The 57,211-nt window shown below is 73.5% G+C and carries 51 protein-coding genes and 1 rRNA gene (1 of these 52 cut by a window edge); 42 read left to right on the forward strand and 10 right to left on the reverse strand.

Annotated elements, in window-relative coordinates; genetic code table 11:
* The 3 genes from rrf to ACF08W_RS12445 all read left to right on the forward strand — a co-directional run.
* Window positions 1–97: ribosomal RNA gene (gene rrf, locus ACF08W_RS12435) — 5S ribosomal RNA — on the forward strand; the annotation flags it as partial.
* Between the two features lie 256 nt (window positions 98–353).
* Complete coding sequence (locus ACF08W_RS12440) at window positions 354–1,460, forward strand: hypothetical protein (RefSeq protein WP_392279235.1); 1,107 nt, start codon at window positions 354–356, stop codon at window positions 1,458–1,460.
* Window positions 1,445–2,236 carry a hypothetical protein gene (locus ACF08W_RS12445; RefSeq protein WP_385218087.1) on the forward strand — a complete coding sequence of 264 codons (792 nt, stop codon included), beginning with the start codon at window positions 1,445–1,447 and terminating at the stop codon, window positions 2,234–2,236. The genes ACF08W_RS12440 and ACF08W_RS12445 overlap by 16 nt, the downstream gene beginning before the upstream one ends.
* Before the next feature lie 65 nt (window positions 2,237–2,301).
* On the opposite strand, the gene ACF08W_RS12450 is transcribed toward ACF08W_RS12445, so the two are convergent.
* The gene (locus ACF08W_RS12450) at window positions 2,302–3,585 is read right to left on the reverse strand and encodes a DUF1015 domain-containing protein (protein ID WP_352280579.1); all 1,284 of its coding nucleotides are present in this window, start codon (window positions 3,583–3,585) and stop codon (window positions 2,302–2,304) included.
* A gap of 71 nt (window positions 3,586–3,656) precedes the next feature.
* Here ACF08W_RS12450 and ACF08W_RS12455 point away from each other — a divergent pair, with 71 nt between their 5' ends.
* Together ACF08W_RS12455 and ACF08W_RS12460 are read left to right on the forward strand one after the other, a co-directional pair.
* On the forward strand, window positions 3,657–4,685 hold the full coding sequence (locus tag ACF08W_RS12455) for an HAD-IIA family hydrolase (protein ID WP_385218091.1): 1,029 nt from the start codon (window positions 3,657–3,659) through the stop codon (window positions 4,683–4,685).
* A gap of 145 nt (window positions 4,686–4,830) precedes the next feature.
* Window positions 4,831–5,691 (forward strand): ABC transporter ATP-binding protein, encoded by an 861-nt coding sequence (locus ACF08W_RS12460; RefSeq protein WP_385218095.1) that lies wholly within the window; start codon window positions 4,831–4,833, stop codon window positions 5,689–5,691.
* Here ACF08W_RS12460 and ACF08W_RS12465 read toward each other — a convergent pair.
* Window positions 5,668–6,015 (reverse strand): SCP2 sterol-binding domain-containing protein, encoded by a 348-nt coding sequence (locus ACF08W_RS12465; RefSeq protein ID WP_352280574.1) that lies wholly within the window; start codon window positions 6,013–6,015, stop codon window positions 5,668–5,670. The two genes, ACF08W_RS12460 and ACF08W_RS12465, sit on opposite strands and share 24 nt — an antisense overlap.
* 43 nt (window positions 6,016–6,058) lie before the next feature.
* Between ACF08W_RS12465 and ACF08W_RS12470 the strand changes: the two genes are divergently transcribed.
* From ACF08W_RS12470 to ACF08W_RS12495, 6 genes are all read left to right on the forward strand, one after another.
* A complete protein-coding gene (locus tag ACF08W_RS12470; protein ID WP_385218098.1) occupies window positions 6,059–6,373 on the forward strand; it encodes a hypothetical protein in 315 nt (104 codons plus the stop codon).
* A gap of 7 nt (window positions 6,374–6,380) precedes the next feature.
* Window positions 6,381–7,196 carry a TlyA family RNA methyltransferase gene (locus ACF08W_RS12475; protein WP_352280572.1) on the forward strand — a complete coding sequence of 272 codons (816 nt, stop codon included), beginning with the start codon at window positions 6,381–6,383 and terminating at the stop codon, window positions 7,194–7,196.
* A 17-nt stretch (window positions 7,197–7,213) separates the two neighbouring features.
* Window positions 7,214–8,119, forward strand: coding sequence for an NAD kinase (locus tag ACF08W_RS12480; RefSeq protein WP_352280571.1), 906 nt, complete (start codon window positions 7,214–7,216; stop codon window positions 8,117–8,119).
* Window positions 8,120–8,226: 107 nt separating this feature from the next.
* Window positions 8,227–9,972 (forward strand): DNA repair protein RecN, encoded by a 1,746-nt coding sequence (recN, locus tag ACF08W_RS12485; protein ID WP_392279236.1) that lies wholly within the window; start codon window positions 8,227–8,229, stop codon window positions 9,970–9,972.
* Window positions 9,973–10,041: 69 nt separating this feature from the next.
* Window positions 10,042–10,803, forward strand: coding sequence for a hypothetical protein (locus ACF08W_RS12490; protein ID WP_392279237.1), 762 nt, complete (start codon window positions 10,042–10,044; stop codon window positions 10,801–10,803).
* A gap of 174 nt (window positions 10,804–10,977) precedes the next feature.
* Window positions 10,978–12,078, forward strand: a complete 1,101-nt coding sequence (locus tag ACF08W_RS12495; RefSeq protein WP_385218110.1) for a glycosyltransferase family 4 protein — start codon at window positions 10,978–10,980, stop codon at window positions 12,076–12,078.
* Between the two features lie 9 nt (window positions 12,079–12,087).
* Here ACF08W_RS12495 and ACF08W_RS12500 read toward each other — a convergent pair whose 3' ends face one another.
* The gene (locus tag ACF08W_RS12500) at window positions 12,088–13,713 is read right to left on the reverse strand and encodes a PucR family transcriptional regulator (RefSeq protein ID WP_392279238.1); all 1,626 of its coding nucleotides are present in this window, start codon (window positions 13,711–13,713) and stop codon (window positions 12,088–12,090) included.
* A gap of 254 nt (window positions 13,714–13,967) precedes the next feature.
* Here ACF08W_RS12500 and ACF08W_RS12505 point away from each other — a divergent pair, with 254 nt between their 5' ends.
* The gene (locus ACF08W_RS12505; protein WP_392279239.1) at window positions 13,968–14,840 is read left to right on the forward strand and encodes a sulfurtransferase; all 873 of its coding nucleotides are present in this window, start codon (window positions 13,968–13,970) and stop codon (window positions 14,838–14,840) included.
* Here ACF08W_RS12505 and ACF08W_RS12510 read toward each other — a convergent pair.
* Complete coding sequence (locus tag ACF08W_RS12510) at window positions 14,837–15,964, reverse strand: MFS transporter (RefSeq protein ID WP_392279364.1); 1,128 nt, start codon at window positions 15,962–15,964, stop codon at window positions 14,837–14,839. The genes ACF08W_RS12505 and ACF08W_RS12510 overlap by 4 nt on opposite strands.
* Window positions 15,965–16,343: 379 nt before the next feature.
* Entirely contained in the window at window positions 16,344–18,146 is a 1,803-nt protein-coding gene (locus ACF08W_RS12515) for a glycoside hydrolase family 15 protein (RefSeq protein WP_392279240.1), read from the reverse strand.
* A 426-nt stretch (window positions 18,147–18,572) separates the two neighbouring features.
* Between ACF08W_RS12515 and ACF08W_RS12520 the strand changes: the two genes are divergently transcribed.
* The 14 genes from ACF08W_RS12520 (at window position 18,573) to ACF08W_RS12585 (ending at window position 33,929) form a co-directional block, all read left to right on the forward strand.
* On the forward strand, window positions 18,573–20,234 hold the full coding sequence (locus ACF08W_RS12520; protein WP_352280564.1) for a CTP synthase: 1,662 nt from the start codon (window positions 18,573–18,575) through the stop codon (window positions 20,232–20,234).
* 92 nt (window positions 20,235–20,326) lie between these two features.
* Window positions 20,327–20,953, forward strand: coding sequence for an NUDIX hydrolase (locus ACF08W_RS12525; protein ID WP_352280563.1), 627 nt, complete (start codon window positions 20,327–20,329; stop codon window positions 20,951–20,953).
* Between the two features lie 173 nt (window positions 20,954–21,126).
* Entirely contained in the window at window positions 21,127–23,190 is a 2,064-nt protein-coding gene (locus ACF08W_RS12530; protein WP_392279241.1) for a tetratricopeptide repeat protein, read from the forward strand.
* Window positions 23,191–23,333: 143 nt separating this feature from the next.
* Window positions 23,334–24,449 carry an alanine dehydrogenase gene (ald, locus tag ACF08W_RS12535; RefSeq protein ID WP_392279365.1) on the forward strand — a complete coding sequence of 372 codons (1,116 nt, stop codon included), beginning with the start codon at window positions 23,334–23,336 and terminating at the stop codon, window positions 24,447–24,449.
* 369 nt (window positions 24,450–24,818) lie between these two features.
* On the forward strand, window positions 24,819–25,934 hold the full coding sequence (locus ACF08W_RS12540) for a ParA family protein (RefSeq protein WP_352280561.1): 1,116 nt from the start codon (window positions 24,819–24,821) through the stop codon (window positions 25,932–25,934).
* Window positions 25,931–26,524 carry a hypothetical protein gene (locus tag ACF08W_RS12545; RefSeq protein WP_385218159.1) on the forward strand — a complete coding sequence of 198 codons (594 nt, stop codon included), beginning with the start codon at window positions 25,931–25,933 and terminating at the stop codon, window positions 26,522–26,524. The genes ACF08W_RS12540 and ACF08W_RS12545 overlap by 4 nt, the downstream gene beginning before the upstream one ends.
* 111 nt (window positions 26,525–26,635) lie before the next feature.
* Complete coding sequence (locus ACF08W_RS12550) at window positions 26,636–27,706, forward strand: segregation/condensation protein A (RefSeq protein WP_392279242.1); 1,071 nt, start codon at window positions 26,636–26,638, stop codon at window positions 27,704–27,706.
* Entirely contained in the window at window positions 27,703–28,350 is a 648-nt protein-coding gene (gene scpB / locus ACF08W_RS12555; protein WP_352280559.1) for an SMC-Scp complex subunit ScpB, read from the forward strand. The genes ACF08W_RS12550 and scpB overlap by 4 nt, the downstream gene beginning before the upstream one ends.
* A complete protein-coding gene (locus tag ACF08W_RS12560; protein ID WP_392279243.1) occupies window positions 28,350–29,471 on the forward strand; it encodes a pseudouridine synthase in 1,122 nt (373 codons plus the stop codon). The genes scpB and ACF08W_RS12560 overlap by 1 nt, the downstream gene beginning before the upstream one ends.
* Before the next feature lie 135 nt (window positions 29,472–29,606).
* Complete coding sequence (gene pnuC, locus ACF08W_RS12565) at window positions 29,607–30,260, forward strand: nicotinamide riboside transporter PnuC (protein ID WP_392279244.1); 654 nt, start codon at window positions 29,607–29,609, stop codon at window positions 30,258–30,260.
* Window positions 30,257–31,336: an AAA family ATPase gene (locus ACF08W_RS12570; RefSeq protein ID WP_392279245.1), complete on the forward strand. Its 1,080-nt coding sequence runs from the start codon at window positions 30,257–30,259 to the stop codon at window positions 31,334–31,336. Before pnuC ends, ACF08W_RS12570 begins: the two co-directional genes overlap by 4 nt.
* Window positions 31,333–32,067, forward strand: a complete 735-nt coding sequence (locus tag ACF08W_RS12575) for an NUDIX domain-containing protein (RefSeq protein ID WP_392279246.1) — start codon at window positions 31,333–31,335, stop codon at window positions 32,065–32,067. Before ACF08W_RS12570 ends, ACF08W_RS12575 begins: the two co-directional genes overlap by 4 nt.
* The gene (locus tag ACF08W_RS12580) at window positions 32,064–33,086 is read left to right on the forward strand and encodes an ADP-ribosylglycohydrolase family protein (RefSeq protein ID WP_392279247.1); all 1,023 of its coding nucleotides are present in this window, start codon (window positions 32,064–32,066) and stop codon (window positions 33,084–33,086) included. The genes ACF08W_RS12575 and ACF08W_RS12580 overlap by 4 nt, the downstream gene beginning before the upstream one ends.
* Before the next feature lie 3 nt (window positions 33,087–33,089).
* A complete protein-coding gene (locus ACF08W_RS12585; RefSeq protein WP_385218146.1) occupies window positions 33,090–33,929 on the forward strand; it encodes a DNA polymerase beta superfamily protein in 840 nt (279 codons plus the stop codon).
* On the opposite strand, the gene ACF08W_RS12590 is transcribed toward ACF08W_RS12585, so the two are convergent.
* Complete coding sequence (locus tag ACF08W_RS12590; protein WP_392279248.1) at window positions 33,897–34,613, reverse strand: DNA polymerase beta superfamily protein; 717 nt, start codon at window positions 34,611–34,613, stop codon at window positions 33,897–33,899. The genes ACF08W_RS12585 and ACF08W_RS12590 overlap by 33 nt on opposite strands.
* A gap of 99 nt (window positions 34,614–34,712) precedes the next feature.
* On the opposite strand from ACF08W_RS12590, the gene ACF08W_RS12595 reads away from it, so the two are divergent.
* From ACF08W_RS12595 to der, 4 genes are all read left to right on the forward strand, one after another.
* Window positions 34,713–35,798: a prephenate dehydrogenase gene (locus ACF08W_RS12595; protein WP_352280551.1), complete on the forward strand. Its 1,086-nt coding sequence runs from the start codon at window positions 34,713–34,715 to the stop codon at window positions 35,796–35,798.
* Window positions 35,799–35,932: 134 nt separating this feature from the next.
* A complete protein-coding gene (gene cmk / locus ACF08W_RS12600) occupies window positions 35,933–36,634 on the forward strand; it encodes a (d)CMP kinase (RefSeq protein WP_366300207.1) in 702 nt (233 codons plus the stop codon).
* Entirely contained in the window at window positions 36,592–37,296 is a 705-nt protein-coding gene (locus ACF08W_RS12605; protein ID WP_392279249.1) for a lysophospholipid acyltransferase family protein, read from the forward strand. The genes cmk and ACF08W_RS12605 overlap by 43 nt, the downstream gene beginning before the upstream one ends.
* 64 nt (window positions 37,297–37,360) lie before the next feature.
* Window positions 37,361–38,830 (forward strand): ribosome biogenesis GTPase Der, encoded by a 1,470-nt coding sequence (der, locus tag ACF08W_RS12610; protein ID WP_352280549.1) that lies wholly within the window; start codon window positions 37,361–37,363, stop codon window positions 38,828–38,830.
* Window positions 38,831–38,935: 105 nt separating this feature from the next.
* On the opposite strand, the gene ACF08W_RS12615 is transcribed toward der, so the two are convergent.
* Together ACF08W_RS12615 and ACF08W_RS12620 are read right to left on the reverse strand one after the other, a co-directional pair.
* The gene (locus ACF08W_RS12615) at window positions 38,936–39,304 is read right to left on the reverse strand and encodes a hypothetical protein (protein WP_392279250.1); all 369 of its coding nucleotides are present in this window, start codon (window positions 39,302–39,304) and stop codon (window positions 38,936–38,938) included.
* Window positions 39,305–39,444: 140 nt separating this feature from the next.
* Window positions 39,445–40,236, reverse strand: coding sequence for a hypothetical protein (locus ACF08W_RS12620; RefSeq protein ID WP_352279325.1), 792 nt, complete (start codon window positions 40,234–40,236; stop codon window positions 39,445–39,447).
* Between the two features lie 367 nt (window positions 40,237–40,603).
* Here ACF08W_RS12620 and ACF08W_RS12625 point away from each other — a divergent pair, with 367 nt between their 5' ends.
* The 4 genes from ACF08W_RS12625 to ACF08W_RS12640 all read left to right on the forward strand — a co-directional run bounded on the left by ACF08W_RS12625 (window position 40,604) and on the right by ACF08W_RS12640 (window position 44,332).
* Complete coding sequence (locus ACF08W_RS12625) at window positions 40,604–41,887, forward strand: glycosyltransferase family 4 protein (RefSeq protein WP_392279251.1); 1,284 nt, start codon at window positions 40,604–40,606, stop codon at window positions 41,885–41,887.
* Window positions 41,884–42,738 (forward strand): transferase, encoded by an 855-nt coding sequence (locus ACF08W_RS12630; protein ID WP_385218169.1) that lies wholly within the window; start codon window positions 41,884–41,886, stop codon window positions 42,736–42,738. The genes ACF08W_RS12625 and ACF08W_RS12630 overlap by 4 nt, the downstream gene beginning before the upstream one ends.
* A gap of 63 nt (window positions 42,739–42,801) precedes the next feature.
* A complete protein-coding gene (locus tag ACF08W_RS12635; RefSeq protein ID WP_392279252.1) occupies window positions 42,802–43,761 on the forward strand; it encodes a helix-turn-helix transcriptional regulator in 960 nt (319 codons plus the stop codon).
* 355 nt (window positions 43,762–44,116) lie between these two features.
* The gene (locus ACF08W_RS12640; RefSeq protein WP_352279318.1) at window positions 44,117–44,332 is read left to right on the forward strand and encodes an I78 family peptidase inhibitor; all 216 of its coding nucleotides are present in this window, start codon (window positions 44,117–44,119) and stop codon (window positions 44,330–44,332) included.
* Window positions 44,333–44,422: 90 nt separating this feature from the next.
* Here ACF08W_RS12640 and ACF08W_RS12645 read toward each other — a convergent pair whose 3' ends face one another.
* A complete protein-coding gene (locus ACF08W_RS12645) occupies window positions 44,423–45,433 on the reverse strand; it encodes a phosphatase PAP2 family protein (protein WP_385218176.1) in 1,011 nt (336 codons plus the stop codon).
* Window positions 45,434–45,955: 522 nt separating this feature from the next.
* Between ACF08W_RS12645 and ACF08W_RS12650 the strand changes: the two genes are divergently transcribed.
* Both ACF08W_RS12650 and ACF08W_RS12655 read left to right on the forward strand, forming a co-directional pair.
* Window positions 45,956–47,662 carry an MFS transporter gene (locus tag ACF08W_RS12650; protein WP_385218179.1) on the forward strand — a complete coding sequence of 569 codons (1,707 nt, stop codon included), beginning with the start codon at window positions 45,956–45,958 and terminating at the stop codon, window positions 47,660–47,662.
* A 73-nt stretch (window positions 47,663–47,735) separates the two neighbouring features.
* Complete coding sequence (locus ACF08W_RS12655; protein ID WP_385218182.1) at window positions 47,736–48,932, forward strand: acyl-CoA dehydrogenase family protein; 1,197 nt, start codon at window positions 47,736–47,738, stop codon at window positions 48,930–48,932.
* 45 nt (window positions 48,933–48,977) lie between these two features.
* Here the strand turns inward: ACF08W_RS12655 and ACF08W_RS12660 are convergent, their stop codons facing one another.
* Window positions 48,978–49,415, reverse strand: a complete 438-nt coding sequence (locus tag ACF08W_RS12660; protein WP_352279311.1) for a cell division protein SepF — start codon at window positions 49,413–49,415, stop codon at window positions 48,978–48,980.
* A gap of 368 nt (window positions 49,416–49,783) precedes the next feature.
* Between ACF08W_RS12660 and ACF08W_RS12665 the strand changes: the two genes are divergently transcribed.
* The 6 genes from ACF08W_RS12665 to ACF08W_RS12690 form a co-directional block, all read left to right on the forward strand.
* Window positions 49,784–50,956 (forward strand): DUF5685 family protein, encoded by a 1,173-nt coding sequence (locus ACF08W_RS12665; protein WP_385218186.1) that lies wholly within the window; start codon window positions 49,784–49,786, stop codon window positions 50,954–50,956.
* 460 nt (window positions 50,957–51,416) lie between these two features.
* The gene (locus tag ACF08W_RS12670) at window positions 51,417–53,249 is read left to right on the forward strand and encodes an FAD/NAD(P)-binding protein (protein ID WP_392279253.1); all 1,833 of its coding nucleotides are present in this window, start codon (window positions 51,417–51,419) and stop codon (window positions 53,247–53,249) included.
* A gap of 76 nt (window positions 53,250–53,325) precedes the next feature.
* Window positions 53,326–54,393: an LLM class flavin-dependent oxidoreductase gene (locus ACF08W_RS12675; RefSeq protein WP_392279254.1), complete on the forward strand. Its 1,068-nt coding sequence runs from the start codon at window positions 53,326–53,328 to the stop codon at window positions 54,391–54,393.
* Window positions 54,394–54,410: 17 nt separating this feature from the next.
* On the forward strand, window positions 54,411–55,691 hold the full coding sequence (locus ACF08W_RS12680; RefSeq protein ID WP_392279366.1) for an NtaA/DmoA family FMN-dependent monooxygenase: 1,281 nt from the start codon (window positions 54,411–54,413) through the stop codon (window positions 55,689–55,691).
* A 4-nt stretch (window positions 55,692–55,695) separates the two neighbouring features.
* Window positions 55,696–56,511, forward strand: a complete 816-nt coding sequence (locus ACF08W_RS12685; RefSeq protein WP_392279255.1) for a DUF1684 domain-containing protein — start codon at window positions 55,696–55,698, stop codon at window positions 56,509–56,511.
* Window positions 56,512–56,765: 254 nt separating this feature from the next.
* Window positions 56,766–57,211, forward strand: partial view of a S1 family peptidase gene (locus ACF08W_RS12690; RefSeq protein ID WP_352279304.1) — the 5' portion only. The gene runs 454 nt beyond the window's last position; the window shows 446 of its 900 coding nt (coding positions 1–446); it begins with the start codon at window positions 56,766–56,768; the stop codon falls past the right edge of the window.

The raw sequence follows: 57,211 nt of genomic DNA on the forward strand, positions 1-57,211 counted from the left end.
GGAAACGCCCGGTTACATTCCGAACCCGGAAGCTAAGCCTTTCAGCGCCGATGGTACTGCAGGGGGGACCCTGTGGGAGAGTAGGACGCCGCCGAGCAATCTTTCAAGGACCCTTGGTCCCAGCGTTCACGCTGGGACCAAGGGTCCTTTTTGTTTTTGTCGAAGCGCGTCGGGTGTCCGGCTGCGTCAGAATGTCTTGTAGTACCCGATGACAGGAGTCTTGCCGATGTCCACCAACTCTCCCGACGATCGTTCGGAGCGCGAGCCGCGTCGCCGGGACGGTGGTGACCGGGGCGGCTTCGGCGGCCATCGCGACGGCCGTTCCGGCGGGCCGCGCCGGGACAACGACCGCAATGACCGTGGTGGCTACCGGCGTGATGACAGCCGGCCTTCCGGTGGCGGATTCCGTCGTGACGACCGGGACCGTGACCGCGATCGTGGCCCGCGCCGGGATGACAACCGTGGCGGCGGCTTCGGTGGTGGGTTCCGTCGTGACGACAGTCGGCGTGACGACAACCGTGGCGGTGGTTTCCGCCGTGATGACAACCGCCGTGACGACAGCCGGCGTGATGACAGCCGCGGTGGTGGTTACGGTGGTGGGTTCCGTCGTGACGACCGTGACCGCGATCGTGGTCCGCGTCGGGACGATGACCGTGGCGGCTACCGCCGCGACGACAACCGCGGTGGCGGCTTCCGCCGCGACGACAACCGGCGCGACGACAACCGCGGTGGTGGTTTCCGCCGTGATGACAACCGCCGTGACGACAGCCGTAGCGGTGGTTACGGTGGTGGGTTCCGTCGTGACGACCGTGACCGCGATCGTGGGCCGCGTCGGGACGATGAGCGTGGCGGGTTCCGTGGTCCCCGGCGTGACGACGACCGGCCGCGTGGTCCGCGTCGGGACGATGACCGTGGCGGCTACCGCCGCGACGACAACCGCGGTGGCGGCTTCCGCCGCGACGACAACCGGCGCGACGACAACCGCGGTGGTGGTTTCCGCCGTGATGACAACCGCCGTGACGACAGCCGGCGTGATGACAGCCGTAGCGGTGGTTACGGTGGTGGGTTCCGTCGTGACGACCGGGACCGTGACCGCGATCGTGGGCCGCGTCGGGACGACGAGCGTGGCGGGTTCCGTGGTCCCCGGCGTGACGACGACCGGCCGCGTGGTCCGCGTCGGGATGACGACCGTGGCGGCTACCGCCGCGACGACAACCGCGGTGGCGACAACCGTGGCGGCGGCTACCGCCGCGACGACAGTCGGCGCGACGACAACCGCGGTGGTGGGTACCGCGGGCAGCGGGACGACCGGGGTGGTCGGGGCGGTGGCTACCGTGGACGCGACGACCGCGGCGGCTACGACCGGCGTGACGACCGGGACCGCGAGCCCGTCAAGCGGCTGCCGATCCCGGAGGACGTCACCGGCGACGAGATCGACAAGGACGTGCGGCAGGAGCTGATGAGCCTGCCGAAGACCCTGGCCGAGGACGTCTCGCGCAACCTCGTCATGGTGGCCCGGCTGATCGACGAGGACCCCGAGCAGGCATACGCGTACTCGCGGATCGCGCTCCGGCTGGCCTCGCGGGTGGCCGCGGTGCGGGAGGCGGCCGGCTTCGCCGCGTACGCCACGCAGAAGTACTCGGAGGCGCTGGCGGAGTTCCGGGCCGCCAAGCGGATGACCGGTTCCGTGGAGCTGTGGCCCGTCATGGCGGACTGCGAGCGCGGGCTCGGACGGCCCGAGCGAGCGCTGGCGATGGCCGGTGAGCCCGAGGTGCAGAAGCTGGACAAGGCCGGACAGGTGGAGATGCGCCTGGTCGCCGCCGGTGCCCGGCGGGACATGGACCAGCTCGACGCCGCCATTGTCACGCTCCAGAGCTCCGAGCTCGCGTCGAGCGCCGTGCACCCCTGGACGGCCAGGCTGCGCTACGCGTACGCCGACGCGCTGCTCGCCGCCGGTCGTGAGAACGAGGCCCGGGAGTGGTTCGGGAAGGCGCTGGAGGCGGACAAGGACGGCTCCACCGACGCGTCCGACCGGCTCGCCGAGATGGACGGTGTCGAGTTCGTCGACGCCCTCGACGAGGAAGAGGCCGACGAGAACGGGGCCGACGGCAACGGCGACGGCAACGGTAATGGGAACGACAACGGCGAGGCCGTGAGCCCGGAGCCGGAGACCGCCGCGGACGGCGACAAGGACGGCGCCACGGACGGCGACAAGGACCGCACGCCCGAGGCGTGAGACAACGAGAGAGGGCGGCACCCCGGGACCCGGGGTGCCGCCCTCTCTCGTTTCCCCGTTCCGCCTCAGTCCAGATCGAGGTCGAGACTGCGCAGGACCAGTCCGGTGGCCGGCTTCGGACCGAACGACGTCGACTTACGAGGCATCGTGACCCCCTGCCGGGCGAGATCCCGCACCACCTCCTCGCGCACCGGATGCATCAGGACCGCCGTGCCGCCCCGCCGCTCGGCCTGCTCCACGGCGGCGGCGGTGTCGTGGATGTAGGCGATGTGCTCCGGGGCGTCCGGTATCTCCCAGACGTGGTCGAGCAGGGCCGCGTGCAGGACCGTCGCGTCCAGGGCCCGCCAGGCGGGCGGTCGGTCGGCGGGGACCGTGCGGGCCAGCAGACCGGGATCCGGACGGTCGACGAGATGGAAGCCGCCGTCGCCGGCGAGCAGGAACGCGTTGCCCTCGGCGGACGCCCCGGCGAGCGCCTCCAGTGCGTCGGGAAGCGGGCCGGGCACCTCGCGTACCCGGAAGAGGCCGTCCAGCGCGGCCAGCGCCGCGTCGACCGGGAGCCGGTGCAGCAGCCGGTGGATGGCACGTACCCGGAGCGGATAGCGGGCCGTGTCCACGAGCAGGACCAGGCCGAAGTCCCAGGGGCCGGGCACCGTGTGCTCCCGCTGGAGGCGGAGGTAGGTGGCCCAGCGATGGTGCCCGTCGGCGATCAGCGCCTGGTGGTGGGCGAGATCTGTGCCGATCTCCGCCTGCTCGACGGGGTCGGTGACCGCCCAGAGCCGGTGCCGGAACCCGTCCTCGGTCGTGGTGGTGAGCAGCGGCGGACGGTCCGTCGCCCGCTCGATGACGGCGGCCGCCCCCGCCTCCCGGCCGTCGCCCCGGTAGCTCAGCAGCAGCGGTTCGAGGTGGGCCGCGGTGGTGCGCATCAGGTCGGCCCGGTCCTCCACGACATGGGCCATCACGTCCTCGTGCGGCAGCACCACGCCCTCGGCCGGGGCGGAGAGCGCCAGCGTCCCGATGACACCCCGTTGCAGCAGATCGCCGTTGCGCTGCTCGTACACGTACAGAGCGGGCTCGTGGTCCGGTGCGAGGACGCCCTCGGCGAGCCAGTGCTTCAGGGTCCGCGCCGCCTGTTCGTGGCGGGCCGCGGCCGTGTCCGCCTGGGGCAGGATCAGCCGGACGATGTTGTGCGGATCGGCCGACTCCAGATGATGGAGCCCGTCGGGCCGCACCACCACGTCGTACGGGGGAGAGGTCACCGCTGCGAGACTGCCGACCTGCTCGGGGACGTACCGCAGCCCACGGAACGGAATCAGACGCAGTCCCTGGCCGGCCGGACCTGATGTGTTCATCCGTGCATGGTAAGTGCGGGACGGGGATGCGCGATGATCTGAGCAGAAGCGGGTAGCGAGGAGCACAAGGAATGAGTCAGACGGGCAGAACCCGACCCAGTGGCAGCGGTACGGCGCTGAGCAGGGCGTACGACACGGCGCTGCTCGATCTCGACGGGGTGGTCTACGCGGGCGACCGGGCGATCGTCCACGCCGTCGACGCGCTGGCGGCGGCGCGGAACGGCGGGATGCACCTGGCGTACGTCACCAACAACGCCCTGCGCACACCGGATGCGGTGGCCGGCCATCTGACCGCGCTCGGCGTCCCCGCGGAGCCCGGTGACGTGATCACCTCGGCGCAGGCGGTGGCCCGGTTGATGGCCGATCAGCTTCCCCCCGGTGCCCGGGTGCTGGTGGTGGGCGGCGAGGGGCTGCGGTCCGCGGTGCGGGAGCGCGGCCTGGTGCCGGTGGAGTCGGCGGACGACGACCCGGCCGCGGTGGCCCAGGGGTACGGCGGCCCGGACATGGCCTGGGGGCGGTTCGCCGAGGCCGCGTACGCGGTCGCGCGCGGGGTGCCGTGGTTCGCGTCCAACACCGACCTGACGATCCCGAGCGCCCGGGGCATCGCACCGGGCAACGGTGCCGCGGTCGAGGTCGTACGGATCGCGACCGGTGCCGAGCCGCAGGTGGCCGGGAAGCCGCTGCCGCCGATGCACCGGGAGACGGTGCTGCGGACCGGTGCCGAACGCCCGCTGGTGGTCGGCGACCGGCTCGACACGGACATCGAGGGCGCGTTCAACGGAGGCGTGGACTCCCTGCTGGTGCTCACCGGGGTGACGGACGCGGCGCGGCTGCTGGCCGCCGTTCCGGCGCACCGGCCGACCTACGTGGACGCGGACCTGAGGGGGCTGCTGACCGGGCAGCCCGAGGTGGCGGAGAGCGGCGGCGGGTTCGTCTGCGGGGGCTGGACGGCCTCGGTGCGCGGCGACGGGCTGGCGCTGGACGGGGACGGGGACGCGCTGGACGGGCTGCGGGCGCTCTGCGGGGCGGCGTGGTCGCACGCGGGGGAGGGCTCCTGCGGGCTGGACGCGGGGAAGGCGGTCGCCCGGCTGGGGCTGTAGGAGCGGGCCGGGGAGGGACGCCGGTCGACGGCCGCGGGGAACCGGCCCACCGCCACAGGAAAAGATAGGTTAACCTAACCTAACTTTGTTCTGTTCGGTGTGCCGCCGTTCCGCACCCGCCCCCTCCGACTCCGGGAGTACGACCATGCAGCGCCTCGCCGCGGACGCGGTGACCCTCGGCTACGACGGCAGGGTCGTCGCGGAGGACCTCTCGGTGGAGATCCCCGACCGTTCCTTCACGGTGATCGTCGGCCCCAACGCCTGCGGCAAGTCGACCCTGCTGCGCGCGCTCGCGCGGATGCTGACACCGGAGCGCGGCCGGGTGCTGCTGGACGGGCGGGCGATCCACCGACTGCCCGCGAAGAAGGTCGCCCGGACGCTGGGGCTGCTCCCGCAGTCCTCCGTCGCGCCGGACGGGATCACCGTCGCCGACCTCGTCGGGCGCGGCCGTTACCCCCACCAGGGACTGCTGCGCCAGTGGTCGCCGGAGGACGAACGCGTCGTCGCGGAGTCGATGGCGGCCACCGGCGTCGACGCGCTCGCCGACCGCCATGTCGACGCGCTGTCCGGCGGACAGCGCCAGCGCGTCTGGATCGCCATGGCGCTCGCCCAGCAGACACCGCTGCTGCTGCTCGACGAGCCGACCACGTACCTCGACATCCAGCACCAGATCGACGTCCTCGACCTCTGCGCCGACCTGCACGAGACGCAGGGGCGCACCCTGGTCGCCGTGCTGCACGACCTGAACCACGCCGCGCGGTACGCCACCCACCTCGTCGCGATGCGGGACGGCCGGGTGATCGCGGAGGGGCCGCCCGGCGAGATCGTCACCGCGGACCTGGTGGAGCGGGTCTTCGGGCTGCGCTGCCAGGTGATCGACGATCCGGAGACCGGGACCCCGCTGGTGGTGCCGGCCGCGCGCGGACCACGCCGGGCCGTCGCGGCGGCGGCCGGAGGCCCGCCCGGCGGACCGGCGCCCGGCCTACAGCAGCGACCTCAGCCGTAGGAGATCGCGGAACCCCGCCTCCAGGCGGACCCGGCCCGAGGCCCAGGCGCGGGCGAAGTCCAGCTCGCCGTCGACCATGGCCACCAGGTCGTCGCCGGTCATCGCGAGCCGGATCGCCGCCTTCTCGCGGGGCGGCCCCCCGACCGCGTCCAGCACCTGGATCCGGCCATCGGTCAGCCGGCCGGTGAACGTGACGTCGAGGTCCTTGATGTGGCAGCTCAGCGAACGGTCGACGGCGGCCGCACCGCGTACGGCGCCGTCGGCCTCCGCGAGGCGGTCGGAAAGTCTGTCGAGTGCGCTGCGGCACTCCGCCATGGTCGCCATCGTGATCGACGGTACCCCAGCCCTTCGGGGTAGCGTTTCCCGCATGAGCGACTCGATGCGGGAGACCTCGGGGACAGGGGAGACACGGGAGGCGGCGGAACCGGCGACGGCGGCCGTGCCCGAGCCCGACCCCGCCGCACCGGCGCCCCTGGGCGTCCCCCGCACCCCCACCGGCCACGCCGGGGTGGACGCGGGCCTGGAGCGTCTCGCCGACGCCGACCACCTCCCGGCGGACGGACACATCGAGGTGTACGAGGATGTACACCGTGGGCTGCGCGAGACCTTGACCGCGCTGGACAACGCGCCCACGACCGCACCGGTACCCGCACCGGTGCCCCCGCACGACAACAGGAGCTGAACCGAACGTGGCCGGAGTGGCACGCCGCCGTCTCGACGCCGAACTGGTACGCCGCAAACTCGCGCGCTCGCGCGAGCACGCCAGCCAGCTGATCGCCGCCGGGCGGGTCACCGTCGGCGGGAACACCGCGACCAAACCCGCCACCCAGGTCGAGACCAGCGCCGCCGTCGTCGTGACCAAGGACGACAGCGACCCCGAGTACGTCTCGCGCGGCGGGCACAAGCTCGCGGGCGCCCTCGCCGCCTTCGTCCCCCTCGGCCTGGCCGTCGAGGGACGCCGGGCCCTGGACGCCGGGGCGTCGACCGGCGGCTTCACCGACGTACTGCTCAGGGCGGGCATCGGCCATGTCGTCGCCGTGGACGTCGGCTACGGGCAGCTCGCCTGGTCGCTCCAGTCCGACGACCGCGTCACCGTCAAGGACCGTACCAACGTACGGGAGTTGACGCTGGAGGCGATCGACGGGCAGCCGGTGGACCTGGTGGTCGGGGACCTGTCGTTCATCCCGCTGGGGCTGGTCCTGCCCGCCCTGGCACGCTGCGCCGCCCCCGGCGCCGACCTGGTCCTGATGGTCAAGCCGCAGTTCGAGGTGGGCAAGGAGCGGCTCGGCAGCGGCGGTGTGGTGCGCAGCCCCGAACTGCGGGCCGAGGCGGTGCGCGAGGTCGCGCGCCGGGCCTGGGAACTGGGCCTCGGGGTGCGGGGGGTGACGGCGAGCCCGCTGCCCGGCCCGTCGGGGAACGTCGAGTACTTTCTGTGGCTGCGGGCCGACGCACCTGAACTGGATCCCGCGGATGTCGACCGTGCAGTGGCGGAGGGGCCTCGTTGACGACGAATGCGGCACGAATGACGACGGACACGGCCCGGACCGTGTTCCTTCTCGCGCACACCGGCCGCCCGGCCGCGATCCGCAGTGCCGAACTGGTCGTACAGGGGCTGCTCCGCAGCGGTCTGGGCGTACGGGTGCTGGCCACCGAGGCGGCGGACCTGCCGCTGCCGCCGTCCGTCGAGACGGTCACGGACACCACACCAGCGGCGATGGACGGCTGTGAGCTGCTGATCGTGCTCGGCGGGGACGGGACGCTGCTGCGTGGCGCGGAGCTCTCCCGGGCCTCCGGGGTGCCGATGCTCGGCGTCAACCTCGGCCGGGTCGGGTTCCTCGCCGAGGCCGAGCGCGACGACCTGGACAAGGTCGTCGACCGGGTCGTCACCCGCTCCTACCAGGTCGAGGAACGCATGACGCTCGACGTCGTGGTGCGCACCAACGGCGATGTCGTCCACACCGACTGGGCGCTCAACGAGGCGGCCGTGCAGAAGGTGTCGCCCGAGCGGATGCTGGAGGTCGTCCTGGAGATCGACGGCCGCCCCGTGACCGGGTTCGGCTGCGACGGGATCGTCTGCGCGACGCCGACCGGGTCGACCGCGTACGCCTTCTCGGCGGGCGGGCCGGTCGTCTGGCCCGAGGTCGAGGCCCTGCTGATGGTGCCGATCAGCGCCCACGCGCTGTTCGCCAAACCGCTGGTGACCTCACCGGACTCGGTGCTCGCCGTGGAGGTCCAGCAGCACACCCCGCACGGGGTGCTCTGGTGCGACGGCCGCAGGACCGTGGAGCTGCCCGCCGGGGCGCGGGTCGAGGTGCGGCGCGGGGCGGTGCCCGTACGCCTCGCGCGGCTGCACCACGCCTCGTTCACGGACCGGCTGGTCGCGAAGTTCGCGCTGCCGGTCTCGGGGTGGCGCGGCGCCCCGCACTGACCGGCGGACGTTCCCCCGGAGGTGTCGCGAAGGGCGGGGAGCATACCCGGGAGAGTGAGCCGTGGAGCGGGGTACGTCGCACATCGGCCTTCGGACCTCGTAAGGTCGTGTCCGTGTTGGAGGAGATGCGGATACGGTCGCTCGGAGTCATCGACGACGCGGTGGTGGAGCTGTCACCCGGTTTCACCGCCGTGACGGGTGAGACCGGCGCGGGCAAGACCATGGTCGTCACCAGCCTCGGGCTGCTGCTCGGCGGGCGCGCGGACCCGGCCCTGGTACGGATCGGGGCCAAGGCCGCCGTCGTGGAGGGGCGGATCACGGTGTCCGAGGGGGACGCCGTCGCCCTGCGGGCGGAGGAGGCCGGGGGCGAGATCGAGGACGGCGCGCTGCTGATCAGCCGTACCGTCTCCGCCGAGGGGCGCTCCCGGGCGCATCTCGGCGGCCGGTCCGTGCCGGTCGGGGTGCTCTCCGAACTCGCCGACGAACTCGTCGCCGTGCACGGTCAGACCGACCAGCAGGGGCTGCTCAAGCCGGCCCGGCAGCGGCAGGCGCTCGACCGTTACGCGGGCGACGGCGTCGCCCGGCCGCACGCCGCGTACGCGGCGGCCTACCACCGGCTGCGGGCCGTCGCCACGGAGCTGGAGGAGCTGACCACGCGCGCCCGCGAGCGCGCCCAGGAAGCCGATCTGCTCCGCTTCGGGCTGGGCGAGATCGCCGCCGTCGAACCACTGGCCGGTGAGGACGCCGAACTGGCCGCCGAGGCCGAGCGGCTCGGCCACGCGGAGGCGCTCGCCTCCGCCGCGTCCCTGGCGCACACGGCGCTCGCGGGCGACCCGGAGGACCCGGAGGGCGTCGACGCGACGACCGTCGTCGCGGCCGCCGGACGGGCGCTGGACGCGGTGCGCGCCCACGACCCGGCGCTGGCGGCGCTCGCCGACCGGATCGGCGAGATCTCGATCCTGCTCTCCGACGTCGCGGGCGAACTGGCCGGATACGCCGACCAGTTGGACGCCGACCCGCGACGGCTCGCCGCCGTCGAGGAGCGCCGCGCCGCGCTCACCGTGCTCACCAGGAAGTACGGCGAGGACATCGGCGCCGTGCTCGCCTGGGCCCAGGAGGGTGCCACCCGCCTCACCGAGCTGGAGGGCGACGACGACCGGATCGGCGAGCTGACCGCCGAACGCGACGCGCTGCGGGCCGAACTCTCCGCCCTCGGGCAGGAGCTGACCGACGCGCGCAACCGGGCGGCGGCGCTCTTCGCCGAGGCGGTGACCGAGGAGCTGGCCTCCCTGGCGATGCCGCACGCCCGGGTCTCCTTCGCGATCCGGCAGACCGAGGCTCCCGACGAGGCGTCCGGCATCGACATCGACGGGCGGAGCGTGGTCTACGGGCCCTCCGGCGCCGACGAGGTGGAGCTGCTGCTGGCCCCGCACCCCGGCGCCCCGCCGCGACCGATCGCCAAGGGGGCCTCGGGCGGTGAGCTGTCCCGGGTGATGCTCGCCGTCGAGGTGGTCTTCGCGGGCGCCGACCCCGTACCCACGTACCTCTTCGACGAGGTCGACGCGGGCGTCGGCGGCAAGGCCGCGGTCGAGGTCGGGCGGCGGCTCGCGAAGCTCGCCCGGTCCGCCCAGGTCGTCGTCGTCACCCACCTTCCGCAGGTGGCGGCCTTCGCGGACCGGCAGTTGCTGGTCGAGAAGACCGTCGACGGGGCGGTCACCAGCAGCGGGGTCACGGTCCTGGAGGGTGAGGACCGGGTGCGGGAGCTGTCCCGGATGCTCGCGGGCCAGGAGGACTCCCAGACGGCACGGGCCCACGCGGAGGAACTGCTCGCCGCGGCCCGCTCGGACGGCTGACACCCGCCCGTAGTCACGGGGACGGCCCGCCGGAACCGTCCGGCGGGCCGTCCCCGTAGGCTGGCGCGCATGGGAGCGACGTTCGGGAGGACCGTGGCGGCCGGTGCCGTCGCCGCGACGGTGGCGGGCGGGGTGTACCGGGTCCTGCGGTCCCGGCCGCGCCCGTTCGGACGGCGCGTCAACCACGCGGGCCGCGCCGTCGACCTCTGCGCGGGCCCGGCCGCCGTGCTCGGGACCGCGGCCGGTGCGGCGGTCCTTCCGCTGCCGCCCCGCACCCGGTGCGCCGCCGTCCTCGCGGTGCTGGCGGCCGGCGGCTGCGGCGCCCACGACGACCTCGCCGGCGCGGGCGATACGCGCAGCGGCTTCCGGGCCCACCTCGGCGCGCTCCGGGACGGCGAACTGACCACCGGCGCGGTGAAGCTCCTCGGCATCGGTGCCGCCGGGCTCGTCGCCGCGTCCCTGCTGAAGGAGCGGCCCGTCGACCGGGTGCTCGGCGCGCTGGTGATCGCCGGGACCGCGCATCTGGTCAATCTGACGGACCTGCGGCCGGCGGCGGCCGCCGCCACCGTCCTCGCCCTCGGCGCCCCCGGGCTGCCGGGCGGGCTCGCCGCCGCCCCGGTCGGCGCCGTCGCCGCGCTCCTCGCCGACGACCTGGGGGAGCGGACCATGCTCGGGGACACCGGGGCGCACGCCCTGGGCGCCGGGCTCGGGGTCGCGATCGTCGCGGGCCGGGGCCGGGCCGGACTCCTCGCGCACGGAGCCGCACTGGTCGCGGCGGCGGCGTACGGGGACCGGATCGGGGACCTCGTCCGGGCGGTCGCGGACCGCTGAGGGCGGCGGAGGGGCAACATCGCGCCGTTTTCTCACCCGTGCGGGTGGCAGGCGGTGTCCGGAAGTCGAGGTAAGGGCCATGACAGCCGCCCGACTGTGCCGGAACGCCCGTACGGACTGGCATCCTTGGCGGTGCCCTCACCACCGACTCGGGAGCCCCGGGAGCCATTCAACGTGTCACAGCTGCGTACGGTCCAAGTCCTGGGCGGCGGCAGCGCGGGCAGCAACGCCCACGTCGGCTCGCTGACCGCCGGGCTCGTGGCGCGGGGCGTGCACGTCACCGTCTGCGCCCCCGCCGAACTGGACCACGCCTACGACTACTCCGGCACGGGCGCCCGGTTCACCCCCGTACCCCGGCGCGGCGATCCCGTCTCCGTCGCCGCCCTGCGGAGCGCCTGCGCGAGCGCGGACCTCGTCCACGCGCACGGACCGCACGCCGCCGTGCGCGCCGCCCTCGCGCTCGGCGGACGGAGCGTCCCCCTCGTCGTCACCTGGCATGCCCGCGCCCATGTCGACGGGGCGCGCCGCCGGTTGGTCCGGATGATGGAGCGACGGGCCGCGCGGGCGGCCGCGGTCGTCCTCGGCACCACGTCGGACCTGGTCGACCGGGCGCGTCGGAGAGGGGCGCGGGACGCCCGGCTCGCACCGGTCTCCGCCCCCGCGCCCCGGCTGCCGGAAGGCGCCCGGCCGGACAAGGCCAGGGCCGAACTCGGCGTGGTGGGAAGGCCGTTGATCGTCACCTGCGGAAGCCTCGTGCCGCACCACGGCTACGGCACCCTGCTCGACGCCGCCCGGATGTGGCGGGACCTCGACCCCGGGCCGCTCCTGGTCGTCGTGGGCGAGGGGCGGGAGCGGTCCGCTCTCCAGCGCCGGATCCGGGACGAGGAACTGCCCGTCCGGCTCGTCGGCGACCGCGAGGACCGCGCCGAGCTGCTCGCCGCGGCGGATCTGGCCGTGCTGCCCAGCAGTTGGGAGGAGCGCTCGGTGCAGGCGCAGGAGGCGCTCAGGCTCGGCGTCCCGCTGGTCGCCACCGCGGTCGGCGGCGTGCCCGACCTGGTGGGCGACGCGGCGGAGCTCGTGCCGTACGGCAACGCGGAGGCCCTCGGGCGGACGGTGACCCGGCTGCTCGGCGATCCGCTGCGCCGCGCGGAGATGGCCGCCACCGGGCTCGCGCAGGCCGCCGAATGGCCCACCGAGGACGACACCATCGCCCAAGTGCTCAGCGTGTACGACGAGTTGACCCAGCCGCTGGCGGTGGCCGTACGGGCACGCTGAGCCTCCCGGCTACTCGGTGTGCCGGCGGGCCCGGAGCGCCAGGCTCAGCGCCAGCACCGCCTGCGGGTCGTCCAGATCGGTGCCGAGCAGCTCCCCGATCCGGGCCAGCCGGTTGTACAGGGTCTGCCGGTTCAGATGCAGCTCCCGCGCCGTCTCCGCCTTGCGGCCCGCGTGCGCCAGATACGTCTCCAGCGTCGGCAGCAGCGCGGGGCGCGAGGTCCGGTCGTGGTCCCGCAGCGGCCCGATCGCCCGGTCCACGAACGCGGCCAGGTCCGGATGGTCGCGCAGCCGCCACAGCAGCAGATCGATGTCGAGACGCCGGGCGTCGTACCAGGGCCGGTCGTCGAGGCCGTACGCGGCCGTCGCCGTCTCGGCGGCGTGCCGCAGGCTCGCCCCGGCCGTCGCCCAGCCGCCCGCCACCCCCACCACCACGACCGGGGGCCGCGCCCCGGCCCGTTCGAGACCGGCCCGCTCCACCCCGGCCCGCAGCGCCGTCGCGACCCGGTCCGCGACCGCCGTGCGCTCCGACTCGGACCGCAGCCCCAGCAGCACCGGCACCCGGCCCTCCACCGGCCGCACCCCCAGCAGCACCGGCACACCCACCGACGACAGCTCCTCCAGCACCGCGCGGGCCAGCGACGCCCAGTTCCCGGACGCCGACAGCTCCGGGGCCAGCCGCATCACGACCGGCAGCAGCGGCAGCGCACCCGGCTTGAAACCCAGGACCCGGGCCTGGGCGGGCGCGTCCTCCGGGGTGATCCGGCCCTCGGCGAGATCGGAGAGGAAGTCGCCCCGGCCCCGGGCGGCGAGCTCCTCCTCCTGGCGGGCCTGCATCAGGACGACGGCGAGGATGCCCGCCGCCCGCTCCGCTGCCATCCGGTGCACCGGCAGCAGCGGCCCGGAGACCGCCAGCAGCACCAGCCTGGCCCGCACCGCACCGGTGCCGGGGCCGCCGCCCGGCACGTCCACCAGCACCGAACCGGTCGGCGGTGCCTCGCGGGCCGCCCGCCCGCCCCGCATCCCGTCCCACACCTGGAGCGGATCGGCGCCGACCGGGCCGGTGCCCGGCCCCGCCGCGTACAACAGCTGCCCGTCCGCCGTCTCCAGGAAGACCGGGTTGGCCGCGAAGTCCGCCAGGATGCCGAGGACCTGGGGGACCCCGCCACCGCCGAGCAGCGCCTGGGTGCACCGCCGGTGCACGTCCTCGGCCTGCCGCAGCAGGGCGTAGTGGCCGTTGACGATCTCGGTGTGGATCTCCTCCGTCACCGCCACGAACGGCACCTCGCGGTGCAGCTGCACCAACGGCAGCCCCGCGGCCCGGGCGGCGTCCACGATCGAGGACGGCAGCCGGCTGAAACGCGGACCGAGCTCCACCACCAGGGCGGCGATCTGCCGGTCGGCGAGCCTGCGGACGAAGGCGCGCTGCTCGGCCGGACGGGTGCCGAGCCCGAGCCCCGTGGTGAGCAGCAGCTCACCGCCCTTGAGCAGCGAGGCGATGTTCGGCACCTCGCCCGCGTGCACCCAGCGGACCGTACGGTTCAGCCGCTCCGAGCCCGCCACCACCTCCGGGAGCCCGCCCCGCAGTCCCGGCAGCTCCAGGGCGCGCTGCACGGTGATTCCGCCTTGGGTCTCCACTTGCTCAGGCCTCGTACTTCCGCTTGATCCGATGGGCGTCCGCCCGGGTCTCCACCTTGATTTTCGCCCCGGTTCAGGACGGTACCGGCACTCGGCGCCCAGGGCGCCGCCGGGGGAGCCGCCGGTGGGAGCCGGTGCGGGCCCGATGCCGGCCGGCGTTGACACGGGGTGAGCGCCGCTGCGATCTTGTGGACGCCGCGCGGTCCGGGCGGCCCCGTATCCACAGAGATGACCTTGGAGCAGGTGTGGGCGACGTGTCCCAGGAACCGTCCGGCCCGTTGGTCTGCGTCGACTGGCTGGCGGCGCGGATCGGCGCGCCGGACGGGCCGGTGGTCCTCGACGCCTCGGTCGGAGCGCATCGGGGCGGGGAACGGCGCATTCCCGGCGCACGGGTCTTCGACATCGACGGAGCCCTCTCCGACCCCTCCGTGCCGCTGGCCCACACGATGCCCGGCGCCGACCGGTTCACCCGGGAGCTGCGCGCCCTCGGCGTGAACGACGCGGACACCGTCGTCGTGTACGACGGCGCCGGGATCTACTCCAGCGCCCGGGCCTGGTGGATGCTGCGGGCGATGGGCTTCGACCGGGTCGCGGTGCTCGACGGAGGCCTGCCGGCCTGGACCGCGGCCGGGCTGCCCCTGGAGAGCGCCCCTCCCGCGCCCCCGGCGGCTCCCGGTGACTTCACCGCACGACCGCGCGCCGGGATGTTCGTCACCGCCGAGGAGGTGGCGCGGACCCTGACCGACCCCGCCGCGGTGGTCCTCGACGCCCGGTCCCCGCAGCGGTACGCCGGTACCGTCGCCGAGCCCCGCCCGGGGCTGCGCGCCGGACACATGCCGGGGGCGGTCAACCTGCCCTTCGACACCCTTCAGCACGAGGGCCGGATGCGCCCGGCGGACGAACTGCGCGCCGCCCTCGCCGCCCGCGCAGGCGAGCGCGAGCGGCTGGTCCTCAGCTGCGGCTCGGGGGTCACCGCCTGCGTGCTGGCCCTGGCGGCGGAGCTCGCCGGGTACCGCGGACAGGCGGTGTACGACGGTTCGTGGAGCGAGTGGGGGATGGCCTCGGGGCCGCACCCCGTGGCGACCGGGGCGGACGGGCCAGCGCCCGCCGTGAGACCGGCCCGCTAACCGGCGGACTCCGGCCCGGGGGCCCGCAGCAGTCGCTCGCCGAGCAGCACCGCGCACGCCGCTACCGCCAGCAGCCCGCCGACGAGGAAGGTGCCCCGCGCTCCGGCGAGCGGCAGGATCAGTCCGCCGAGCGCGGCGCCCGCCGCGATGCCGAGGTTGTACAGGCCGGAGTTGGCCGCGAGTGCGATGTCCGTGCGGCCCGGTGCGCACCGCAGCATGGCGTTCTGGGTGGTCATGAACACCGGCCCGAGCGCACCGCCCGTCAGCGCCAGGAACACCACCGCCGCCACCGGCTCGGCGCCGACCGCGTAGAGACCGAGCATGCCCACCGCCTGGGTGGCGACGGCGGTGGCCAGCGTGGTCCGGGGAAAGCGGTCCAGCAGTGCCCCGGTGACGCCCACTCCGGCCAGGCACGCGACTCCGAAAGTGACGAGAAGGGCGTCGACCGCGCTTGAGGAGAACCCGCTCACGTCGCCCAGGAACGTGACGATGTAGGTGTATCCCGTGAAGGCCCCGGTGGCGGACAGGGTCCCGGCCACCAGTACGGTCCCGAACCGGCGGACGTCGGGACTGGTCCCGTGGGCGGCGTGCTCCTCCTCCGGTCGGGAGGTGGGCAGCAGAACGGCGATCGTCACCAGCGAGACGAGTCCCAGAGCCGCGAGCACGGCGACGGGCACCTGCCAGTCGCTCCGCCGGCCCAGCCAGGTCCCCGCGGGGACACCGAGCACGAGGGCGAGCGAGCCGGCGACGGACAGCGCTCCGACCACGCGGCCACGGACCGCGGGGGTGAACAGGCCCGCCGCGACCGGGGCCATCACCGCCCAGAACAACGCCTGGGCGAGCGCGGTCAGCAGCCGCGCGAGGAGAAGCACCCAGTAGGAGGTCGCCAGCGCCGCCACCAGACTTGACACGACCAGCGCGGCCAGGAGCCCGGTGAGCACATGGCGCCGGGGCACTCCCCGCACGGCGTGGGCGAGCGGCAAGGACGCGACGGCCACCGTCACGCCGTAACCGGTGACCAGGAGGCCGACCGCCGGCACGGACACCCGGAGGCTCTCGGAGATGAGTTCCAGGAGTCCGACAGGCAGGTTCTCCGCGGTGTTCAGGGTGAAGGCGGCCAGCATCAGGGCCAGGAGCACCGCCGACCTCCGCCCCACGGACGGACGCGCCGTGACCTCGCGCCCTCTTCCCGGCCACGCCCTTCGGGCCTGCTCGGCGGCATCGCTCATGCGGGTAGCCCACCGGGTCGGCCGGTCTCGCCGCAACCGGATTCGTCCGCCGTGCGGGGAGCCCGGAGGACGACCGGCGCATACGGTGCCCGGTCGGGGGACGGGCGGCGTTCGCCCCGGCGTCCGGGGCGGCGGCCCGATCGGCCGCCGAACACCGGACCGTCCCGGTCGCCCGCGCCGAGGACGACCGGGACGGTCCGATGCACGAAATCAGGTGCGGCCACGACATCCCGCGCGGAATCCGGCACGGGCGGACGGGACCGCGCCCGGCCGGTCAGCCGACGTACGCCCCGCTCGCGGTCAGCCGCAGTGCCGTGTCGATCAGCGGAACGTGGCTGAACGCCTGCGGGAAGTTGCCCACCTGGCGCTGGAGCCGGGAGTCCCACTCCTCCGCGAGCAGGCCCAGGTCGTTGCGGAGCGACAGCAGCCGTTCGAAGAGCTGACGGGCCTCGTCGACCCGGCCGATCATCGCCAGATCGTCCGCCAGCCAGAACGAGCAGGCCAGGAAGGCGCCCTCGTCCCCCTCCAGACCGTCCACCCCGGCGTCATCGCCGGACGTCGGATAGCGCAGCACGAAGCCGTCCTCGGTGGACAGCTCCCGCTGGATCGCCTCGATCGTGCCGATCACCCGCTTGTCGTCCGGCGGCAGGAAGCCCATCTGCGGGATCAGCAGCAGCGAGGCGTCCAGTTCCCGTGAGCCGTAGGACTGGGTGAAGGTGTTGCGCTCCGGGTCGTAGCCCCGCTCGCAGACGTCGCGGTGGATCTCGTCGCGCAGCTCGCGCAGCCGCTCCACCGGGCCCTCCGCGTCCCCGGACTCGATGAGCTTGATCGTCCGGTCGACGGCGACCCAGGCCATCACCTTCGAGTGGACGAAGTGGCGGCGCGGGCCGCGCACCTCCCAGATTCCCTCGTCCGGCTCGTCCCAGTGCTTCTCCAGGTACTCGATCAGCTTGAGCTGGAGCCCCGTCGCGTAGTCGTTGCGGGTCAGGCCGGTCATGTGGGCCAGGTGCAGGGCCTCGGTGACCTCGCCGTACACGTCGAGCTGGAGCTGGCCCGCCGCGCCGTTGCCGACCCGGACCGGGGCGGAGTTCTCGTAGCCGGGCAGCCAGTCCAGCTCGGCCTCGCCCAGCTCGCGCTCGCCCGCGATGCCGTACATGATCTGGAGGTTCTCCGGGTCACCGGCGACGGCCCGCAGCAGCCACTCGCGCCAGGCGCGGGCCTCCTCGCGGTAGCCGGTGCGCAGCAGCGAGGAGAGGGTGATCGCGGCGTCGCGCAGCCAGGTGTAGCGGTAGTCCCAGTTCCGGGAGCCGCCGACGTCCTCCGGCAGGGAGGTGGTGGGGGCGGCGACGATGCCGCCGGTCGGCGCGTACGTCAGGGCCTTGAGCGTGATCAGGGAGCGGACCACCGCCTCGCGGTAGGGCCCGTGGTACGTGCACTGGTCGACCCACTCGCGCCAGAAATCGACGGTCGCGTCCAGCGAACCGTCCGGGTCCGGCAGGCCCGGCGGCTCGTGGTGCGAGGGCTGCCAGCTGATGGTGAACGCCACCCGGTCGCCCGGCGCCACGGTGAAGTCGGAGTACGTCGTGAGGTTCTCGCCGTACGTCTCGGCGGAGGTGTCCAGCCAGACGGAGTCCGGGCCCGCGACGGCGACCGTGCGCCCGTCGACCTTGTGCACCCACGGGGTGACCCGGCCGTAGCTGAACCGCATCCGCAGCTCCGAGCGCATCGGCACCCGGCCGCTGACCCCCTCCACGATCCGGATCACCTGCGGGGCCCCGTCGCGCGGCGGCATGAAATCGGTCACCCTGACCGTGCCGCGCGGGGTGTCCCACTCCGATTCCAGGATCAGGGAGTCCCCGCGGTAGTGACGGCGGTCCGCCACCTGCGGCCCCGTCCCGTCTGCGGGCGCCGGGCCGAGGCGCCAGAAGCCGTGCTCCTCGGTGCCGAGCAGCCCCGCGAAGACGGCGTGCGAGTCGAAGCGGGGAAGGCAGAGCCAGTCCACCGTGCCGTCCCGGCAGACCAGCGCCGCGGTCTGCATGTCTCCGATGAGTGCGTAATCCTCGATGCGCCCGGCCACGTGCAATCTCCAGTCGAACGGCCATGGAGCCCCGTAGGGCATTGCTGCGAAAGAAGGGGAAAACGGGAAACAGAGTGTCGTCGCAAGGCCTTGGTATGGGGAAACCCGCGAACGCTTCACCTCGCCCGGGGCGAGTGGTCCGAGCAGGATACGACGCACTCCGTTGATCCGCGCGACGGTCTTGACAACCGGACAGGTCCGAACGGGTGTGTGTACGGACACCCGCGGTGATCGTGCGTGGTGGGGGGCCGGGACGCCGCCGGAAGCGGGTCCCACTCGGCGCTGTTACCCTGGTAGCCCGTGGACCGGTGGTCGTCCGCAACCGCAGACGAGGCCCCCGAACCGCAGCGACGGCACCTCCGGAGTCTCCGGACGACACAGCCGGTACGCACCTCACGATCGCGACCACGGGAGCCCCCTTTGGCTATGCAGCCCACATCCACGACGACCAAGCACATCTTCGTCACCGGGGGTGTCGCCTCATCCCTCGGCAAGGGTCTGACTGCCTCCAGCCTCGGTGCCCTGCTCAAGGCGCGTGGCCTCCGGGTCACCATGCAGAAGCTCGACCCCTACCTCAACGTCGACCCGGGCACGATGAACCCGTTCCAGCACGGTGAGGTGTTCGTCACCAACGACGGCGCCGAGACCGACCTGGACATCGGCCACTACGAGCGCTTCCTCGACGTCGACCTCGACGGCTCCGCCAACGTCACCACCGGCCAGGTCTACTCCCAGGTGATCGCCAAGGAGCGGCGCGGCGAGTACCTCGGCGACACCGTGCAGGTCATCCCGCACATCACCAACGAGATCAAGCACCGCATCCGCCGCATGGCCACCGACGACGTCGACGTCGTGATCACCGAGGTCGGCGGCACGGTCGGGGACATCGAGTCGCTGCCGTTCCTGGAGACCGTCCGCCAGGTCCGCCACGAGGTCGGCCGGGACAACGTCTTCGTCGTCCACATCTCGCTGCTGCCCTACATCGGCCCGTCCGGCGAGCTGAAGACCAAGCCCACCCAGCACTCCGTCGCCGCGCTGCGCAACATCGGCATCCAGCCCGACGCCATCGTGCTGCGCGCCGACCGCGACGTGCCGACCGCCATCAAGCGCAAGATCTCCCTGATGTGCGACGTGGACGAGGCCGCCGTGGTGGCCTGCGTGGACGCCAAGTCGATCTACGACATCCCGAAGGTGCTGCACACCGAGGGCCTGGACGCCTACGTCGTGCGCAAGCTCGACCTGCCGTTCCGCGACGTCGACTGGACGACCTGGGACGACCTGCTGGACCGGGTCCACAACCCCGACCACGAGGTCACCGTCGCGCTGGTCGGCAAGTACATCGACCTGCCGGACGCCTACCTCTCGGTCACCGAGGCCATCCGGGCCGGCGGCTTCGCGAACCGGGCCCGGGTCAAGGTCAAGTGGGTCGCCTCCGACGACTGCAAGACCGCGGCGGGCGCCGCGAAGCAGCTCGGCGACGTCGACGCGATCTGCGTCCCCGGCGGCTTCGGCGACCGCGGTGTCGACGGCAAGATCGGCGCCATCCGCTACGCCCGCGAGAACAAGCTGCCCCTGCTCGGCCTCTGCCTGGGTCTCCAGTGCGTGGTCATCGAGGCCGCGCGCAACCTCGCGGAGATCCCCGACGCCAACTCCACCGAGTTCGACGCCGCCACCGCGCACCCCGTCATCTCGACGATGGAGGAGCAGCTGGCGTACGTCGAGGGCGCGGGCGACCTGGGCGGCACCATGCGGCTCGGCCTGTACCCGGCGAAGCTCGCCGAGGGCTCGGTGGTCCGCGAGGCGTACGAGGACCAGCCGTACGTGGAGGAGCGACACCGCCACCGCTACGAGGTCAACAACGCCTACCGGGCCGAGCTGGAGAAGAAGGCCGGCCTGGTCTTCTCCGGCACCTCCCCGGACAACAAGCTCGTCGAGTACGTCGAGTACCCCCGCGAGATCCACCCCTACCTGGTCGCCACCCAGGCGCACCCGGAGCTCCGCTCCCGCCCGACCCGCCCGCACCCGCTCTTCGCGGGCCTGGTCAAGGCGGCCGTCGAGCGCAAGACCGGTGCCAACCCGGGCAAGTAGTCCGGGGCCGCGCAGGTATTAACGTTGACCGGGGTACGGATCCGCGAAGGACTCCGTGCCCCGGTTTCCGTGGTTTTCGTGGGAGGACGCAGATGGGTTTCCAGGACACGCCCGAGGAGTGGCAGGTCACCAAGACCGAGACGCCCTTCACCGGCAACAAGACCAGCGTCCGCACCGACGAGGTGGTGATGCCGGACGGCACCGTCGTACGCCGCGACTACCAGGTCCACCCCGGTTCGGTCGCCGTGCTCGCGCTCGACGCGGACGGCCGCGTCGTCGTGCTGCGCCAGTACCGCCACCCGGTGCGCCACAAGCTCTGGGAGATCCCCGCCGGACTGCTCGACGTCCCCGGCGAGAACCCGCTGCACGCCGCCCAGCGCGAGCTGTACGAGGAGGCGTACGTCAAGGCCGAGGACTGGCGGGTGCTGACCGACGTCTTCACCACACCGGGCGGCTGCGACGAGGCCGTACGGATCTTCCTGGCCCGCGGCCTCTCCGAGGCGGACGGGGAGCGCTTCGAGGTCTCCGAGGAGGAGGCCGACATGGAGCTGGCCCGGGTGCCGCTCCAGGAGCTGGTCCGGGGGGCGCTCGCGGGGGAACTGCACAACAGCTGCCTGGTGATCGGTGTCCTCTCGCTGGCGGCGGCCCTCGCCGGGGACGGGATCGACGCGCTGCGCCCGGCCGAGGCGCCCTGGCCGGCCCGCCCGTTCACGGTCTGACGGGCCACCCGCCCAACAAACCCGCACGGTCCTTCGATCGGACAAGCCGTTGATCCGATCGGGGGATCCGTGCGGCACGCTCCGCCGAGAACGCCCGCGCGCCTGAACTACGCTCGGAACGCCCTGACCGGAGTCCCGGGGGGCGACGCGTGCAGCGAAGTGGAGCGTGGCCCGTGACGGATCAGGCGGTGGACACCAGCGGCCCGGTCGAGGCGCCGGGAGCCGAGGAGCCGTCCGGTGCCGCCCCACCCCGATTCCTCGGCCGGGAACGGGAGTTGAAGTCCCTGCGGGCCGACGTCGGGCACGCGGGTCTGGACACCCTGGCCGGCCGCCGGGCCGCCCGCCCCCGGGTCCTGCTGATCGCCGGGCGTCCCGGATCCGGCCGTACCGCGCTCGCCGACGAGCTGGTCCGGGAGCTGCTCGCCGAGGGCGGCCACCCCGACGGGCCGTTCCGCGTCCGGCTCACCGAACCCGGCGGCACCCCGGTCCCCACCGAGCGCACCGCCCGTGAACTCCTCGACCGGTTCGGCGTGACCGGCCCGCCCGGGGCGGACGGGGACGAGCTGGCCGGGATGGTCCGCGACCAACTGGCCGGGCGGCGTGCCGTGCTGGTCCTGGACGACGCGGTGGACGCCGAACAGGTCGACCCGCTGCTGCCGGACAACCCGGACTGCCTGGTCGTCGCCACCTCCGGGGGCCCGCTGACCGGCATTCCGGGCGTCCGGCCCTGCACCATCGGCGGACTGGAGGCGGGCCCGGCCGTCCGGCTGCTGGCCCGGCTCATCGGCGAGGTGCGGATCACCGTCGACCCCCGGACCGCCGAGACCCTCGCGGAGGAGTGCGGCGGGCTGCCGGCCGCCCTGGTGCTGGTCGGCGGCTGGCTCGCCGCGCACCCGATGGCCTCGGTCGCCGACGCCACCCGGCGGCTGCGCGAGTCGGCGGACACCATCGAGCCGTCCGCCGGTCCCCGTCCGCTGGCCCGCGCCTTCCGGCTGGCCCACGACGCGCTGCCGCCGGTGTCCGCCCGGATACTGCGGCTGCTCGCCCTCGCGCCCGCCGGCCTCGTCGACGCCCACACCGCGTCCGCGCTGGCCGGCTGCTCCGTATCGGCCGCGCAGCGGGCCCTCGACGACTTCGTCTCCCTCGGGCTGCTGCACGGCGACGAGGCCGGTCGGCCGCAGTACGAGGTGCCCGGCTGCCTGGCGCCGCTGCTGCGGGAACTGCTGGCGGAGCGGGACCGGCCGGCGGAGATCCAGCTGGCCAGGGCCCGGATGCTGGAGCGGACCGTCCGGCTGCTCCAGTCCTGCCGGGCGGTCACCGAGCCCGAGGGCTCCCCGGTCCGCCGCAGGCTCGCCGGGCTGCCCAGGTCGCTGCGGTTCCCCGGACCGGAGGCCGCCGTCGCGTGGCTGCGGGCCCGCAAACCGGCCCTGCTCGCCGCCGCCCGGGCGGCCGTCGAGGACGGCGAGCTCGACACGCTGGCGCGGAGGCTGGTCTCGGCCCTGGTGCGGGCGCTGGCGGTGCACGAGGGCACCGAGTCCGCCGCCCCGGACCTGTACGGGCTGCACGGCCTGGTGCTGGCGGTCGCCGAGCGGCGCGGGCTGGCGCGCGAACAGGCCGCCGCGCTGCTCAACCTCGCCGACCTCGACGCAGGGAACGGCCGCACCCGGGAGGCGCTGGCCCGCTACAGGGCCGCGCTGGACGCCGGACGGGCCGCGAAGGACCTGTACGCCACCGGCCGCGCGATGGAATCCGTAGCCGGCGCCTACGCGGAGCTCGGGGACTTCCAGCGGGCCTCCGACTGGTACGGCCGGGCGCTGGCCCACCGGCTCGGCCAGGGGGAGCGGGCCGAGGAGGCCCGGCTGTACGGACGGCTCGGCGCCGTGCACACCTACGCCGGGCGGTACGGCGAGGCGCTGCGGAACTGGCGTGCCGCGGCGGCGGGCTACCGCAGGCTCGGGGACGTACCGGGCCAGGCGCGGGCGCTCAGCGAGGTGGCCCGGGTCCAGGAGTACGCGGGGCGGCCGCAGGAGTCGCTGCGGACCTGCCAGGAGGCCGTCGAATGGGCCCGGCGGGCCGAGGACGTACGGCTCCAGGCGGCGCTGGAGCTCCGGCTGGCCGACACCCTCGACCGGCTCGGCGACCCGGCGGCGGCCGGGCTGCACCGGGGCGTGGCGGAGAGACTGCTGAATCAGAAGGATGTGACCTACGAAATCCGCAGTGCCCCGACAGAAAAATAATGCTTTGTAAGGCTAGACACCGAGAAACCCTTCATTAGAATGGTCGTGCCGCGTGTGTTCGCGGTGTCTCCATTTACGTAGTGTCTATCCGGGTATGTATTGCTATGTCCGGATAACCCTCTGAGTCAAGGACCGTGATCGACGTGAAGGTCGGCATCCCCCGCGAAGTCAAGAACAACGAGTTCCGCGTGGCGATCACGCCTGCTGGTGTGAACGAGCTCGTCCGCAACGGCCACCAGGTCGTCGTCGAGAAGGAGGCCGGCCTCGGCTCCTCGATCACGGACGACGAGTACACCGCCGCCGGAGCCGAGATCCTCTCCACCGCCGACGAGGTCTGGGCCGCCGCCGACCTGATCCTCAAGGTCAAGGAGCCGATCGCCGAGGAGTACCACCGCCTCCGCAAGGACCAGACGCTCTTCACCTACCTGCACCTCGCCGCCTCCCGCGAGTGCACCGACGCCCTCCTCGCGTCGGGCACCACGGCCATCGCCTACGAGACGGTCGAGACCGCCACCCGCGCCCTCCCGCTGCTCGCCCCGATGTCCGAGGTCGCGGGCCGCCTCGCCCCGCAGGTCGGCGCCTACCACCTGATGCGCTCGGCCGGTGGCCGCGGCGTGCTGCCGGGCGGCGTCCCGGGCACGGCGGCCGGCAAGGCCGTCGTCATCGGCGGCGGCGTCTCCGGCTGGAACGCCACGCAGATCGCCGTGGGCCTCGGCTTCCACGTCACGCTGCTCGACAAGGACATCAACAAGCTCCGCGAGGCGGACAAGGTCTTCGGCACCAAGGTGCAGACCGTCGTCTCCAACGCCTTCGAGCTGGAGAAGGCCGTCATCGAGGCCGACCTGGTCGTCGGTGCCGTGCTCATCCCCGGCGCCAAGGCCCCGAAGCTGGTCACCAACGAGCTCGTCGCCAAGATGAAGCCCGGAAGTGTCCTTGTCGACATCGCGATCGACCAGGGCGGCTGCTTCGAGGACTCGCACCCGACGACGCACACCGACCCGACCTTCAAGGTCCACAACTCGGTCTTCTACTGCGTCGCGAACATGCCGGGCGCGGTGCCGAACACCTCCACCTACGCCCTCACCAACGCCACGCTCCCGTACATCGTGGAGCTGGCCAACCGCGGCTGGGTCGAGGCGCTGCGCCGCGACGCCGCGCTCGCCAAGGGCCTCAACACCCATGACGGGCAGGTCGTCTACCGCGAGGTGGCCGAGGCGCACGGCCTGGAGCACGTCGAGCTGAGCTCGCTCCTCGGCTGACGGGTCAACCTCGTTCGTCAACCTCACGTGTCCGGCCGGACCTTGCCGAGCAAGGTCCGGCCGGAGGCATGTCCGGGTCCGGTCCGGCCGGCGTGCGACTCGTCTCGAACGTGAGCCTTCGACCGATTCGTACACCCGGGAAACACGCACGCCGGTGGCCGCACGCCCTTGACAGCGGGGTGTTCGATTGCCGACACATCGGGCCGGGTCCGGCGGATTGTGTTGCTGCGGAGCGGTGACACGCCATAGAGTCGCCAATCGTCGGCATGGTGCCACGCTGACCTATCGATAAGTTTCCTGGTCACATCCAAGGAGGTAAGACGACTTGTGAATGAGTCGACATTTACTCCCGGGGGTGTCCGGCCAGGAATGTCCGCGCGGAGCCAGAGCCCGAACGGGCTGGAGGCTGTCGGCTCCGTCGCTGTCCGCACCTTCGCCACCCAACAGCACATGACGACAGCCCCCCAGATGATGGACGGCCTACACGTGAACGCCATGGCCGGCAACGAGAGTGGCCGGGACACCGCCCACTTCGCCGACTTCGACGAGCCCCAGGGGCACTTCTACGACCCCGACGCCGAGTACGAGCCCGATCCGGAGTACGCGGCCACCCTCGCGCCCGACGCCGCCCGGCAGCGCCGCGAGCGGATCGGCCCGACCGGCCGCCCCCTGCCCTACTTCCCGATCCCGGGCCCGCTGACCGATCACGGTCCCGCGAAGATCATCGCGATGTGCAACCAGAAGGGCGGCGTCGGCAAGACCACGTCGACCATCAACCTGGGTGCCGCGCTCGCCGAGTACGGACGGCGCGTCCTGCTCGTCGACTTCGACCCGCAGGGAGCCCTCTCGGTCGGACTGGGCGTCAACCCGATGGAGCTCGACCTCACGGTCTACAACCTGCTCATGGAGCGGGGCATGTCGGCCGACGAGGTCCTGCTGAAGACCGCGGTCCCCAACATGGACCTGCTGCCCAGCAACATCGACCTCTCGGCCGCCGAGGTGCAGCTGGTGAGCGAGGTGGCCCGGGAGTCCACGCTCCAGCGCGCCCTGAAGCCGCTGCTGGCCGACTACGACTACATCGTGATCGACTGTCAGCCCTCGCTGGGCCTGCTCACGGTGAACGCCCTGACGGCGGCCCACAAGGTCATAGTGCCGCTCGAGTGCGAGTTCTTCGCCCTGCGCGGGGTGGCGCTGCTCACCGAGACCATCGAGAAGGTCCAGGAGCGCCTCAACCCCGACCTGGAGCTCGACGGCATCCTCGCCACCATGTACGACTCCCGTACGGTGCACAGCCGCGAGGTCCTCGCGCGCGTCGTCGAGGCGTTCGACGACCACGTCTACCACACGGTCATCGGGCGCACCGTGCGCTTCCCGGAGACCACCGTCGCCGGTGAGCCCATCACCACCTACGCCTCCAACTCGGTCGGTGCCGCCGCCTACCGCCAGCTCGCCAGGGAGGTGCTCGCCCGGTGTCACGCCGAGTGAGTCTGCCCGGGGCCGACGAACTGTTCCGCACCACCGGGGGGATGGGGCTCCAGGCATCCTCGCCCGTGGAACGGCGGCGCAAGGCGAACAGCGAGACCCGGGTGCCCGCTCCGGCCGGTGAGGGCGACGCCGCGGTGGACGGCGCCGGGACGGACCCGGACCGGGCCGCTGGCGTCGCGCGCGAGGAGCACTCCGCGGCCGACGCCGACGCGGGGGAGCCGCGCAGCCGGGCCGGTGACGAGGACCGGTCCGCGGCGGCCGGACGCGGCGGCCAGCGGCAGACCCCGGCGCCCGCCGCCCAGGAGGCGGCCTCCGCCGCCGTCCAGCAGCAGCGGCGGCGCGGGAGCGCGGGCGGGCGCGGTTCGAACCGCCGCCCCAGCGGCCGCGAGCGGCACGACGAGAAGATCACGGTCTATGTCTCGGCCGAGGAACTGATGGACCTCGAACACGCCCGCCTGGTGCTGCGCGGGGAGCACGGGCTGGCCGTCGACCGCGGGCGGATCGTCCGCGAGGCGGTCGCGGTGGTCCTGGCCGACCTGGAGTCCCGGGGCGACGCGAGCATCCTCGTACGGCGGCTGCGCGGCCGCTGACGGGCACGGCGCCGGTAGCCTGCCCGAGGGGCGGCCGCCGGACGAGCGGTGCGGCCCCCTCCCGTACGGGCCGAAGCCCGCCGCCCGTATCCCGCTCGCCCCTGGACCCTCATGCCGACGACCGACGAATCCGCCCGCGCCCGCCGCCGCCCCCTGGGACGCGGTCCGGGCTCCGCGGCGGTGCCGGAACGGCACGACGAGGAGATCCGCGAGACCTCCGAGCCGCAAGGGCCGCAAGAGGCGCCAGAGACGCACGAGGCGTCCGAGGCGTCGGAGGGGCCCAGGTCGTCCGAGGCGCCTGCGGCTTCCGACACCCCCGAGGCGGCTGAAACCCCCGAGGCACCCGCGCCCGTGTCCGGCCCGGACGCCACCGACGGGCGGTTCACCGTCCGGCTGGCGAACTTCGAGGGGCCGTTCGACCTGCTCCTCCAGCTCATCGCCAAGCACAAGCTGGACGTGACCGAGGTCGCGCTCTCGAAGGTCACCGACGAGTTCATGGCGCACATCCGCGCGATGGGCCCGGACTGGGACCTCGACCAGACCACCGAGTTCCTGGTCGTCGCCGCGACCCTGCTCGACCTGAAGGCCGCCCGGCTGCTGCCCGCCGCCGAAGTGGAGGACGAGGCGGACCTGGCACTGCTCGAAGCCCGGGACCTGCTCTTCGCCCGGCTGCTCCAGTACCGCGCGTACAAACGCATCGCGGACATCCTCAGTGAGCGGCTGGCCTCGGAGGAGCGGCGCTTCCCCCGCACCGTCGGGCTGGAGCCGCACCACGCGGAACTGCTGCCCGAGGTGGTGATCGGCATCGGGGCACGGCGGTTCGCCGAGCTGGCCGTGAAGGCGATGCAGCCGAAGGCCCCGCCCCAGGTGTACGTCGACCACATCCACGCCCCGCTGGTCAGCGTGCGGGAGCAGGCCGGGATCGTGGTGGCCCGGCTGCGCGAGGCGGGCGAGGCCAGCTTCCGCACGCTCACCGAGGACGCCCCCGACACCCTCACCGTCGTCGCCCGGTTCCTCGCGCTGCTGGAGCTGTACCGGGAGAAGGCCGTCGCGCTCGACCAGCCCGAGGCGCTCGGCGAGCTGCTGGTGCGCTGGGCCGGGGGAGAGGGGGCCAGGCCCGTGGTCACGGACGAGTTCGACAGCGAGGCGCGCGACGCCGAGGAGGAGGACGGGAAGGCATGAACCAGCAGGAGACGGGCGACCCCGCCGTCGCGGAGCTCGACCTCAAGCCCGCGCTGGAGGCCGTCCTCATGGTCGTCGACGAGCCCGCCACCGAGGAGCACCTCGCCAAGGTGCTGGAGCGGCCCCGCCGGGCCGTCGCCGACGCGCTGCGCGAGCTGGCCGACGACTACACCGTGCAGCGCCGGGGCTTCGAGCTGCGGCTGGTCGCCGGCGGCTGGCGCTTCTACACCCGGCCCGCCTACGCGGCGGCCGTCGAGCGCTTCGTCCTGGACGGCCAGCAGGCCCGGCTGACCCAGGCGGCGCTGGAGACCCTCGCGGTGGTCGCGTACCGCCAGCCGGTCAGCCGTTCCCGGGTCTCCGCGGTCCGCGGCGTGAACTGTGACGGGGTCATGCGAACCCTGCTCCAGCGGGGTCTGGTGCAGGAGGCGGGCACGGAACCCGAAACAGGTGCGATCCTGTACAGGACGACGAACTACTTTCTGGAGCGGATGGGCCTGCGTGGCCTGGATGAGCTCCCGGAGCTCGCGCCCTTCCTCCCCGAGGCGGACGCGATCGAGGCTGAGACGCTAGAGGGTGTGCCGTCGTTCGATCCGGACGCACCGGACACCCCGGATACCCACGCAGACGACAAGACGGAATTTTGATGCGAAGCAGTGGCAGGAACAGCGGAAGCGGCAACAGCGGCGGCCGGAGCGGCAGCGGCGGCGGCCGGAACCCCCGCGGCGCGGGCGCCGGGCGCGACGGCAGGCAGGAGCAGCGCCCCCGCCGCCCCCGCCCCGAGGAGCGCCGCTACGACGTGGGCTCCGGCGAGCAGGGCGGCGACGGCCCCCGCAAGGGCCGCGGCGCCGCGGCCCGGGGAGGCGCCAAGGGCGGCCCGCGCACCCCGCAGTCGGGTGGCGGACGCAGCGGCGGCGGTGACCGGCGCCGCCAGGGCGCCCCGTCCCGCCCGCGCGAGCTCGACGCCAAGATCGAGCAGCGCAACCGGGACCGCTACGCGAACAAGCCCGAGATCAAGACGCCCCGGACGCACCCCGGCGCCGAGCAGGAGGGCGAGCGGCTGCAGAAGGTCCTCGCCCGCGCCGGCATGGGCTCGCGCCGGGCGTGCGAGGAGCTGATCGAGCAGGCCCGCGTCGAGGTCAACGGCGAGATCGTGGTCGAGCAGGGCATGCGCGTCGACGTGCACAAGGACGAGATCAAGGTCGACGGCCTGACCGTCGCCGCCCAGTCCTACCTGTTCTTCGCGCTGAACAAGCCGGCCGGTGTCGTCTCCTCGATGGAGGACCCGGACGGCCGCCAGTGCCTCGGCGACTACGTCACCAACCGTGAGACGCGGCTCTTCCACGTCGGCCGGCTGGACACCGAGACCGAGGGCATCATCCTGCTCACCAACCACGGCGAGCTGGCCCACCGCCTCACCCACCCCAAGTACGGGGTGAAGAAGACCTACCTGGCCGCCATCCAGGGCCCGCTCCCGCGCGACCTGGGCAAGCGGCTCAAGGACGGCATCCAGCTGGAGGACGGGTACGCCCGCGCCGACCACTTCCGGGTCGTCGAGAACACCGGGAAGAACTACCTGGTCGAGGTCACCCTCCACGAGGGCCGCAAGCACATCGTCCGCCGGATGCTCGCCGAGGCGGGTTTCCCGGTCGAGCGGCTCGTCCGCACCTCCTTCGGGCCGATCCCGCTGGGCGACCAGAAGTCCGGCTGGCTGCGCCGCCTCACCAACACCGAGGTCGGCATGCTGATGCGCGAGGTCGGTCTGTAACGACCGCCCGGCCGTCCGCTCCACGACCCGCGGCCGGTCCCCGTCCCCGAAATCCGGGACAGGGACCGGCCGCGGGTCTTTTCCCTGCCCCCTCCCCGCTTTATAGTCAATATGACTATTAAGAAGGAGGCGGGCGTGAGTCTCGCGGAGTACCTCGATCCCCTGCAACAACCCCTGGTGACGGTGCTCGGCACCCCGGTCAGCTGGACCGAGGTGCTCGGCTTCGGCAGCGGGGCGCTCTGCGTATGGCTCGTGGCCCGCCAGCACCTCGCCAACTGGCCGATCGGCATCGCCAACAACGTCTTCTTCATCCTGCTCTTCACCCAGTCCGGCCTGTACGCCGACGCCGGACTCCAGATCGTCTTCATCGCCCTCGCCGCCTACGGCTGGTGGACCTGGACCCACGGGGGTGGACCGGGCTCACCCGGCCTGCCGGTGCGCCGCACCACGCGCACCGAATGGGCCTGGCTGCTCGCGGCGGGGGCGGTGGGGACCCTCGCCCTGACCGTCCTGCTCGCCCGCGCCACCGACTCGACCGTGCCCTTCTGGGACGCCCTGACGACCGCGCTGTCCCTGACGGCGACGTACGGGCAGTGCCGCAAGCTCGTCGAGTCCTGGTGGCTCTGGATCGCCGCCGATGTGGTGTACATCCCGCTCTACGCGTACAAGGAGCTCTATCTGACCTCGCTGCTGTACTGCGGCTTCCTGACGCTCTGCCTGATCGGCCTGCGCAACTGGCGCCGCGATGCGGCCGGGGAGCGGCGCGAGCCCGTGGGGGCGGTGGCATGAGGCGCTTCGGACACGGACTGGTCCTCGGCAAGTTCTACCCGCCGCACGCCGGCCACCACCACCTGGTCCGCACCGCGCGGGACCGCTGCGACCGGCTGACCGTGCTGGTCTGCGCCGCCTCCGTCGAATCCGTGCCGCTCGCCGACCGGGTGGCCTGGATGCGCGAGGCACACCCGGACGTGACGGTCGTCGGCGCCGTCGACGACATCCGGATGGACGTCCACGACCCGGCGATCTGGGACGCGCACATGGCCGTCTTCACCGAAGCCGTCCCCGAACCGGTGGACGCCGTCTTCACCTCGGAACCGTACGGGGACGAACTGGGCCGCCGGTTCGGCGCCGCGTCCGTCTGCGTCGACCCGGACCGCACCCGCTTCCCCGTCTCCGGCACCGCCGTCCGCCAGGACCCGGTCGGCTGCTGGGACTTCCTGGAAGCGCCGGTCCGGGCCGCCCTCACCCGCCGGGTCGTCGTGCTCGGCGCCGAGTCCACCGGCACCACGACCATGGCCCGCGACCTCACCCGGCACTACCGCGCCCGCGGCGGGGTCTGGGCCCGGACCGCCCGCGTCGACGAGTACGGGCGGGAGTTCAGCGAACGGAAGCTGGCCGCGCTCCGCTCCCGCCACCCCGGCGCCCAGTGGGAGGACGTCGTCTTCACCACCGACGACTTCCCGCTGATCGCCGAGGTCCAGAACGCCCGGGAGGAGGCCGCCGCGCGGACCGGCTCCCCGGTCCTCATCTGCGACACCGACTCCTTCGCCACCACCGTCTGGCACGAGCGCTACGTCGGCGGCCGCAACCCGCTCGTCGAGCGCACCGCCGACCGGATCGCCCACCACCTGTGGCTGCTCACCGACCACGAGGGCGTCGCCTTCGAGGACGACGGGCTGCGCGACGGCGAGGAGCTGCGCCCCTGGATGACCGACCGCTTCCGGGCCGAACTCACCCGTACCGGAAGGCGGTTCGTCGAACTCACCGGGACCCGCGAGGAACGCCTGGCCACCGCGGTCGCCGCCGTCGACGCGCTGCTCGCCGACAGCTGGCGGTTCGCCCCGCCCCTGCCGGAGAACCGGTGAGCGCCCGCGCCCCCGAGGGCTACGACCCGCGCGCCTTCGAGCCCTTCGCGGTCACCGTCGACCTCGCCGTCTTCACCGTCCGGGGCGGCCGGCTGCACGTCCTCCTCGTCGAACGCGGCGAGGAGCCGTACCGGGGGCAGTGGGCCCTGCCCGGCGGCTTCGTCCTGCCCCGCGAGTCCGCCGGGACGGCCGCCCGCCGGGAGCTCGCCGAGGAGACCGGGCTGACGGAGGACGCCGTCAGCGCCTTCCACCTGGAGCAGCTGCGCACCTACAGCGATCCGGACCGCGACCCCAGGATGCGGGTCGTCTCGGTCGCCTACGCCGCCCTCGTGCCCGACCTGCCCGAACCGCGCGGCGGCGGGGACGCGGCCAGCGCCCGGTGGTGGGAGACCGCCGACGCCGGCCCGCTCGCCTTCGACCACGACCGCATCCTCGCCGACGCCCACGAACGGATCGGCGCCCGGCTCGAGTACAGCTGTCTGGCCACCGCCTTCTGCCCGCCCGAATTCACCCTGGGGGAGCTCCAGCAGGTGTACGAGACGGTCTGGGGCGTCGAGCTGGACCGGCCCAACTTCCGGCGCAAGGTCCTCACCACGCCCGGCTTCGTCCAGGCCGTGGAAGGGGCCCCGCGCCGCACCGGCGGACGGGGAAAACCGGCCGCGCTCTACCGGGCGGGTGCCGCCACCGCGCTGCACCCGCCGCTGCTGAGACCGGAAGGAAGAACCACATGACCGTGACCGGGACCACCACCAAGCAGGCCGCCACCGGCACGCTCACCGGGCTGGCGCTCGGCGACGCGCTGGGCTTCCCGACCGAGTTCAACAACGTGCCGTCGATCCTCGCGAAGTGCGGGCCCTGGCGCACCATGCGGCTGCCGAAGCCGGCCTTCGTCACCGACGACACCCAGATGACGCTGGCCCTGGCGCGCGGCATCCGCACCGCCATGGACCGGGGCCCGCTCACCGGTCCGCGGCTGGTCCGCCCGGTCCGCGAGGAGTTCGTCGACTGGTACCACTCGCCCGACAACAACCGGGCCCCCGGCCGCACGTGCATGACCGCCTGCCGGCTGCTCGACGGCGACCGGCCCTGGCAGGAGGCCAGCCAGACCGGCTCCAAGGGCTGCGGCGCCAACATGCGGGTCGCCCCGATCGGCCTCGTACCCGGCCTGAGCGACGAACAGCGTTCCGGGGCGGCCCAGTTGCAGGCCGCCCTCACCCACGGCCACCCGACCGCGCTCGCCGCCTCCGACCTGACCGCCCGCGCCGTGCACCTGCTGGCGCGGGGCGCCGACCCGGCGGGCCTGCTCGGACAGCTGCGCTCCTACGCGTACGAGAACAGCGGCCGGTACCTCACCCGCTGGCTCGGCGACCTCTGGCGGTACGCGGGCGACCCCTCGCCCGAGCGGTACGCCCGGCGCGGCTGGGAGGAGTGCCTGACCGCCCTCGACCGGGTCCAGGACGCGCTGCGCGACCCGTCCCCGGAGACCGACCCGTGCGAGCGGACCGGCGACGGCTGGATCGCCGAGGAGGCCCTGGCCACCGCCCTGCACTGCTTCCTGCTCTTCCCCGAGGACCCCGTCACCGCCCTCCGCCGCGCCGCCTGCACCCGGGGCGACTCCGACTCCCTGGCCTGCCTGACCGGCGCCTTCGCCGGGGCCCACCGGGGAGCGGCGGCCTGGCCCGAGGAGTGGGCGGAGCGGATCGAGTACCGGAGCGACCTGCTGGCCCTGGGGGCGCTCTGGGACGCTTGAGCCATGCGTACGAAGAACGAACATCTCGACGGCGACCTCGGGGCGGCCGGACTGCCGGTCACGGATCTCGCCCCGGTCATCGCCGGGGAGCGCCACCCGCTGCTGTTCGCCACGGTCTCGGGGGCGCATCTGTACGGGTTTCCCTCCGCCGACTCGGACGTGGACCTCCGAGGGGTCCATCTCCTGCCCGCGGAGGACCTCGTGGGACTGCGCGAGGCCGAGGAGACGTGCTCGCGGATGTGGGACGCGGACGGCGTCGAGATGGATCTCGTCACGCACGACCTGCGGAAGTTCGTCCGGCTGATGCTGAAGCCGAACGGCTATGTGCTGGAACAGTTGCTCTCGCCGCTGGTCGTGCACACGGGCGGGATCCACGCGGAGCTGTCGGCCCTGGCGCCGGGCGTGCTCACCCGCCACCACGCCCACCACTACCGGGGCTTCGCGGGTACCCAGTGGCGGCTCTTCGAGAAGACCGGCGAACTGAAACCACTGCTCTACACGTTCCGGGCCCTGCTCACCGGGATCCACCTGATGCGCCGCGGTGAGGTGCTGGCCCATCTGCCCTCCCTCCTCGCCGAGGTGGCGGAGGCCCCGTCCTACCTGCCCGGTCTGATCGAGGCGAAGGCCGCGGCCGAGCACGGGGGAGCGGAGGAGGCGGCCGGTGTCCGGGCGGCCCGGGACGTCGAGGCGCTGCACGAGGTGCTGGACCGGGCCCGGGCCGCCTCACGGCTCCCGGAGACCGCGGGCGGGTTCGACGCCCTGCACGACCTCGTGGTGCGGGCGAGGCTGGGAGGCCGGGACACCCCCTGGCTAGGCCCTGTCCCAGGACCCGTCGGGCCATGAGGCCGAGGCCCGGCGGGTGCGGACCAGGAAGTCCTCCACCCGGGCCCGGTCCGGTCCGGGCGGGAGCGGGGAGTCCCGGACCGCCTCGTCGTTCCGCTCGATCAGGCGGTCCATCCGGCGCTCCACCTCCGCCCACGGCACCTCGCCCCGCTTCACCGCCAGCAGCTCCTCGCGGGCCGCGCCCACCTCGATCGTGAGCGCCCCGGTGCGCAGCAGGTCCAGGCAGGAGGCCAGCAGGCGCAGCAGGTGCATGGCGTGCTTCCAGCGCGGCACCCCGTACTGCCGTACGTCGGCCTCCAGCTTCCGGCGCTGGCCGACGGCGTAGCGTACGAAGGTCTGGTGGGCCTGCCGGGAGAGGAAGGCGCCGCGCAGGGCGAGCAGCTCCCGGCCCACCGCGTCGGCATGGTCCACCAGCGGGGAGTGCAGGCACTCCAGCACATTGGGATTGGCCCGCAGCGCCAGTTCGCAGAACCGCTCCAGCTCCCAGGAGAACTGCTCCGGGGCCGGCCCCTCGACATGGGTCGGCGGCTTCTCGAACCGCCAGAACAGCGGGGTCGGCGCGAGGAACACCCCGCGCCGGTCGGTGTCGCTCCCCTCGGTGGCCAGCCCGAAGGCGCGCGAGCCCATCACACAGGAGTAGACCGTGTGGTCGCGGACGAGGGCCTCGGGTCCGGGAGTGATCATGACGGCGAGCGTACGGGAGCGGAATCGGCTTGCGCCGGGGATTACGGCCAGCCCTTAGGCTGACGGGTAACACCCCCGCACCCGCAAGGACATTGCCCAGTGAGAACCGCCGTCGTCATCGGAACGGGCCTTGTCGGCACCTCCGCGGCCCTCGCCCTCGCCGGGCGCGGCATCCAGGTCCACCTCCGCGACCACGACCCCGGCTCGGTCCGCACCGCCGCCGCGCTGGGCGCGGGCACGGGCGAGGCGCCCGAGGAGCGGGTGGACCTGGCGATCGTCGCCGTGCCGCCCGCCCATGTGGCTCCGGTGCTCGCCGACGCCGTACGGGAGGGCGTGGCCCGCGGCTACCTGGACGTCGCCAGCGTGAAGGGCGGCCCGCGGCGCGAGCTGGAGGCCCTCGGCCTGGACCTCACGCACTACATCGGCACGCACCCGATGGCGGGCAAGGAGCGGTCGGGCCCGCTCGCCGCGAGCGCGGACATGTTCGAGGGGCGGCCCTGGGTCCTCACGCCGACCCGGGACACCGACACCGAGGTGCTCAACCTGGCCCTGGAACTGGTCGCGCTCTGCCGCGCCGTCCCGGTCGTGATGGACGCCGACGCGCACGACCGGGCCGTCGCCCTCGTCTCCCACACCCCGCAGCTGATCTCGTCGATGGTCGCCGCCCGGCTGGAGGAGGCCGACGAGACCGCCGTACGCCTCTGCGGGCAGGGCATCAGGGACGTCACCCGGATCGCCGCCTCGGACCCCCGGATGTGGGTGGAGATCCTGGCCGCCAACCCCGGCCCGGTCGCCGACGTGCTGGCCGGGGTCGCCGCCGACCTGGAGGAGACGGTACGGGCGCTGCGCGGCCTGGAGTCCGCCGACGACGACCGCCGCCGCGCGGGCACCGAGGGCATCGAGGACGTGCTGCGGCGCGGCAACGCGGGCCGGGTCAGGGTGCCCGGCAAGCACGGCACCGCCCCCACCGCCTACGAGACGGTCACCGTGCTCATCAGCGACCGGCCGGGCGAGCTGGCCGGGATCTTCGCCGACGCCGGACGGGCCGGGGTCAACGTCGAGGACGTGCGCATCGAGCACGCCACCGGGCAGCAGGCCGGTCTGGTGCAGCTGATGGTCGAGCCGAGCGCGGCCCCCGGGCTGAGCGCCGCGCTGCGCGAGCGCGGCTGGTCGATACGGCAGTAGGCACGGGGCGCCGGGGCCGGGGCCGGGCGCCGGTTGTCCACAGGGGTGACCGGGCCCGTCCCGACACTCGGTAACCTTGTTCGGGGCGGGGTTCGCACACGCCCTCGTCCCGCCCACCCCGTGTACTCAGGAAGGTGTCCACCACCGTGGAAACCCGTACGGCCCCGGCCGCAGTGATCGTCGCCATCGACGGGCCCTCCGGCACCGGCAAGTCGAGCACGTCCAAGGCCGTCGCCGCACAGCTCGGCCTGAGCTACCTGGACACCGGCGCCCAGTACCGGGCGATCACCTGGTGGATGCTGAACAACGGCATCGACGTGCAGGACGCGGCGGAGGTCGCGACCGCGGCCGCCAAGCCCGTCATCGTCTCCGGCACGGACCCCGCCGCCCCCACGATCACCGTCGACGGCGAGGACGCCTCGGGTCCGATCCGCACCCAGGAGGTCACCTCCAGGGTCAGCGCCGTCAGCGCCGTCCCCGAGGTCCGCACCCGGATCACCGAGCTCCAGCGCACCATCGCCGCCGCGGCCGAGCGGGGCATCGTCGTGGAGGGCCGGGACATCGGTACGACCGTGCTGCCCGACGCCGACCTGAAGATCTTCCTCACCGCCTCCCCGGAGGCCCGTGCCGCCCGGCGCAGCGCCGAGGTCAAGGGCTCCGACCTGGCCGCCACCAAGGAGGCCCTGATCAAGCGGGACGCGGCCGACTCCGGCCGGAAGACCTCCCCGCTGGCCAAGGCGGGCGACGCCGTGGAGGTGGACACCACCGAGCTGAGCCTCCAGCAGGTCATCGAGTGCGTCGTCACCCTCGTCGAGGAGAAGCGGGCCTCCCGGTGACCGGAGCCGCCCAGGGCCCGTCGTCGCCCTCGCCGCGCGGCGCGGCGGTCGGGCGAGGCATCGGCATCGGGCTGATGTACGGGCTGTGGAAGCCCCGCGTCCTCGGCGCGTGGCGGGTCCCGGCCGCCGGACCCGTCATACTCGCGGTGAACCACGCGCACAACATCGACGGTCCGATGCTGATGGGCACCGCGCCCCGGCCCGTCCACTTCCTGATCAAGAAGGAGGCGTTCGTCGGTCCGCTGGACCCGTTCCTGCGGGCAATCGGCCAGCTCAAGGTGGACCGTACGACCGTCGACCGCACCGCCGTCACCGACGCCCTCGGCGTGCTGGAGAGCGGCGGGGTCCTCGGGATCTTCCCCGAGGGCACCAGGGGCGAGGGCGACTTCGCCTCCCTGCGGGCCGGGCTGGCGTACTTCGCGGTGCGCAGCGGGGCGCCGATCGTGCCCGTGGCCGTCCTGGGAAGCACCGAGCGGCGCGGGCGGTTGATATCGGCGCTGCCGCCGCTGCGCAGCCGGGTCGACGTCGTCTTCGGGGACCCCTTCGAGGCCGGTGACGGAAGCGGGCGGCGTACGCGCAAGGCGCTGGACGAGGCGACGGTACGGATCCAGGGGCGGCTGACCGCCCACCTGGACGAGGCCAGGCGCTTCACCGGGCGTTAAGTAAGACTTGAGTAGTGGGCCGCCTGTTCGCGGCCCATCGATGATGCAAAGAGGAACGGACTTCATGAACGACCAGATTCACTCCGACGGCTCGGACCATGAGCACGGAGCACTTGGCGACGCCGAGTACGCGGAGTTCATGGAGCTCGCCGCGGAGGAGGGCTTCGACCTCGAAGAGGTCGAGGGCGCCATCGACGAGGCCGGACACGGGCCGCTGCCCGTTCTCGCCGTCGTCGGCCGCCCCAATGTCGGCAAGTCGACCTTGGTGAACCGGATCATCGGCCGCCGCGAGGCCGTCGTCGAGGACAAGCCCGGCGTCACCCGCGACCGCGTCACCTACGAGGCGGAGTGGGCGGGCCGCCGCTTCAAGGTCGTCGACACCGGCGGCTGGGAGCAGGACGTGCTGGGCATCGACGCCTCCGTCGCCGCCCAGGCCGAGTACGCGATCGAGGCGTCCGACGCGGTCGTCTTCGTGGTCGACTCGACCGTCGGCGCGACCGACACCGACGAGGCCGTCGTCAAGCTGCTCCGCCGGGCCGGCAAGCCGGTCGTGCTCTGCGCCAACAAGGTGGACGGGCAGAGCGGCGAGGCCGACGCCACGGCGCTCTGGTCGCTGGGTCTCGGCGAGCCGCACCCGGTCTCCTCGCTGCACGGCCGCGGCACCGGCGACCTCCTCGACGCCGTGCTCGAAGCGCTCCCGGAGGCCCCGGCGCAGCGCTTCGGCAACGTGGTCGGCGGCCCGCGCCGGATCGCGCTCATCGGCCGCCCGAACGTCGGCAAGTCCTCGCTGCTGAACAAGGTGGCCAACGAGGACCGCGTCGTCGTCAACGAACTCGCGGGCACCACCCGCGACCCGGTCGACGAGCTGATCGAGCTCGGCGGCATCACCTGGAAGTTCATCGACACGGCCGGTATCCGCCGCCGCGTCCACCTCCAGGAGGGCGCCGACTACTACGCCTCGCTGCGCACCGCCGCCGCCGTGGAGAAGGCCGAGGTCGCCGTCGTCCTGATCGACGCCTCCGAGACGGTCAGCGTCCAGGATCAGCGCATCATCACCATGGCCGTGGAGGCCGGGCGTGCCCTGGTCATCGCCTACAACAAGTGGGACAAGCTCGACGAGGAGCGCCGCTACTACCTGGAGCGCGAGATCGAGACGGAGCTGGCGCAGGTCGCGTGGGCCCCGCGGGTCAACGTCTCCGCGTCCACCGGTCGCCACATGGAGAAGCTCGTCCCGGCGATCGAGACCGCGCTGGCCAGCTGGGAGACCCGTATCCCCACCGGTCGGCTGAACGCCTTCCTCGGTGAGATCGTCGCCTCCCACCCGCACCCCGTCCGTGGCGGCAAGCAGCCCCGGATCCTCTTCGGCACCCAGGCGGGCACCAAGCCGCCGCGGTTCGTCCTGTTCTCCTCCGGCTTCCTGGAGCACGGCTACCGCCGGTTCGTCGAGCGCCGACTGCGCGAGGAGTTCGGCTTCGAGGGCACCCCGATCCACATCTCCGTGCGGGTCCGCGAGAAGCGCGGCCGCAAGAAGTAGCACCCCGGCCCGGGAACTCCGGGCCCATGACGGAGCCCCGGGCCCGCCTCTGGTACGAGGCGGGCCCGGGGCTCCGTCATGACAGCGGGGCCGGGGCCCGGGGGGTCAGGTGGATCGCGAACCCGGCGGCAGGGCCGCCGGGCGGGCCCGCCCCGAATGCCGGCCCACCCGCTGCCAGGCGCCGGGGCCGCCGCTCTGCGCACCGGGACCGCCACCGCCGACCCCGCCACCGCCGATCCCACTGGCCCCGCCGGTCATGGCGAGCCCGGTGGAGAACCCGGCGGAGTGACCGGAGTGGCCGCTCGCCGGGAGACGGCTGCCGAAGAGCCCGAGGCCGAAGGCCATGAAGCCGAGGTTCTCCTCACCGCTCCGATCACCCGGCAGCGCCCGGAACGACCGCCGGTACTCGGTGTACAGCGCGTCGTAGATCGGGGTCTGGGACGGACCGGCCGAAGGGTCCTGCGAGGGCCGCATGGCAGGAATCGGGGTCGGGCGCTGGTGGGAGGAGTCGTATGAGTGCACGTACCTGCCAACGACGTCGCTCTCCGTCGGATGCGGGCCCGGCGGAGAAATCGCGGTGCGGCGCCGTCGCCGCGGAAGCTCGCCCGACACGATCAGGTCCCGGCCAGCGGCATCGTGGCGGCGACCAGCAGCCCCTCCGCCGCGGCCTTGTCCAGGGCGTCGCGCATCAGGTCCTCGCGGGGCTGCTGGCCGATCGTCCCGGCGGGGGCGGCGTAGACCAGCACGGTCTGCGACTTGCCCGCCGCCGTGCGCCAGCCCTCGGTGACCTGGAGCGGCGTATGGGCCTGCCACCACGCGACCGGGGCGCCGCCGTCCGTGCCCGGCTGGAGCACGGCGTGCAGCTGGCCCACGGCGAGCAGGATCGACCAGCCGGGCAGCGCGGCGGGCATCTCCTCCATCCGGTGGACCGAGTGGAAGCCCTGCTCCACCAGCAGCTGGAGGAACTCGTCGCCCTGGCTGCCATCCGTGCCCGGCCGGGCGATCGCACCGGTGGGCTCGACGACGAGGGCCGGGTGGAGGTCGCCGTCGATCAGGACGAGGCCGCTGGTGATCCCGAGGACGGCCTGCCCGCCGGGGACGTTCTGCGGTACCGCCGTGCCGCCGCGCTCGTCGCCGGTGATGCTGCGTACCGCGCCCTGCAACTGCTCCTCGGCGACCTGGACGACCTGGGAGGGGATGCACGTCGCATGGGCGAAGGCGAGGACGGCCGTCTCGTCGCCGACGAAGAGCACGGTGCTGGTGCGCTCCTGCTCGGAGTTGCCGGGGGTGCGGCAGGAGGTGCAGTCGTAGCTGCCCGGGGCGCTGTCCCCGGCCAGCAGCCGGTCGGCTTCGGTATCGCCGATCTCGGCGCGTACGTCCTCGCTGACGTCGAGCATGCGCGGCACGGGTGGCTCCTCGAACTCGGTGCGTGCGCCGGGCGGTTCCCGGCTCATGGATATGACAACGGGAGATCCACGGCCGGGGTCACGCGGTAAAGGGAACGTAATCGAACCAACCGGTGCGGAGAGTGAATATCCGGCTCCGAAAGGGGTGTTTGGTCCCTGTTCATGTCGGTTCAGCGGGAGCGCGGTGCGGTCGGTGTGGTCCACTCGCCGACGCGCTCGGGCCCCAATACGGCGACATAGTCGGAAAGTTGACGAGTCTACATTTGGCCGGATCTTGTCGCTCCCGGAGTGAACCGTCCGTCGGCCCGAGCCGTCCTGCCCAGTGCAGCCCGCAGTCGATCAGCCGAACCGGGAGACATCGCGTTACATGCACATTTCCTTCCTGCTCCACAACGCCTACGGGGTCGGGGGCACGATCCGTACGACGTTCAACCTCGCCGGGGAACTGGCCGGGCACCACGACGTCGAGATCGTCTCGGTCTTCCGCCACCGTGACGTGCCGGCGCTGGGGGCTCCCGAGGGGGTGCGCATGAGCCACCTCGTCGATCTCCGGAAGAAGAGCCCCGCGTACGACGGCGACGCTGCCGACTACGCCCGCCCGGCGGCCGTCTTCCCGCGCGGCGACAGCAGGTACCGGCAGTACAGCAGGCTGAGCGACGCACGGATCGCGGAGCATCTGCGCTCCCTGGAGGCGGACGTCGTGGTCGGCACCCGGCCGGGGCTCAACGTGCACATCACCCGGCAGGCCCGCCGCGGCCCGGTCCTGATCGGTCAGGAGCACCTCACCCTCGACAGCCACGGCTACCGGCTCCGCCGCGAGATCGGGCACCGGTACGCCCTGCTCGACGCGATCACCACCGTCACCGAGGCCGACGCCCGCGCCTACCGGGCCGGGTTCAGACTGCCCGGCGTACGGATCGAGGCCATCCCCAACAGCGTGCCCGCCCCGGCCGTCGCCCCGGCCGACGGCGACCGCAAATGGGTGATCGCCGCGGGCCGGCTGCACAAGGTCAAGCGGTACGACCTGCTCGTGCGGGCCTTCGCCGACGTGGTCGCCGTCCGCCCGGACTGGCGGCTGCGCATCTACGGGGCCGGCGACGCCACCGGCGACGAACGGGGCACCCTGCTCGATCTCGTCGCCGAACTCGGCCTGCACGAGCACGTGCTCCTGATGGGCCCGGTCAACCCGCTGGAGGCCGAGTGGCCCAAGGGGTCGATCGCCGCCGTGACCTCGGAACGCGAGTCCTTCGGGATGACCATCGTCGAGGCGATGCGCTGCGGACTGCCGGTCGTCGCCACCGACTGCCCGCACGGCCCCCGCGAGATCATCGACGACGGCACCGACGGCCGCCTGGTGCCCGTGGGGGACCGGGCCGCGGTCACCGACGCCCTCCTCGGCCTGATCCAGGACGACGAGGCGCGCCACCGCGCGGGGCGGGCCGCGCTGGCGGCCTCGCGGCGGTTCGACCCGGCGACGATCGCCGAACGCCACGAACGGCTCTTCACCGAACTCGCCTCGCGCGGTCCGCGCGACCGCTCGCACGGCGCGCTGAGCACCACCCTGCACCGCGCCCGGGGCACCGTACTCGACGGGGCGTACGCCCTGCGCTACAAGGCAGCCGCCGTGATCCGCAAGGGGAAGACCGCATGACCGCCACCACCGGGCGCCGGGCCCCCCGGGCCGACTGCGCCGTGACGTCCGACGGCCGGATCACCTTCGACCTCGACACCCGCGGCGCCGGGCACGGCACCGCGCCCGAACTGCTGCTCCGGCTGCGCGGCGCCAAGGGGCCGGACGCCCGGACGGTACGGCTGCCGCTCGACCCGCTGGACGACGGGCGGCTGCGCGCCGTGCTGCCCGCGGACGCGGAGTACGCCGAGGGCCGCTGGGACGTCCACCTGCGGGGGCCGGACGCGGGCGACGACGGGGCGGTGGCCGTCGAGCCCGGGATCCGGGACCTGCGCCGGCTCGTCGACCCCGACCCCGTCCCGGGGGCCGGGCGCGTCGCGGTCCGCATCCCGTACCCGACGCTCGACGGCCGGCTCGCGGTCCGCTGCTGGCTGCGCGCACCGCACGCCGAGGCCGGGGCGGTGACCCTCGACGGGGCCGCGATGACCGTCCGGGGACGGCTGCACGGGGCGCGGCCGGGGGACGGCGCCCACGTCGAGGCCCGGCAGCCCGGGGCCGGGGGACGGGTGCTCAGGGTGCCGGCCGCCCCCGGCGACGAGGACGGCGCCTTCGCCTTCACGCTCCCGCTGGACCGGCTGGCCGACGGCCCCGTCACCGCCCCGCAGCTCTGGACGCTCTGGCTGCTCCCCGGGACGGCGGAGGGCGGCCCGGACGGGGGTGTACGGATCTCCCGCATCCTCGACGACATCTGGGACCGCAAGAAGATCCACGTCTACCCCGGCCGCAGCGCGGGCCCGGGTGTCCGGGCCACCCCCTGCTACACCACCGACAACGACCTCTGCGTACGGCTCGAACCGGAACCGGCCGCCTGAGCCCGCCGGGACGGGACCGGCTTGCGGACACGGCCTGTCCGCAAGCCCTGGCAGACTCGCCCCATGCTGGAGACCTCGGCACGACTGCTGCGTCTGCTCTCACTGCTCCAGGCCCACCGCGAATGGTCCGGGCCCGATCTCGCCGACCGCCTCGGGGTCACCCCGAGGACGGTCCGGCGCGACGTCGACAAGCTGCGCGAACTGGGCTACCCGGTGCACGCCAGCCCGGGTACCGGCGGCGGCTACCAGCTCGGTGCCGGTGCCCGGCTGCCGCCGCTGCTCCTGGACGACGAGGAGGCCGTCGCCGTCGCGGTCGGTCTGCGCACCGCGGCGGGCCACGGCGTCGAGGGCATCGGCGAGACCTCCGTACGGGCCCTGGGCAAGCTCGAACAGGTGCTGCCGGACCGGCTGAGACGCCGGGTGAACGCGCTGAACACCTTCACCGTGCCGATGCTGCGCGGGCCCGCCGGCCCGGTCGCCGACGCGGGCGTGCTGACCGAACTCGCCGGGGCCTGCCGGGACGCCGAACGGCTGCGCTTCGCGTACCGCGACCACTCCGGCTCCGTCTCCCGGCGCGCCGTCGAGCCGCACCGGCTGGTCTGCACCGAGCGGCGCTGGTACCTCGTCGCCTGGGACCTGGACCGGGCCGACTGGCGTACGTTCCGGGTGGACCGGATCACCCCCACCCCGCCGCACGGCCCGAGGTTCGTCCCCCGTGAGGGCCCCGCCGAGGATCTGGCCGCCTACGTCTCGAAGGGGGTCTCCATCGGGGCGTACCCGGACCGCGCGGTGATCCGGCTGAAGGCGGGGATCGACCGCGCCGCCGAGCGGATCTCGCCGTCGGCCGGAGTGCTGGAGGCGGTCGACGACGACACCTGCCTGCTGCATACCGGGGCGCACGGCGTGGAGGTGCTGATCATCCACGCGATGATGACGGGCTTCGACTTCGAGGTGGCCGAACCCCCGGAGCTGCGGGACGCGATCAGGGGGCTCCGGGACCGGCTCTCCCGGGCCCTGGACTGAGCGCTGCGCGGGCCGCCGCTTCGGTACGAAATATTGTGACCAAAGGATAAGGGTGCCATAAGGAAGCGTGAATTCCCGGCGACCCGGCCCTTTACGGAGGTCATTCGGATCGGAAATTCCCGACACCCGGCACCGGGTATTCCGATCCGATTTCCGACCTTGTACGTGATCGTTCTCCCGCTTGTGTGATTACTGTGTGTCCGATGTCCGGGGAGGGTGTCCGTGCGGGGTGATCCGTACGGCAGGCGTGTCGTGATCCTGTGACACAAGCGTGACCGGCGGGGGATGCGGGGATGCCGGTCGGCGGGGGCGGCTCCGCTACCGTCGCCGGGCGAACCGGCCTACGGTGAAGAGCATGGCACCCATACCGACCCCGCCCGCCCAGCCCGACGACGCCCCCGGGCAGTACGTCGGCCTCGCCGCCGACGCCGCCGAGCGGCGCGCCCGCAGCCGTGGCTGGACCACCGTCAGATCCCTGCCGCCGGGGACGGTCGTCACGATGGAGTTCCGCAGCGGACGGATCAACTTCGAGGTCGACGGCGCCGTCGTCACCCGCTGCTGGCTCGGCTGAGAGGCGTTCGCCCCGGCACATGAGGAAGGCCCCGACCGGAGTCGGGGCCTTCTCGTCGTCCGGGGGCGTACCGGCCCCGGGCGCGGGGGCTCAGCCGCCGGCCACCGGCCGGGCCGGGGTGGTGCCGCCGCGCGGTGTGCGGTCCGCGTGCGGCGGGCGGCGGCTGCCCGCCGGGGTGACCGGAGGCCGTTCCGAGCGCGCCAGATGCGGCGCGTGCGCCCGAGGGCGTCCGCCCGCGCCGCCCGTGGCCACCGGCTCCGGCGCCAGGCTCCGTACGGGGATCTCGCCGCCGTCCTGCTGCGGCAGCGGCACAGCGGTCCGGGGGCCGCCGACCGTGACCGGCGCCGCGGGGGCGGGGGCGGGGGAGGGGCGGCCCAGCCCCAGGAGCTCGCGCTGGGTGAAGATCCAGGCCTCGGCCCGGGTGATCAGCGGCTCCACCCAGGGCAGCCCCAGCATGATCAGCAGCCCGGCGGCCCAGCCCAGCAGGACGTCGCTCAGCCAGTGCGTACCGAGATAGACGGTGGTGAGGCCGACGCCGAGCGAGACGATGGCCGACATCGCCGAGAGATACCGCCGGGCCCTCGGCGTGGTGGCCAGATAGGCGAGGATTCCCCAGGTCACCACCGCGTTCGCGGTGTGCCCGGAGGGAAATATGTCGCCGCCGGCGAAGAGCTCGGCGGAGCCGATCTGGGTCGCGTAGTGCGGACCGAGGCGCCCCAGGCCGATCTTCACCGCGCCGACCGTCACATTGAGCAGCAGCAGCGCGGCGGCCAGCGTCAGCAGCGGCCGCAGCGTGTGCTGCCGCCAGGAGCGCCAGCCGAGCCAGCAGGCGACCATCGTGGCGGTGGGCCCGCGCTGGCCGAGCACGACGTAGTAGTCGAGGAACGCGTGGATCTCCGGCCACTGCTGGTACGGCCGGAACAGCATGACCTTCCAGTCCAGGGTCACCAGCCAGGACGAGACCAGCACGGCCACGACGATGGCGACATAGAACGCCAGCGTCCCGCCGAAGAGGGCGATGCGGTGACGGCTCATCCGCGGCGGCTCTATCTTCGGCGGCTCCGGCTCCCGGTCCAGCCGGGCAAAGATGTCGGTACGCACCCAATCGACGTTACAGCGAGTGAGTGCAGGACCAGGGCGTTCCGGTCTCTTCGTGATGACGATGTGATGTGGAGTATGTCTCAGTGAGGTCTTTATTCCTGACCCGCAAACGGTCCCGGGCGGGGGATGGCGCTATTGATTTCGCACGCATTTCGGAAGGGTGTTTGGCCGCGTGCAGAAAAGAGCAGGAGGTGCCGGTATGAATTTATCCGGCCCTTCGGGGCGGGGGAACGGAACGTGCCGGTCCGGTCACCCGCCGCTCCCGGCGCGGGCCCGGCGGACGCTCCGCGCGGGCGGCCGAGTACCGTCCTGTGCCGGGCGCCGGGGGCGTCCTCGCAGGTCCCGGCGTGGCCCATGCCACATCTCCGGGCCGGAACGGGTATGAGATGGACCACGTGTGGGGGGTCCGAACTCGCGTACGCTGACGGATCACTCGCCCGCCGACGCCGGGCCGTGAGGGGCGGCGAACGGCCGCGCTCCCGGATGGCCCGCCGCGCGCGAGGGACCTTTGGAGGTACATGCATGTCCGGGACGACCAGAGCCCGATTCCGGCTGCGCCCGGCGGCCGACGGTGCCCATCGATGGGTCGTCCTCGTCGTCCTCTGCCTCAGCCTCCTGCTGGTGGCGCTCGACTCGACCGTGCTCCACGTCGCCGTACCCGCCGTCACCGAGGACCTCCGGCCGAACGCGGCCGCCCTGCTCTGGATCGTCGACGCCTATCCGCTGGTCTGCGCCTCGCTCCTGGTCCTCTTCGGCACCCTCGGCGACCGGGTCGGCCGCCGCCGGGTGCTGCTGCTCGGCTACGCGCTCTTCGGGGCCGCCTCCGCGCTCGCCGCGATGGCGGACAGCCCCGCCGTCCTCATCGCGGCACGCGCCCTGCTCGGGGTCGGCGGCGCGATGATCATGCCCGCGACGCTGTCGATCCTCCGCCAGGTCTTTCCCGACCGGCGCGAACGGGCGGTGGCGATCGGCGTCTGGAGCGCGGTCGCGGCGGTGGGCGCCGCCGCCGGCCCCGTCGTCGGGGGCTTCCTCGTCGAGCACTTCTGGTGGGGCTCGGTCTTCCTGATCAACGTTCCGCTGATGGCGCTGGTCCTGCCGGTCGGGCGGCTGCTCCTGCCCGAGTCGCGCGGCAGCCACGACGGCCCCTGGGACGTGCTGGGCGCGCTGATGGCGGCGGCCGGGGTGCTCGGGGTGGTCCTCGGGGTGAAGCGGGTGGGCACCGGCGAGGGGGCGCTGACCCTGGCCGCGCTCGTCCCGCTGCTGGTCGGTGCGGTGCTGCTCGTGGTGTTCGTACGCCGTCAGAAGCGGCGCGCGAATCCGCTCATCGACATCGGGCTGTTCACCCGGCCCGCCTTCTCCACCGCGGTGGGCTGCATCGTCCTCGCCATGCTGGCCCTGGTCGGCCTGGAACTCATAGCCGTGCAGTACCTCCAGCTCGTCCTCGGCCTGAGCCCGCTGGAGACCGGCCTGCGACTGCTGCCGCTCACCTTCGCCGCGATGGCCGCGGGCGCCACCGGCTCGTACACCCTGCGTCTCGTCGGCCCGCGCCGGATGGTCGGCTGGGGCTTCGTGATCACCGCCGTCTCGGTGCTGGTGCTGACCGCGATGGGTCAGCACGACCGGCCCCTCCTGCTCGCGGTGGCCTTCGTCTTCCTCGGCTTCGGGCTCCAGACCACCCTCTTCGGGGCGTACGAGTCCATGCTCAGCGAGGCCCCCGCCGACCGGGCGGGCGGAGCGGCGGCGATCGGCGAGACCTCGTACCAGTTGGGCGCGGGGATGGGGATAGCCCTGCTCGGCAGTGTCATGAACGCCGCCTACGCGCCCGGTCTCTCGAAGCTCGCCGACGACGGTGTCCCGGCCGGGGCCCGGGGCGCGGCCGCCCACTCGCTGGGCGAGGCCTACCAGGTGGCGGACCGGCTGGGCGGGCCGCTGGGTACGGTGCTGCGCTCCACCGCCCGTACCTCCTTCGTCACGGGCCTCCATGTCACGCTGCTGGTCAGCGCCGCCCTGCTGCTGGCCGGGGCGTTCGCCGCGCTGCGGCTGCCGAGGCGGATGGACTCCCCGCCGGTGCCCGGGGAGACGGAGGAACCGGCCGGTGCGAAGGCGGCGTGCGAGGGGCGCGAAACCCCGTCCGAGAGCCCCGGGACCGACCGCCCGCAGCGCTCCCTGCCGCGCCCCCGCCAGGGTCGACCCGCCGGGGCGACCGGCCCTGGACGGGCGGCGCACTGAGCCGTAACGTCGGGGCGAGTTCGTAACTACCACTGCTAGTTTCAGCGTCGCGCGAGCCGCCGGAGGCAGTCGCATGTCCACCACCGAGCCCTCGAAGCTCCCCCCTTTCGACCCCGCCGACCCGCTCGGCATCGACGATCTGTTCGGCGCGGAGGACCTCGCGATCCGCGACACCGTCCGGGGCTGGGCGGCCGACCGGGTCCTGCCGCACATCGCCGAGTGGTACGAGAACGGCGAACTGCCCGGCATCCGCGAACTGGCCCGCGAGCTGGGCTCGCTCGGCGCGCTCGGGATGTCCCTCCAGGGGTACGGCTGCGCGGGCGCCACCGCCGTCCAGTACGGGCTGGCCTGCCTGGAGCTGGAGGCCGCCGACTCGGGGATCCGCTCCCTGGTCTCCGTACAGGGCTCGCTCGCCATGTACGCCATCCACCGCTACGGCTCCGAGGAGCAGCGGCAGCGCTGGCTGCCGGGCATGGCGGCCGGTGAGATCATCGGCTGCTTCGGGCTCACCGAGCCGGACCACGGCTCCGACCCGGCCGGGATGCGGACCCGTGCCCGGCGCGACGGCGGGGACTGGGTGCTCGACGGCCGCAAGATGTGGATCACCAACGGCTCGGTCGCCGGGGTCGCGGTGGTCTGGGCGCAGACCGACGAGGGGATCCGCGGCTTCGCCGTACCGACCGACACCCCGGGCTTCTCGGCGCCGGAGATCAAGCACAAGTGGTCCCTGCGCGCCTCGGTCACCAGCGAGCTGGTCCTCGACGGAGTGCGGCTGCCCGCCGACGCGGTGCTCCCGGGCGTCACCGGTCTGCGCGGTCCGCTCGGCTGCCTCAGCCACGCCCGGTACGGAATCGTCTGGGGCGCCATGGGCGCGGCCCGGGCCAGCTTCGAGGCGGCGGTGGACTACGCGCGCACCAGGGAGCAGTTCGGCCGGCCGATCGGGGGCTTCCAGCTAACCCAGGCCAAGCTCGCGGACATGGCCGTGGAGCTGCACAAGGGCATCCTCCTCGCCCACCACCTGGGGCGGCGGATGGACGCCGGCAGGCTCCGCCCGGAGCAGGTCAGCTTCGGGAAGCTCAACAACGTGCGGGAGGCGATCGAGATCTGCCGTACCGCGCGCACGGTCCTCGGCGCCAACGGGATCTCGCTGGAGTACCCCGTGATGCGCCATGCGACGAATCTGGAGTCGGTGCTCACGTACGAGGGGACCGTGGAGATGCACCAGCTGGTGCTGGGCAAGGCGCTCACCGGCCTGGACGCCTTCCGGTAGGAAGCGGCGCCCCGTCCGCCCCGGGCCGTCCGGCGAGCACCCTGCTCAGCTCTGGTTGAAGAAGCCGTCGGCCGGGCGGCCGGCGGTCTCGGTGACGATCTGGGTGTCGGCCGGGGTCAGCAGGAAGACCCGGGTGGCCACACGCTCGATCGAACCGCGCAGCCCGAAGATCAGTCCGGCGGCGAAGTCGACGACCCGCTTCGCGTCCGTGGGGTCCATGGTCGTGAGGTTGACGATCACGGGAACGCCGTCCCGGAACAGCTCACCGATGGCCCGCGCGTCCCGGAAGCTCTCCGGGGTGACGGTGGCGATCCGACGGTCCGTCTCCTCGGCGGCCTCCGCCGCGACCTGGACCCGGGGGTCCGTCACCCACGCCGGGCCGGTCCCGGTCTGCGCGCCCTCGGCGTACTCGTCGTCGTAGTACCGCTCGTCGTTGTCCTCCACGAGGCCCAGCCAGGCACTTGCCTTGCGCACCGATCCCATGGACGCCTCCTCTCACCGCGGTTCCGTGATGTTCCGCATCTCTTTCGTCTCCCTATGGTCGTCCATGATGCGGATCGTGCGCCAAGTGGATAGTCGGCGCGCAGGGGTTTCGTGACGGTACTGGTGCAGAAGATCTGTCGATTCGTCAGGGTTTCTCCCGCATCGGGAGTCCGAAGGAAAGAAAATATGATGCTTCGGGCCGGACGGGTGATGCCGGGGGCGTACGGGTGGGGGAACGCTCGAATACGATGCCTGTCGCCCGGGCGCACGAGCCCGGCGTACAGGTGAACGACTCCCGGGGGAACGTCGTGTTCGGAATCGTCAGGCCCTGCACCCATCGCTTGTCCGAAGGGCTCAGGACCGAGTGGATGGCACACCTCTGCGGGCTCTGTCTCGCTCTCCGCTCCGACCACGGCCAGTTCGCCCGGATCGTGACGAACTACGACGGGCTGATCGTCTCCGTCCTGACGGAGGCCCAGTCCGAGCGCACCACCGGCTGGCGGCGTACGGCGGGCCCCTGCCCGCTGCGCGCCATGCGCACCGCCCCGGTCGCCCGGGGCGAGGGGGCCCGGCTGGCCGCCGCCGTCTCCCTGGTGCTCGCCTCGGCGAAGGTCCGGGACCATGTCGCGGACGGGGACGGCCTGCTGAGGCGCCGTCCGGTCGCGGCCGCCGCCCGCCGGGTCGCCGCGGGCTGGGACCGCGCCGGTGCCCGCGCCGGAGCCCGGCTCGGCTTCGACACGGCGCTGCTGGTGGACGCCGTCGACCGGCAGACCGGCATCGAGCTGGCCGCCGGCCCCGGCACCCCGCTGCTCACCGTCACCGAGCCCACCGAGACCGCCACCGCGGCCGCCTTCGCCCACACCGCGGTACTCGCCGGGAGGCCGGGGAACGCCGTCCCGCTCGCCGAGGCGGGGCGCCTCTTCGGCCGCCTGGCCCATCTGCTGGACGCCGTGGAGGACCAGGCGGCCGACGCCGCGTCCGGCGCCTGGAACCCGCTCACCGCGACCGGCACCTCGCGCGCCGAGGCGCGACGGCTCTGCGACGACGCCGTGCACGGGGTGCGCCTGGCGCTGCGCGACGCCGAGTTCACCGACGGAAAGCTGGTCCACGTCCTGCTCGCGCACGAGCTGCGCCGGTCGGTGGACCGGGCCTTCGGCACCGAGGCGTGCTCGCACCGGACGGGCGGCGTACTCCTGGACGGGAGCGGCGTGCCGTTGGGAGGCCGGCCGGACGGCTCCTTCGGGCCGCCGCCGGGCAACCCGTACGCGCCCGGCGGACCCGTGAGCCCGCCGCAGCCCCCGCCGGAGCCGCCGCGCGACCGGCGCGGTCTGGTCGCCGGATGCCTGGTCTGGGCGGGGCTGGCCTGCACCTGCCAGATGTGCTGCGGCACGTTCGAGGACCCGTGGACCCGTCAGCGCCGCGAGGGCCTCTGCAGCCAATGCGACTGCGGGGACTGCTGCGAGGGTTGCGACTGCTGCTGCAACTGCGGTGAGTGCTGCGACGGATGCGACTGCTGCGACTGTGGCTGCGACTGCGGTTGACGGAGCCGGACCGGACGGTACGACAGGGCGCGGCGAGGGGAGGGGGAAGCTGCGTCGTGTGCCGAAGGCACGGGGGGAGCGGCACCCGGATGCCGTACGGGGTCCGGGGCCGGGAGGCGCGAAGGCGCGGGGGGTCGGCTCAACAGGAGGCGGACCACACGCGACCGAAGTCGATGTGGGAGCGTTTGACCAGCCGCTGCTGCGCATGCATGGACCCAGTGGAACAGGCATCCGATGAGCCGTCAACCACACCTGGACGAGGGGACCACAGTGTGGACGGGCGTTGACAACCCCCCGTCGTCGGCGCTTGTCTCGGAGCCGGACCGGCGCTGAGGGGCCCGGTCCGCGTTGTGTGACGGCCGAAGGCACCCCGTGTCCGATCTCTGCATCCACGGAGCCTTCCCATGCCCGCGCACACCCCTGCCTCCACCCGTCCCGCGCGCCTCCCGGCCGGTGCCCGGTGAGCGGGACACCGGCACTCGTCGTCATAGGCGCCGGACCGAGCGGTACCGGATTGATCGAGCGCATCGCCGCCAACGCCCCCGACGTGTACGGCGACCACCCGCTGACCATCCACCTCGTCGACCCGCACCCGCCCGGCGGCGGACGGATCTGGCGGCACGGCCAGTCGCCGCTGCTCTGGATGAACTCCCGGGCCGAGGACGTCACCATGTTCACGGACGACACGGTCCGCATGGCGGGGCCGGTCCGCCCCGGACCCGCGCTGCACACCTGGGCCGCCGACGTCCGGAGCGGCCGCGCGGAGCTCCCGGACGGGGCGCGGACCGACACCGGCCTCCGCGACGGGATCGGCACCCTGGTGGACGACGGCTTCCCGGGCCGACGGGTGCAGGGCGCCTATCTGCGCTGGGTGTACGAGCGGGCCGTGGCCGCCCTCCCGCAAGGCGTCACCGTCCACTGGCACCGGGGCAGCGCGGTCCGGGTCTCCGGTTCGCGCGAGGGGCGCCAGCGGGTCTGGCTGGCCGGGCACGGCACCCCGCTCCTCGCCGACGCCGTCGTCCTCGCCGTAGGCCATCTGGAGGCCGAACCCGAGCCGGAGCACGTGGAGTTGGCCGATTTCGCGCGGCGGCACGGGCTTCTCCACCTGCCGCCCGACTTCACCGCCGACACCGACCTGGACGCGGTGCCCGCCGGTGAACCGGTCCTCGTCCGCGGCTTCGGACTCGCCTTCGTCGACCTGATGGTGCTGCTCACCGAGGGGCGCGGCGGACGCCATGCGGACGGCGCGTACCTGCCGTCCGGCCGGGAGCCGGTGCTGTACGTCGGATCGCGCCGGGGCGTCCCGTACCACTCCAAGCTCGGGTACGGATGGCACGGCGAGAAGCCGCCGCTGCCGCGCTTCTTCGGCCCGGACCGGATCGAGGCGCTGCTGAAGGCGGACGGGCCGCTCGACTTCCGGCGTGATGTGTGGCCACATATCGACAAAGAGCTCGGACACGCCCACTACCACCGGCTCTTCACCGCGCACCCCGAACGCACCACGGGCCGCCGGGAGGACTTCGAGGAGCGGTACGCCGCCGCCGAACCGGGCGGGGCCGAACTGGCCGCACTCGTCGCCGCCGCCGTCCCCGACCCCGCCGACCGGCTCGACCTCGACGCGCTCGACCGCCCGCTGCGCGGTGTGCGCCACCCGTCCCACGAGGCCCTCCAGAAGGCGATGCGCGGCTACGTCGCCGCCGACCTGGCGCGCCGTCACGACCCCGCGCACAGCGCGGACCTCGCGGTCTTCCTCGGACTGCTCTCCGTCCACGGGCAGTTGACCCGCCTCGGCGACGTCGGGGACTGGTGGCCCGGGTTCTTCGGCTTCCTCGCCTCCGGCCCGCCCGGACCCCGGCTGCACCAGCTCCTCGCGCTCTCCCGGGCCGGAATCGTACGGTTCCTGGGCGCCGGGACGACCGTCGCCGCCGACGAACGGCGCGGCCTCTTCCTGGCGGGCTCCACCACCGTCCCCGGCCCGCGGACGGCGGCCCGCACCCTGATCGAGGCCCGGCTGCCCCGACCCGCCCTGGAACGCACCCGCAGCCCACTGCTCCAGGAGCTGTACGCCGAGGGGGCCGCCGTCACCGCCGGCGGACTGCTCGCGGTCGACCCCGACACCGGCCACGTGCTGTGGAGCGACGGCCGGCCGCACCGGCGCCGCTTCGCCCTCGGCCCGTACACCAGCGCCCGTACCGGCGCGGTGTTCACCCGGCCGCGCACCGGCGGACCGGCCTTCCGGCAGAACGACGCGACCGCCCGCGCGGCACTCGCCTTCCTGAGGGACCTCGCCTGAGGCGAGCCACGCCACCCGCACGGCCCGGGGCCCGAAACGCCCCGGGCCGCGCTCCCCCGACCCGAGAGGTACGCCCATGCCCCCGACCGCGCCCCTGCACCTCGCCGCCGAGATCGGTGGCCCGCCCCGCTACGACCCGGCGCACTACACCGGCCTCGCCCGGCTCGCCGAGCGCGGCGCCCTCGACTTCGTCACGCTCGGCGACTCCTTCGCCCGGCCGGGCCCCGACGCGCTCGCCGTACTCGCCCGGGTCGCCCCCGCCACCCGCCGGATCGGGCTGGTGCCCACCGTCACCACCACCCACACCGAGCCCTTCCACGTGTCGTCCGCCGTGGCCACCCTGGACTGGGTGAGCCGGGGCCGGGCCGGCTGGCAGGCGGACGTGTCGGCGACGGAGGCCGAGGCCCGGCTGTTCGGCCGCCGCCCGGCGGCGCCCGCCGAGGAGCTGTGGCGCGAGGCGGGGGAGTGCGCCGACGTCGGCGCCCGGCTCTGGGACAGCTGGGAGGACGGCGCCGAGATCCGGTCCGTCGCCACCGGCCGCTTCATCGACCGGGACAAGGTCCACCACATCGATTTCGAGGGCGAGTTCTTCTCCGTCCGGGGTCCGGCGATCGTCCCCCGGCCCCCGCAGGGCCGCCCGGTGACCGTGGTCGACGCGACGGGCGGCCCGGCCCGGGGGACCGCGGCCCGCCACGCCGACGTGGCCCTGATCCGGGCCACCACCCCCGAACGGGCGGCCGAGGCCCGCGCCGAACTGCGCCGCCGCGCCGCCGCGTACGGACGCGACCCCGGAACGCTCCGGGTCCTGGTCGCGCTCACCGTCGACCTGGGCGACGCCGAGAGCGCCCAGGAGCCCGGTCTGGCGAGCGGCCCGCCGCTGGCCGCGGGCGGTTCGTACTACCGGGGCGGCCCGGTGGACCTCGCCGAACTGATCACCCGGTGGCACCGCGCCGAAGCGGCCGACGGCTTCCACCTCACCCCCATCACCCCCGGCCGCGACCTCGAACGGATCGTCAACGGCACCGTGGCCCTGCTCCAGCACCGCGGCCTCTTCCGCACCTTCTACCCCGGCGGCACCCTGCGCGAGCACCTCGGGCTGGCCCGCCCCGCCAACCGGTACGCCACCCGAGGAGACCGGGCATGACCACCGCGCCCCCGCAGATGCATCTCGCCGCCCACTTCCCGGGCGTCAACAACACCACCGTCTGGTCGGACCCCCGTGCCGGGAGCCAGATCGACTTCGCCTCCTTCGAGCACCTGGCCCGCACCGCGGAACGGGGCACGTTCGACTTCTTCTTCCTCGCCGAGGGGCTGCGGCTGCGCGAGCACAAGGGGCGCGTCCACGACCTGGACGTGGTCGGCCGCCCCGACTCCCTCACCGTGCTCTCGGCACTGGCGGCCGTCACCGACCGGATCGGCCTCGCCGCCACCCTCAACGCCACCTTCAACGAGCCCTACGAACTGGCCCGCCGCCTCGCCACCCTCGACCACCTCAGCGAGGGCCGGGCCGCCTGGAACGTGGTCACCTCACCGGACGCCTTCACCGGCGAGAACTTCCGGCGCGGCGGCTACCTCGACCCGGCCGACCGGTACGACCGGGCCGCCGAGTTCGTGGCCACCGCCCGGGAGCTGTGGGACAGCTGGACCCCCGAGGGCACCCCGCGCCCGTTCCGCCACCACGGACGGCACTTCGCCGTCGAGGGCGAGTTCACCGTGCCCCGCTCCCCGCAGGGCCGCCCGGTCGTGATCCAGGCCGGGGACTCCCCGGAGGGCCGGGAGTTCGCCGCGTCCGCCGCCGACGTCGTCTTCACCCGTCACGGCACCCTGGAGGAGGGCCGCGCCTTCTACGCCGACGTCAAGGCCCGGCTGGCGAAGTACGGCCGGTCGCCGGACGAGCTGAAGATCATGCCCGGGGTCACCTTCGTGGTCGGCGACAGCGACGCCGACGCCCAGGAGGAGGCGGCCGAGATCCGCCGTCTCCAGGTCTCCCCGCAGAACGCGATGCTGGCCCTGGAACAGGTCTGGGGCCGCGACCTCTCCGCCTACGACCCCGACGGGCCGCTGCCGGACATCGACCCGGATCCCGAGGCCGCGCTCGCCCGGGGCAGGGTCAGGCACGGCGACCCGCTCGTCGTCGCGGCGCGCTGGCGGGCGCTGGCCGAGGAGAAGGGGCTGTCGATCCGGCAGACCGTCATCGAGACGACGAGCCGTCAGTCCTTCGTCGGCAGCCCCCGCACCGTCGCCGAACAGCTCATCCGGTTCGTCGCCGCCGGGGCCGCCGACGGATTCATCCTCGTCCCCCACCTCACCCCCGGCGGCCTGGACGGATTCGTCGACCGGGTCGTCCCGCTCCTGCGGGAGCGCGGGGCCTTCCGCACCGCGTACACCGGCCCCACGCTGCGGTCGCACCTGCGACTCGCCGAGCCGGTGTGGAAGGGTTGACCCCATGAGCACGGACGCACCGCAGCCGCACGGAGCCGAGCAGGCGGCACAGGACTGGAAGCACTGGCACGAGGAGCGCACCGTCACGGTCGCCGGCCCCTACGGACCCCTCTCCCTCACCGGCACCCACTGGCTCTCCGACCACCCGGAGGGCCGCATCCCCGGGGTACCCGGACAGTGGCGGGAGGACGACGGGGCGGTCCTGCTCAGCGCCTCGGCCGAGGACGGGCTGACCGTCGACGGCGAACCCCTCACCGGCCGGGTCCGCCTCACCGCCGACCGGGGCCCGATCGAGACGTCCCGCGTCGCCCACGGCCACCGCCGACTGGTCGTACTGAGCCGGGAAGGGCTCTGGGCGGTACGCGACTTCGACCCGGACGCCCCCGCGCGGCGCGCCTTCCGGGCCATCGAGGCCACCCCGTACGACCCGCGCTGGGTGTTCCCGGGCACCTTCCGCCCGTACGAGGACGCCCGCACGGTCCGGGTCGAGAACGCCGACGGGGTGGAGCGCGGTCTCGGGCTCGCCGGGGAGGTCGCCTTCGAGGCGGACGGCGCGGAGCACACGCTGCGGGTCGCGGTCGAGCCGGACGGATCGCTCTGGGCCGTCTTCGCCGACGCCACCAGCGGGAACAGCAGCTACCGCTTCCGTTTCCTGCGGCCTGCGGCGCCCGCCGGGGACGGCGGCGTGACGGTCGACCTCAACCGCGCGATGCTGCCGCCGTGCGCCTTCGCGGACCACTTCATCTGCCCCTTCCCACCACCCGGCAACACCCTCTCCCTGGCCGTCGAGGCCGGTGAGCGCAACCGCGTCGACGGCTGACCGCTCGTCACGGGAATTCGGAACGACGGCCCCCGGCGCCCACCTGCGCGGCGGGGGTCGTTCGCCGTCCGAAGGGCGGCCCGGGGCCAACGGGCCCTCTTGCGTGACAAGTTGACGCCTTGAATACTCCCTCGCAGCGCTTGTCAGGAGCACGGCAGGCCCGCGCTGCGGGATCCCGCCGTGCCGACGACTGCGCCTCACGGGTCCGACCACCCCACGGGCGGACCCCCGACTTCCCCACGGGAGGATGAAAAGTGAGGATCAAGCGCACCGCCCCCCTCGGTTCCACCGCCGGACGCACCCGGGCCGTCGCCATCGCCGCGGGCCTCGTCGCCGTCGCCGCCCTGGCCGTCCCCAGCGCCCAGGCCGATTCCCCCACCACCTTCAGCGCCCAGCAGCTCTCCGCCGCGAGCGACGCCGTGCTCGGCGCCGACGTGGCGGGCACCGCCTGGAGCGTCGACCCGACGACCAAGAAGCTCGTGGTCACCGCCGACAGCACGGTCTCCCGGGCCGACATCGCGCGGATCAAGGAGCTCGCCGGTGCCAACGCGGGCGCCCTGAAGATCGAGCGCACGTCCGGCAAGATCAGAAAGCTGATCTCCGGCGGCGACGCGATCTACGCCCCCAGCTGGCGCTGCTCCCTCGGCTTCAACGTCCGCAGCGGCAGCACCTACTACTTCCTGACCGCCGGTCACTGCAC

Origin of the sequence: Streptomyces sp. NPDC015144 (genome assembly GCF_043079735.1) — a bacterium.
Classification (GTDB): Bacteria; Actinomycetota; Actinomycetes; order Streptomycetales; family Streptomycetaceae; genus Streptomyces.

Excerpts from the sequence above, each read along its gene's own strand:
- ACF08W_RS12440 (WP_392279235.1), top strand. The coding sequence starts at position 354 with ATGACCGTGGTGGCTACCGGCGTGATGACAGCCGGCCTTCCGGTGGCG.
- ACF08W_RS12450 (WP_352280579.1), bottom strand. The coding sequence starts at position 3,585 with ATGAACACATCAGGTCCGGCCGGCCAGGGACTGCGTCTGATTCCGTTC.
- ACF08W_RS12455 (WP_385218091.1), top strand. The coding sequence starts at position 3,657 with ATGAGTCAGACGGGCAGAACCCGACCCAGTGGCAGCGGTACGGCGCTG.
- ACF08W_RS12460 (WP_385218095.1), top strand. The coding sequence starts at position 4,831 with ATGCAGCGCCTCGCCGCGGACGCGGTGACCCTCGGCTACGACGGCAGG.
- ACF08W_RS12465 (WP_352280574.1), bottom strand. The coding sequence starts at position 6,015 with ATGGCGACCATGGCGGAGTGCCGCAGCGCACTCGACAGACTTTCCGAC.
- ACF08W_RS12470 (WP_385218098.1), top strand. The coding sequence starts at position 6,059 with ATGAGCGACTCGATGCGGGAGACCTCGGGGACAGGGGAGACACGGGAG.
- ACF08W_RS12480 (WP_352280571.1), top strand. The coding sequence starts at position 7,214 with ATGACGACGGACACGGCCCGGACCGTGTTCCTTCTCGCGCACACCGGC.
- ACF08W_RS12490 (WP_392279237.1), top strand. The coding sequence starts at position 10,042 with ATGGGAGCGACGTTCGGGAGGACCGTGGCGGCCGGTGCCGTCGCCGCG.
- ACF08W_RS12510 (WP_392279364.1), bottom strand. The coding sequence starts at position 15,964 with ATGCTGGCCGCCTTCACCCTGAACACCGCGGAGAACCTGCCTGTCGGA.
- ACF08W_RS12520 (WP_352280564.1), top strand. The coding sequence starts at position 18,573 with ATGCAGCCCACATCCACGACGACCAAGCACATCTTCGTCACCGGGGGT.
- ACF08W_RS12525 (WP_352280563.1), top strand. The coding sequence starts at position 20,327 with ATGGGTTTCCAGGACACGCCCGAGGAGTGGCAGGTCACCAAGACCGAG.
- ACF08W_RS12540 (WP_352280561.1), top strand. The coding sequence starts at position 24,819 with ATGTCCGCGCGGAGCCAGAGCCCGAACGGGCTGGAGGCTGTCGGCTCC.
- ACF08W_RS12550 (WP_392279242.1), top strand. The coding sequence starts at position 26,636 with ATGCCGACGACCGACGAATCCGCCCGCGCCCGCCGCCGCCCCCTGGGA.
- scpB (WP_352280559.1), top strand. The coding sequence starts at position 27,703 with ATGAACCAGCAGGAGACGGGCGACCCCGCCGTCGCGGAGCTCGACCTC.
- ACF08W_RS12560 (WP_392279243.1), top strand. The coding sequence starts at position 28,350 with ATGCGAAGCAGTGGCAGGAACAGCGGAAGCGGCAACAGCGGCGGCCGG.
- ACF08W_RS12570 (WP_392279245.1), top strand. The coding sequence starts at position 30,257 with ATGAGGCGCTTCGGACACGGACTGGTCCTCGGCAAGTTCTACCCGCCG.
- ACF08W_RS12580 (WP_392279247.1), top strand. The coding sequence starts at position 32,064 with ATGACCGTGACCGGGACCACCACCAAGCAGGCCGCCACCGGCACGCTC.
- ACF08W_RS12585 (WP_385218146.1), top strand. The coding sequence starts at position 33,090 with ATGCGTACGAAGAACGAACATCTCGACGGCGACCTCGGGGCGGCCGGA.
- ACF08W_RS12590 (WP_392279248.1), bottom strand. The coding sequence starts at position 34,613 with ATGATCACTCCCGGACCCGAGGCCCTCGTCCGCGACCACACGGTCTAC.
- der (WP_352280549.1), top strand. The coding sequence starts at position 37,361 with ATGAACGACCAGATTCACTCCGACGGCTCGGACCATGAGCACGGAGCA.
- ACF08W_RS12615 (WP_392279250.1), bottom strand. The coding sequence starts at position 39,304 with ATGCGGCCCTCGCAGGACCCTTCGGCCGGTCCGTCCCAGACCCCGATC.
- ACF08W_RS12625 (WP_392279251.1), top strand. The coding sequence starts at position 40,604 with ATGCACATTTCCTTCCTGCTCCACAACGCCTACGGGGTCGGGGGCACG.
- ACF08W_RS12630 (WP_385218169.1), top strand. The coding sequence starts at position 41,884 with ATGACCGCCACCACCGGGCGCCGGGCCCCCCGGGCCGACTGCGCCGTG.
- ACF08W_RS12635 (WP_392279252.1), top strand. The coding sequence starts at position 42,802 with ATGCTGGAGACCTCGGCACGACTGCTGCGTCTGCTCTCACTGCTCCAG.
- ACF08W_RS12640 (WP_352279318.1), top strand. The coding sequence starts at position 44,117 with ATGGCACCCATACCGACCCCGCCCGCCCAGCCCGACGACGCCCCCGGG.
- ACF08W_RS12650 (WP_385218179.1), top strand. The coding sequence starts at position 45,956 with ATGTCCGGGACGACCAGAGCCCGATTCCGGCTGCGCCCGGCGGCCGAC.
- ACF08W_RS12655 (WP_385218182.1), top strand. The coding sequence starts at position 47,736 with ATGTCCACCACCGAGCCCTCGAAGCTCCCCCCTTTCGACCCCGCCGAC.
- ACF08W_RS12660 (WP_352279311.1), bottom strand. The coding sequence starts at position 49,415 with ATGGGATCGGTGCGCAAGGCAAGTGCCTGGCTGGGCCTCGTGGAGGAC.
- ACF08W_RS12665 (WP_385218186.1), top strand. The coding sequence starts at position 49,784 with ATGGCACACCTCTGCGGGCTCTGTCTCGCTCTCCGCTCCGACCACGGC.
- ACF08W_RS12675 (WP_392279254.1), top strand. The coding sequence starts at position 53,326 with ATGCCCCCGACCGCGCCCCTGCACCTCGCCGCCGAGATCGGTGGCCCG.
- ACF08W_RS12680 (WP_392279366.1), top strand. The coding sequence starts at position 54,411 with ATGCATCTCGCCGCCCACTTCCCGGGCGTCAACAACACCACCGTCTGG.
- ACF08W_RS12685 (WP_392279255.1), top strand. The coding sequence starts at position 55,696 with ATGAGCACGGACGCACCGCAGCCGCACGGAGCCGAGCAGGCGGCACAG.